Genomic DNA, 57,671 nt, shown 5'->3' with positions numbered 1-57,671 from the left:
CTACGATAGCTAACGGCGAAGAGGATTTCTTATCCAGCCGTTCGCCCAGCGCCCAGACATCAGCCTGAGTCAACAAGCCTTCGATCTGCGCCTTCAGTGTTTTTTCGCGCATGCCATTTTCACGGCCTTTTTCTGCCAACAGCGTTGCCTGTTCCGGACGCTGTCCGCTTTGCTTGCTAAGGAAGGCTTTGGTCTGCGCGTACATGGTCAGGTCTTGCCAGGTACGAGCCTCATCAGGCAGACAAATTAAGATGCAGTCTTTGCTGTCCGTCATCAGCAGACTATTAGAATGCGCACCCTTATAGCTCTCGTAGTTCGAGTCCAGTGGCGTGAGCACTTTAACCACCAGATCGTTAAGATTCACACCATCCAGTGGGTGCCCGTTACAGAAGCGACTGATATCAAAATCCTGCTTATTGACTGGATAGCGATATCTTTTATTCTTCAGGATCTCTTCGAAAATGATGGTTGAGAGTTGCTTATTGATGGTGGTGAATTCCACGTCAATATTGCGGATTTCGTTTTCAATCTCTTTTTCTTCGTTAGTGAGAAAAACAAATTTGTCATCAATACGCGAGATCAGCATCTCAGCCTGCAGACGATTAAGACTGGCTTCAATCTGTCGACGGAGTTCCACTTTATCAGTATCAATACGCTCGATAGAGAGCGTAACGAGATTGTCGAGAGTACTTTTCAGCACATCGACGTAACGGATCAGGAACAGCGTCTTTAGTAGTTTGCCGTCAAATTCCGTCAGCGACGGAGACTGGCAGGCCTGAATGATAGTGCGGCTAACCGCAGGTTCCAGGAAGCTTTCGATCGCGGAGTAAAAGCGCCAGAACGGGACCAGACTATCCAGACCATCTGCGGAGATTTGCACAGCTGCCGACTGGAAGGCATCCAGCAGAGAGCGCTCCCCCATTGCTAACTGTTTACCTGCGGCCCCTTTGGTTCGGATTGATTCAAAGACCTTTTGCAGGATTTGGTAATGCCACGGTACAAACGGATAGTTATCCACGAACTCGCGGCTGTTTGTATAGGCTCGCAGCGTAGCTGTCGTTGTCGTGTCAAACGCCAACTGGTTACGCAGAATATCGCCTTTTTCCTGCCAGATAGTTTCCAGCTCCGGTATTGCCGCATCGGTTTTCACCAGCAAACGTTTCTGAATAACTTCTGAGGTATTCGAGCTGGAGAGTTGTAAGCGCGTTGAGAAACGCCCCTGAATCTTGGAGAAATCCTGACCGTCGCGACTGCTCATACCGCCAATGGCGGCATTGATGTCGGCCTGGGAGGTCACAATCACCCATGCGCGTCCACCGCAAATAACGCCCAAGTTTTCGGTGATGGTTTGCAGCTTCAGCATCATCTGGGCATCTTTACCAATGAACTGCCCAACTTCATCGACCATAAACAGGATGTTGCGGTTGCCTTGACTATCCAGCCACTCTTTAACCCACGTACAGAAATTTTTGATATCCAGAGGGAAGTTCTTATCAAGTTGCTCGATCCACTGGCGAGAAGACTCTTCACTCTGGCCTGTAGCAACACTCAGCGCCTGAGCCATCTGATCGTTTATCATCAGATAAACATCACGTTCATCTTCCCAACGAGAGCCAGTAATATCCGCAAAGGCGGCTTTAAAGGTATCAAACTGTCCACGCTTATCGAGCTCACGTTCCAGGTGTGCAATATGCGGGAAGTCCCCACAATAACCAGCCAGTTCGTTAAAAACTTTCAGAAAGACTTTGAGGATGGCATCCACGCCATCTTCAACATTCGCACGTGAGTCAATATTGAATAGAACGACATCAGTCGGATGCTGAACCGATTTCCGAATATCGGCCAATAGCAGGGCATCATCAATTTTCTCTTCAAAGAAGGAGAGCGCATTACGCGTGACTCCATTGTGGCTAACTTCGCGGTTCGCCAGCAGATAGGAAAGAATCTTAATGAAGTGTGATTTACCGGACCCAAAGAAGCCTGAAACCCAGACGCCCATTTTGTCGGCAAGCTGTAATCTGCCTGGTCCAGTAGCTGGGGCATAGACTTCAAAGAACTGACGCAGGTGACCATCGAGCTCCCGAGTAATGACGTACTCATCCAGTTCTATCCAGGCGCTTTCGTCGTCAGTCTGCTCGGCTTTAACCACGCCGTTAATATTACGTTTTAGCGGTTTCTCAAAAATTTGTTCAATATTCATTGCTGTCGTCTTTTAACGAGGAGTCAAAGTCGCCGCCGGTCCGGTTTCGGGTACCAGTCTGAAGGCGCGGTAATAGTTACGGGAGTGAATGCCATCGAGTGGTGAAAGAGCATATCCGCTGTAGGTGCCTGGATAGAACATCAGCAGTGGTGTAAACCCCATCACGTCCTGAAGCGTGCTCATTAGCTCATGACCACGAACCAACGGCCAGGCGTTACCGAGGCCCGTCAGAATGACAAATTGCTGCGCCGGAAGATCGACAGTGCGCGCAATATATTCCGCGATTTTTTTCTGGCTCAGTGGGGCTGCCAGATGCTTTTTCAGTGTTTCCAGGCCAAGTTCAGGCTCTCGCTGGCAGATACGGTCAAAGAGCTTACGTTCTTCCAGCATATCGATGATGACCTGGAAGATATTTAACGTTTTATAGGTGTACTTTTTATCCAGTTTTTTGAATAAAAAGTGAAGGTATTCGCGGACCTGAAGCTCTTGCTTTGCCGGATAATCAAAAATCCAGAAGCCAATCTCATTACCGGAACCTTGGTTTTTCAAAAAACGGTCGTCGCCGATACGTTCTTCTAACTGTTTTAATCGATATTCAAGGATCGGGTCATTCATACGTTACCCTCCAGAATAGGGAGCAGTTCGGCTTTATTTAAACGATGCAAGGCCGCTGCAACATCTGGTAGAAGGAAAACGTTTTGTAAATTGCGGCGGCGTGGGCTATCCAGGTAACCAGCTTCTGCCAGTGCCTTAATCAGATTGTTACCCATTTTTTGGATAGATGAATCAGAGAAAGCAGCCAGCTCCGGGTGCAATCGCAGATTCTCATCCACAAATTCACTCCAGCAGTTCATACCAAGTTTTTCTTTAAACTGTTGACGAGCCGGATTTACAACCTCAGCAATAAACTCCGCAACAATTGGAGACTGGATCATCAATGCAACCAATAGCATTTGTAGACGTTCGCTTTCACTGCCATCAGCAATCAGTTTCCAGCACCCCCGATCCAAGGTCATTAATCGCAGCCTTAAGGTTCGGGCATAACGATTTGCAGTGCTTGTGGAGGAAGCCTGAAGAATATTTTCATTGATTATTTGCTGCTGCCAGGTCGTTTCATCAGGTTCAGAAAGCAACAGTTCAGCAATGGTTCGGCTCTCTCGGACCATCAACGAACCGCCCAGCAGATCGCCAATCCAGCGTTTGTCATTTTTTATCATGGTGTTTGTCATCAAAAATCCGGAATGCTGCTCGCAAAAATCAAGTAATGATTGTAATCGGCATGCAGGTGATATGCCATGGTTAGGATCAGAACAAATGGGTGATTTATTGATGATGATTATCGAGTGATCCTGATCATAGATTTAGAGCGCAGTTTCCGGTTTGATGCCTTCACGAAGGCCTCACACTGAGTGAGTTTAAGAAAAGTAACTGAAGGTAAGCTAGAGTGTCGAAAGCCAATAATCCGGGATTTGTCTTATCACCTTACTCCCAGAAAAAAATCCTTAAAGCATTAGGAACTCACCAACAAAAGACCGACTCTTCTGCTAAACGACATGGGAAACCGACTCGCTTTAATATTGCGACCAGCGATTACGATAATCTCGTTAGCGGCGAGCACGGTCCGCTGATACTAAAAGTCCGGAGGGGAAAAATCGTCACCGAAAAACATTACTGTGCTGAATGTCACAGTTACATTAGCCCAATCCGGGCATATGCCGACAGTAACTATGGAAAAGTGCATCTTTGTACACCCTGCCACCTTGCTGCATTCAATCGCAGTTTTGGTCATGCCGATGCGATGCCCCTGAAGTTGGACCATGCGCATGCACATAAGGGAAAGTGGTAATTTTCAAGGTATCCTTCATTTTTGTATTCAGATGGCATCAGGACGATGAATATTTCTGGAGTGAAATTGCGCTATACAGATTGGTCGGAACTCATAAGCAGGGGCATTGTGCCCCCGTTATTGATGGAGTTTCGAGAATGGCACGTACACGCGCCCTGCGCCGCCACCATGAGCGGCGTTTGAAAGCAATCCGCAGGCATTATAATAATGCTGGAAGTTGTTCGTCGACGCATGTTGGCATGGTTTACCACACTCCCTGTTCGTGTAGTTGTTGGATGTGTGGACATCAGCGTAAAAATCATGGGATGAACCGGCAGGAGGTTAGAGCCCGCCTGCGTTACACCGATTGAGAGGGCATATGCGTTATATACAGGAGCATTGGTAACAACCTTTAACGGGAGTTATCTATGTCCAATTTTAATACCAGAAAAGATCGCGATCGGAATGGAAATCCGCTACCACATTATCGAATCAACTATCCCAGCAGTGAAGGGATTACTTATATCCATTACCGTGACCGCAACACTTCGAGTCTACCTCGCTGGGATGCAACAAAATCGCCAGGCTGGTGGAGGCGGCTAATGACTACACGCCCACGTCGTGCTGCAAACCGTATTAACGTGGTTCGCGTGTTGCGTGGAGCTGACCCTGATGGCCTGTTATGGCGCACAGGGAACCGGCCGCAGATCTATTTTTATTGAAAATCAACCCGCCGTCCTGGCGGGTTGATTCATATCAGAAGTCTGTATGCCGCGTGGAACGGAGTCAATTTATCCGATGCGCTATCGGTGTGAATGGGCATAGCTCATTTGGTACGACACCCAGCCAATACTCGCTATCAGATTAAAGCAATGTAATCTTCAATTTGTGGCTGTAACACCCAGAATTCCTGTAGCTTCTGATCTGTCCACGATATCAGCGATTCCGTGGATAACCGGTGTAACTCCTTCCATTCGTTGTGATCGATACCAGTTGCCAGTTCAGACCAGCACAACAGCGTTAACCGCTCTCTGAACCCTGGCCCCCTGAATTGTTGAAATAATGACTGTAGCTTGTTGCTGAGGCGACGCATCCCCAGTTGCTCGCATTCACTGAGCAGCACACCCGGCAGTAGTAACGGCATCAGGTTTTTGTTGATGTCCTGCGCCACTGTTATTGGTGCTGTTGTCGGGATATTGAGAACGCGCTGGAGGCCTTCAGGGAGCAGCAGCTCGGCAAGCTCACTACAGGGCAGTGTGCAGATCACCATCGTCAGCGTATGCCAGCGGATAATCTCGGGCTGGCACTGACCATGAAGGATAGCCGGGCGAGTGTAATCATCCAGACAGGCCTGATAGTGGTTGAGCAGTACATCATGACGGGCCGTGGTTTCTTTCATCGATCGATACCTTGTAAAGCCGACAGTAATAAATATCGGTGTCCTCTCGCACTATCGGCAGGGTCACAATCACCTGTTTGATTATGGTTCTGAAATTCATGAGCAATTGCTGGATTTGCTGGAGCGCTATGGGCCACAGCGCCGTGAACAGCGCCCGGATATGCCGTTCTGGCGTTTGAAGGGCGATGGTTTCTGGGAATTGCAAAACGCGGAATTCTGCTCAACCAGCGGTAGCCGCCAGCCACCTAAACGTGAACTCATTGAATATAATGTTGCTGGTGGGTTTGATGCCGTCAATTTCGCGCTGGTAACAAAAAAACGTAAGCTAATCGACGCGCTGGCGCAGCAGATCCTTGAGGCGCATTTTCCGACCAGTATTCAGGAAGACATCGCTGACGAGATGGGTTTTGATATTCGCACCTCTCTCCGTCAACGCGATCCGAAGTTCCGCCAGGCGGTGCTACGAGCTTACAATTATCAATGTGCGGTCTGCGGCTTCAATATGCGCCACGACAACGCCCCTATAGCCCTTGAAGCAGCCCATATCAGATGGAAGCAGCATCATGGTCCTTGTGAAGTACCTAATGGCCTGGCGTTGTGCGCAATTCATCATAAAGCGTTCGATCGCGGTTCGATTGGCCTGGATGAAAATATGCGCGTGGTGGTTTCCGACGCGGTGAATGGTGGCGGAGTGGTACAGCGGCTGTTCTGGGATTTTGCGGGGAAAGAGATCGCGTTGCCGCAGATGAAAGAAAATTATCCGGGTGAACGGTTTGTGGAATGGCACAAGAGGGAGGTGTTCAGAGGAGGGCATTGATCTGGGGGAGTATTTTGAGTGTGGTATACGTTATCTGTTAAAAATAGCTCCACATCAAAGGCATCAAAGTAATCGGCCACGGTTCTCGTACTATGGTCTGTAGCGCGCTGGTGGAGTCACACCTGTGGTCAAGCGACGCGTAGAGCGCCAGATGAGTCATCATGAGCGCAAGCGGAATTTATGAGGCGCGGCATCTTAAAGAGCACGGGGAGATTGTAAGTAGCCTGATATTGCTGGCTTTTGCTTAGCTTGCTGACGGGATTCGTCGTATGAAGCATGAAAATTACCTCATGTTTTATATAAGGATTCGACACTATATCAAAACCGGTAACTCTCAACCTTTTAAGGCTATGTGTCAGATCAGGTCATGATAAGACACATAAATTTAAAAATCTATATATCTGGCCAGATAGGCTTTTTTATAACAGCTTTATAAATTAAACAAATCTGCCATAGAGACAGATTTGTTTAATTTATAATTAGAGGTTTGCAACGTTATGATATACTTTTTGCACATCATCATCATCTTCAAGGGCATCAACAAGTCCTTCAAAGATTTCTAAATCTTCTGGTGAAAGTTCAACTTCTGATTGAGCAATCATTTCTAATTCTGTTGTTGAAAATTCAGTAATTCCAGCTGCTTTTAGCGCTGCAATTCCTTTGTGCAGGTCTGTAGCTTCAGTATAAATAACGATGTTTCCTTCTTCTTCGGTTACATCACGAACATCAACTTCAGCATCAAGCAAAATTTCAAAAATATGGTCAGGGTCTGTTCCTTTAAATACAATCACTCCAGTATTGTCAAACATATAGCTGACAGCACCTGCCGCTCCGATATTCCCGCCTTTTTTATTAAAAATTGTGCGGATATTAGCAATCGTACGGTTAACATTAGACGTCAACGTTTCAGCGATAACCATTGAACCATTGGGTCCAAAGCCTTCATAACGCCCTTGCACGAACGTTTCATCTCCGCCACCTTTGGCTTTATCAATGGCTTTATCAATAACATGTTTTGGAACCTGTGCTTGTTTCGCACGTTCAATAACGAATTTTAAAGCTGAGTTTGATTCCGGGTCTGGTTCACCTTGTTTAGCCGCAGCATAGATTTCTACACCAAATTTTGCATATACTTTAGACGTTGCACCGTCTTTAGCCGTTTTCTTAGCAACAATATTTGCCCATTTACGTCCCACTGGAAATATCTCCTCAAAAAATTATTTACATTAATGGCAGGTTAATAACCTGCATGTTTTTCTGCCGTATTATATCATAATATATAAATTCTCGTCTATGAGAAATAAAAATATCCAGCTTTTACGGGGGATTACTTTGATTTTAACAATAGCTAATATGCTGGATAAGTTATTTTGTAATTTTCTTCTGGTTCTTTTTTTATTCTTAATAATTGAATTGCAGCAATAACGTCTTATTGATGGTGGTGTCGTTCATCAGGTGAGGTGGAACGCTTGCACGTCTTGCGACATATTGTGGCAGAAACTTAATGGCGAAATTAAGAGCCTATCCCATTAGGGCTATTTTACTTGCCATTTTGGACCTGGGCAGTGCTCAAAATCCTCACGTACTACGTGTACGCTCCGGTTTTTGTGCGCTGTCCGTGTCCAAACTGGCTGCGCCAATAATGCCTGGTGGGATAGTCTCTAAGACGATATATTCCCGCCTTGAGCCGTGTTAATTTGTTGCATACTTTTAAACGGAGGTATACCTCTTGTAGGCTATACCTCCTGCTTCACGTTATCGCGCGATTAACGCAAATACGCCCCAGCCAAAGTATTCTCGCGTCCAGGTGACGTGACGTTTGGGGGCTGCCGTCAGTGTCAGCGCCAGTGATATAAGACGGTAATTCGCCATTTGGATTGTCCGCTCCACCCAACATGTTGTTTCCTTAAGGTTCTCACACCAGAAAGGACATCAACATGCTGAGCAGAGAGGACTTTTACATGATAAAGCAAATGCGCCAGCAGGGCGCGTACATTGTCGATATTGCGACTCAGATTGGTTGCTCTGAACGGACGGTCAGACGCTACCTCAAATACCCTGAACCGCCAGCCAGAAAGACCCGCCACAAAATGGCTAAGCTGAAACCGTTTATGGATTACATCGACATGCGCCTGGCAGAGAATGTCTGGAATAGCGAGGTTATCTTCGCGGAGATTAAGGCAATGGGTTATACGGGCGGACGTTCCATGCTGCGTTACTACATCCAGCCCAAACGTAAAATGCGTCCGTCAAAAAGAACAGTTCGCTTCGAAACTCAGCCTGGATACCAGCTCCAGCACGACTGGGGCGAAGTTGAGGTGGAGGTTGCCGGGCAACGGTGCAAAGTTAACTTTGCGGTTAATACGCTGGGGTTCTCCCGCCGCTTCCATGTCTTCGCCGCACCAAAACAGGATGCTGAGCATACCTACGAATCACTGGTTCGCGCCTTCCGCTACTTCGGTGGTTGTGTGAAAACGGTGCTGGTTGATAACCAGAAGGCTGCGGTGCTGAAGAATAACAACGGGAAAGTCGTGTTCAACTCCGGATTCCTGTTGCTGGCTGACCACTATAACTTCCTGCCACGGGCATGCCGTCCACGCAGGGCCAGAACAAAAGGTAAGGTTGAGCGGATGGTGAAATACCTCAAGGAGAACTTCTTCGTCCGGTACCGCAGGTTCGACAGCTTCACTCATGTCAATCAACAACTGGAGCAATGGATAGCCGATGTGGCTGACAAACGGGAGCTTCGCCAGTTCAAAGAAACGCCGGAACAGCGCTTCGCGCTGGAGCAGGAACATCTGCAGCCGTTACCGGATACGGACTTTGATACCAGTTACTTCGACATCCGCCATGTGTCCTGGGACAGCTATATCGAGGTTGGTGGTAATCGTTACAGCGTTCCCGAAGCGCTGTGTGGTCAGCCGGTATCGATACGAATATCGCTGGATGACGAGTTGCGGATCTACAGTAATGAGAAACTGGTGGCCTCACATCGCCTCTGTTCAGTATCGTCTGGCTGGCAGACAGTGCCGGAGCATCACGCCCCGCTCTGGCAGCAGGTCAGTCAGGTGGAACATCGACCACTGAGTGCCTATGAGGAGCTGTTGTGATGCATGAACTGGAAGTCCTGCTGAGTCGCCTGAAAATGGAGCATCTGAGTTATCACGTTGAAAGCCTGCTGGAACAGGCAGCTAAAAAAGAGCTGAACTACCGGGAGTTCCTGTGCATGGCGCTACAGCAGGAATGGAACGGCAGGCATCAGCGCGGTATGGAGTCCAGGCTGAAGCAGGCTCGTCTGCCGTGGGTCAAAACGCTGGAGCAGTTCGACTTTACCTTCCAGCCGGGCATCGACCGTAAGGTTGTCCGGGAACTGGCTGGTCTGGCGTTCGTGGAGCGCAGCGAAAACGTGATCCTGCTGGGCCCTCCTGGTGTCGGAAAAACTCATCTGGCCATAGCTCTTGGCGTGAAAGCGGTGGATGCGGGACATCGGGTACTGTTTATGCCACTGGACAGACTGATCGCGACACTGATGAAAGCGAAACAGGAAAACCGGCTGGAGCGTCAGCTACAGCAACTGAGTTATGCCCGGGTGTTGATCCTGGATGAAATAGGCTATCTGCCGATGAACAGAGAGGAAGCCAGTCTGTTCTTCCGGCTACTGAACCGTCGATATGAAAAAGCGAGCATCATACTGACGTCAAACAAAGGGTTCGCAGACTGGGGAGAAATGTTCGGAGATCACGTGCTGGCAACAGCGATCCTGGATCGGCTGCTACATCACTCAACCACGCTGAATATCAAAGGAGAGAGTTACCGGTTAAAAGAGAAACGTAAAGCTGGAGTGCTGACCAAAAACACAACGCCAATCAGTGATGATGAAATGGTGGAAAGCGGACAGCATCAGTAACGAAAGTATTTAGCGGGCATGAAAATGGCAAATAACGGTCAAACATCGTGGCGTTGACATCAGTTCTGTTCGAACCTCTTGCGCAAACTCATCGTCAGGGTTTTCCTCCAGCCAGCGGCGCATGGTCATCCACTTCGCGGCTTCATATCTGTCCCAGCCTTGCGGGTCCGCCAGCACCATTTCCACTACGTCATAGCCGAGTTGGTCAAAAAAGGCGACCAGCTCGGGCAGGGGACGAAAATCGGCGACGGATGAGACGCCACAGGCGTGGGCGATCTCTTCCGTTGCGGGGATCCGACGCCAGTACGGTTCGCCGATGAGAATGATCCCGCCTGGTTTGAGGCTTTTGGCCAGCAGATCTATTGTCCCAGCGACACCGCCCGCAATCCAGGTGGCGCCTACGCAGGCCGCCACGTCATATTTTTCCTCGTCGATATAACCGGCCGCGTCGTTATGAATAAAATGTACGTATTCACTGACGCCGAGCTCTTCTGCACGTTGTTTTGCCTGTGTGGTGAAGAGCGGGCTTATATCAATGCCAGTACCTGTAACACCGTAATCGCGAGCCCAGGTGCAGAGCATCTCACCCGAACCGCTACCGAGATCGAGAATCCGTGTGCCTGGTTTCATGCGTAACGCATGGCCCAGCGTGGCGTACTTTTCCGCTGTAAACGGATTATGGATACGGTGTTCGCTTTCGCTAATGGTAAAAATACGTGGGATATCCATTGGGTTATTCCTTTTACTGAGGGCTATTCCCTCAGCGGGAGGGGCTTTTTCAGCCAGCAGCGCAAACAGCTTGCCTGCAAAAGTCTCGCCGACCGGCCAGGTGTGACTGTCCGGGCGCTGCAACACAGTGAAGCCAGCATCACCAAGCAGGCTGATATATTCATCATCGCGCCAGGCCTTCATTTGACTGCCGAAACGGGTGGTACAGCCGTTTTCCGCTATCGCCCAGAACTGCGTTGAGCTGGTTTGGGCCTCTTCATCCCAGGCATTTTCCGTTAACAGCAGATGAGGCATGGCAAGAAACAGGCCGTGCGGACAACGCTGCCAGCCTGGCTGCGCCATGCCCTGGCGTTTAACTTCATCAAAGGTATGCACTTCAACAAGCAGTTTGCCGTCCGGTTTCAACCACTGCGCGCAATGACTGATGAGGCTTTGCGCATCAGCAGCGCTAAAGACATTCAGTTCCCCAAACGTCATCATAATGAAATCAAAAGGTTCCGTGGGGTGGTATGTACGAATATCCTGCTGAATGTAGTCAATATTCAGGTTTGCGGCTTGCGCCTGCTGGCGAGCCCATGTGATGGATGCCGGAGAGAAATCTACGCCTGTGCAGTGAAACCCACGCTCCGCTAACAGGCGGGTATAAAAACCGGGTCCACAGCCGAGATCCAGAATGCGGGCGCCAGCGGGTAACTGACGGGTAATCCATGTTACCTGTTGCTCAATCACGGTTAGCCGACGGCTGGCCCAGTCGTGGTCCTGCGACAGATGATTTTCCAGCATGCGTTGACTGAAGGCTGGCTCGTCCCAGGGGATTTTGCCTTCATCGGGTAATAGCCGAATGCGATGCGTTGCAAAAATAACGGCGCTGATATCCATCATCATCTCCTTAGCGATTGTCAGGCTGGGCGCGAACGTTGTTCAGCCCGGTTGTATTAATGCGGTAGGGCTGACCGTTAACGGATTTGATCAGCTTTTTGGTTTTGAGTTTTTTGAATACAGCGAGCGTGCAATCGGCGAGCAACAGCCCTTCGCGGCTATAGCACTCCACGGCGGTGACGCGGCCTGACGCATCGCGGATGTGCGTAATGCGTCCGCCTTTGGCGAGAACGTGTAAGGTACGTTGTTCCTGACGGGATAAATTCATACTGAAGAACCTGTTTAATCATCATAGGCAAAACGTGCAAACACACTGCGGTGTCCGCATTCGATTTCGGCACATTGATAATCAGTCCGGCCTGAAAAGGTCGGGGAACTGATTATCAGATGATGACATTCTCCAGCATCAAAGCCTCGGGTTGAGTTGAAAGGTATTTACGTCGTGAATGATAACACCTGATTTCTGTAAGTGAATAACCGGGAGTGAAAAGTGTGATCTCAAAGGGAGGATCATGCGTTTAGTAAGTCAGTTGAATAGATCCCGCCGCTACCATAATGAATATTGATTAAACTCATATACCCGATAATGGCCGCTTTGATAATCTCGGCGTATCTTTTTAGCCATTGACAGGGTTGTTGCGTTGGAAATCTTTTTTTAACCCACTGAAAAATATCACTTAAATATTTTTCATACATAAACATTTATGGTCCGCTGAGTTCGGATCCGGTTTTGTATGGGTTAAAAAAGGTACGTTATGAAAGTAATATGGACTGTCACTCCTGTGGGGTATCAGCGCATAGCGAAACGTTGCCCTTCATGCAGCGTAAAACGGGACTTCACGCCTTCTGGGGCATTTCGGGTTAATTCGCAAAAGAAGGTACTCGATGTCTGGAGTATCTATAAATGCACACACTGCGATTACACCTGGAATATCTCCCTGTTCTCGCGCCTGCCAGTCAGCAAAATTAACCGCGGTCTTTATGGCCGACTGATGGCGAATGATGCTGCCACGGTGCAATATTTTGCTTATGACAACGCGATCCTGAAGCGAAACAATGCTGAATTATCGGGGCAGCCTGATTTTCACATTCAGGAACGGTGGCTGGTCAGTATCGCCTCCCACAAGCAGGTCAGTGTTAGTGTCAGGATTTCCCGTTCTTTTCAGGTCAGCCTGCTGTCGATTTTGAAGAAGCAACTCCTGTTAAGCGCAGCCGAAATCAAGAGACGGATTGAAACAGGGCAAATAAGTGGCGTCACGGTGAAAATGCTTAAATCGCGAAAACTGAAGAATGCAAAATATGATTTGCAGCTCTCTGTTGAAACACTGTATGACCGGCGAAGGATTGTTCTGACCCGTCGATAAAAACAATAAGCTCACCTTACGTTTAAGTGTGCTGGTATGGCAGTGACGTAACGGAATGAAAGCAGGGCTAAGGGACAGGTGAGCTTTAGTTGAATAACCCTTGTCTGTGGCATTCAGTGAAGACTGAATGCCATGGATAATCCAGATTTTCGCACCAGTGATGATCAGCAGAATGACAAAGGGAGATGGGGTATAATTAACTGTAGAGTAAATAAATATTCACGCAACACCATTAAAAAATAAGAAAAAATGGCTCACTGTTGAGCTGATATTAATACCTGAACCACTGAATTAGAGTAATGTGGCGCTATTCATAGCGTATTTTTTTCTGTTGCGGTTACAGGAGGAGGAATGCACACCTTTAGACCATACTCACTAAGGCATAGCGATCTGTTATATGAAGATATTCCGTTAGAAATACGCGAGCAAATAATCTTATTGATTATCAATACGCTAGGAAATTGCTCCTCTTTTTATGATATGACATTATACTGCTATCATAATAGTCATTCTGACGAAGTTTATCGAAGAATATGTAAAACGTTGCGCAAAGAGTATGGCTTATTCACCTTATATGCGCATTCAACGTCATATCTGGATGAAATGAGTAATCTGTTATTAAAAACAGATGATAAAAGAAAGCATATTGATACCATTGAGCTTGCTTTTAACTATATAGATACCTACCTTCGAACCTATGAAGTTACGCTTGGGTTAGAACCGGATAAGGCGATTAGTGAATTAAACAATATATTTCATGAGCATAGTTTAAAATATCGCTATGAAAATGGTAGAATTGTAAGGTTGCGCAGAATAAAACGGCTTAAAAACATATGTTATTATTTGTACTCTCCTGGAGAGTATGGCTTTGTCGAATATGATCTTATGGAAGCGTATAATCGCCTGATGCTTAATGATTTTGCCTGTGTCGTAAAGGAATGTCATGCAGCCTTCAGAAGCGTTCTTCTCAGAATTCATGAGAGAAAAGGTGTCGTGTATCATGAACAAGATAGTTTAAATACCTTAATGACTAATCTGATGGCGAGAGGCGTTATATCTGCTGAATATGCACATAAATTTCATTTTTTAAGTAACGTGCTGGAGTCAGAAATATTTCTGCCGATGGCGCCAGAAAAATCGCATCATCACTATGCAATGATGCTCCGTATCTCTGAAGAGTTGGCCTGTAGTATTTATTATCTTACTGAGCGGAGTATATTCTTTCTTACCCAGCGGGCTGAAGAAGATGGTGTCGCGCCATAATAATGATCGCGCTGTCGCTCAGTCAGACTGGATCATCGTTATTTAAATTTGTTCAGACGTCGGAATTTTTTGTTCTGCCGTCTGTTTTTTTAGTGATGAGCTGTTCAGTGCAATAATAAGGGGTACAGTACGATGACTGATTTTTAAACTGAATATCATCTGTGTCGCATTTACTCATGGGTATTGGGTCAGGGAGAGAGAAGAATGAGTACTATTTTAAAGCCTTTTTTATTGGCGGTAACCCTGATGTTAATCTTAATAAGGCCTGGCTTTGCAACGGAGGATGGAGCGATAACCATGGTTAAAACCTACAGCGCTTATGACTATTTGCAGACCCGAGCGCGGTTGATGCACGCTGTCGCCGATCACGGTCTGGTGTTATTTGGGGAATTTGATCATGCCAGAGCGGCACAGAATGTTAACCTGAAAATGCCGCCGACAACGGTTCTGGTCTTTGGCAATCCTAAAGGCGGAACGCCTCTCATGCTGGCGCATCCCGAACTGGCGCTGGATTTACCGTTTCGGGTGCTCATTAGCCAGCAAGCCGATGGGCGAACGTTGGTCAGTTATCATCCCGCCGAAACGCTGCAACGTTATGGTCTTGATGCCGCAGCCATACAGACTTTGAAAAAACTGGAACAGGTCGTTGAAAAAAGTCTCCACTAAAGCTGAAAATCGGGCGATGTGTTTGCACGGGTGATGTCGCGAATAAATGCGCTCACATCGTCCATTACCTGATGCGACAAGGCGGCATCGAAGGTGGCGCTATCAGCATCACAGAACCCGTGCCGCGCATCGTACATTTTACACTGCACCCGGGGTCGCTTTTCCAGCGCCTGTCGCATGGCGAGGGGATCAAACGCCGGCTCATAACGCGCGATAATAACCAGTGTCGGACAGAGAGGCGCAAGATGAAGGTACTGGCGTATACGGGAACCGTAATAGCAAATGACGCCATCGCATAACCCACTGGCTGCACTTAGCCATGCGAGCGTTGCGCCGACGCTATACCCTACGACGATTAACGTCTCGTACTGCGTTCTGAGCTCGTGGAGTAACGTGGTAACGACGGCGGGATCAAAGCCGACATTTGCTGAAAAGTGACGGTAAGCCTCCTCCTGCTGTTCATAGCGAAAGGGGGTATGGTGAGGAAACAGCGCGGGAATATAGATGTCGAATCCGCGCGTCATCCATTCATGGCCTGCGCGTTGGATATGAGCGTTAATACCATAAATTTCATGCAGAATAATCGCTGCCCGGCGATGGCGGCTCGACAAACTGGAGGCGTTGCTCCCCCCGGATACGCCTGGGGCGAAAAACACGGTGTCTTTTATCATAACGCGTTCTTGATACAAAGAGAGCGGCTGGATTTTCGCCGATCACGCTATGTCAGAAGCATTGTTCCTGTCAATGAACAGAAACATTTTATGGCGTAATTTTTGGTTGATAAATTTTATATTGGTAAACCAATATTCTGTTCATATTCAGGCATCAGGGCTAAAGGTGGAACATCAGTCGTGTATTGTCTACTGCCTTTCCTTTCATCTGGCCTCACTAGCGAAACGGGGCGCATTATTATTTTGTTGGTTGACCAGTTTCGCGTTTTTGGTGTGCTACGCGTGCTATCCCTCTTTACAAATGCTATAGTCTGATACCGGGAAATCGCATCGGACGGGCACGACCAATATGAAATCAAACACTTCTCAGCAAAGACCTTACCAGGAAGTGGGCGCAATGATACGGGATCTGATTGTTCAGACGCCGTACCGCCCCGGGGAGCGCTTGCCGCCGGAAAGAGAGATCGCTGAGAGGCTCAATGTGACGCGTACCGTCGTGCGTGAAGCGCTGATCATGCTGGAAATTAAAGGTCTGGTTGAAGTCCGCCGCGGCGCCGGGATCTACGTGCTCGACAGCGCGGATAATAACGAGATGGAAGGCGCTGACGTCAATCACTGTAATGACGCCGGGCCGTTTGAACTGTTACAGGCGCGTCAGTTGCTGGAAAGCAATATCGCTGAATTTGCCGCTCTGCAGGCCACCCGCGAAGACATCATTAAAATGCGCCAGGCGTTACAACTGGAAGAGCGAGAGCTCGCCTCCAGCGCGCCGGGCGGCTCAGAAAGCGGCGATATGCAGTTTCATCTGGCCATTGCCGAAGCGACCCATAACAGTATGTTGGTAGAGCTCTTCCGTCAGTCCTGGCAATGGCGTGAAAATAATCCGATGTGGCTCCAGCTTCATAGCCATCTGGGCGATACGCTTTACCGTAAGGAGTGGCTGGTCGATCATAAGCAGATCCTCGCGGCGTTAATTAAGAAAGACGCCCGCGCAGCGAAGCTGGCGATGTGGCAGCACCTGGAAAACGTGAAGCAGCGTCTGCTGGAGTTTTCCAATGTTGATGACATCTACTTTGATGGCTATCTGTTTGAGTCATGGCCGCTGGACAACGTTGATGCCTGATTATACCTGGAATAGCGTGGGCAGACCCAGTCCACGTTTTACTTCCTGTAGCGTCTTTTGAGTGACCTCATGCGCCCGCTCGCTACCTTTTTTCAGCAATTCCATTAGCATTCCCTTATCCGCAATAAAGGTTGCCCGTCGTTCGCGTATGGGCGCGATCAGTTCTTGCAGGCAGGTCTCCAGCTCATTTTTACAGACACGGTCGCCTAATCCGCCTTGTTGATAATGTGCTTTCATCGCCGCGACTTTGGCTTTATCCGGATGGAACGCATCCAGCCACGTAAAGACGACGTTACCTTCTATTTTTCCCGGATCGCTAATTTTTAAATGGTTGGGATCGGTGTACATCGCGCTGACCGCACGGTGGATGGTCTCTTCGCTGGCGGAAAGAAGCAGGGTATTGCCGAGCGATTTCGACATCTTGGCGCTGCCGTCAATGCCTGGCAGACGGCCCGTATCGCTCAGGAGCGCCTGACAGGGTCGCAATACCGGCGAGGAGAAAAGACTATTCATCTTATGAACGATCTCATTCGTTTGCTCAATCATGGGCAATTGGTCGTCGCCAACCGGTACCATTTCGGCCTTAAAGGCGGTGATATCTGCCGCCTGGCTAATGGGATACGCCATGAACCCGACCGGCAGGGAACGGGTAAAGCCTTTTTGGGCAATCTCATTTTTTACCGTAGGATTACGCTCCACTCGGGCGACGGTAACAATATTCATATACAGCACCGTTAATTCAGCGAGGGCGGGTAATGCGGATTGCAGGCAGATCGTCGTTAGCGCGGGATCGATGCCGACGGCCAGATAGTCAGCTAACACTTGCGGAATATTATCGCGGATTTTTTGCGGATTACTGCCGTTATCGGTGAGTCCCTGCAGGTCGGCAATCAGGACATACTGTTGGTGATCCTGCTGTAGCGCGACGCGCTGGCGCAGTGAACCGACATAATGGCCGAGGTGCAGCGAGCCGGTGGGGCGATCGCCAGTCAGAATGATGGGAAGGGTGTTCATTAAGGACTCCTTTATGCTTACTGTAAAGCCGAAAGACGTCCCGAAACGCAGTAGCCGCCTTTCGGCGGCTACTTAAAAAGGGATAGTGATCCGTGCCGCCTTCAGGAAGGCAGCCACCAGCGGAGATGACGTTGCGTAGCGTTGGATCGTTTCGTGTTCATGTGATCTAACGTATCACGACTAAACGTAAGGGTAAAGCGGCTGGCGTGTCGTCCGGGCATAAAGTCATATCGCCTGAACAGAGAACATGTTACTGACTTTGAAACGCGATTTTATAATTTGCTGCCCAAAAATACGTGGCGCTGAAAGGCGCATTTTTGATGCAAATCATTTATTACTGTGATAACACTGCGCGCGATAAAAACATTAAATATATTCACATAGTAAATATGTTCTATTGGAATGGTTGTTTTCGATATGACAAAAGTCTAAAAAACCCATTGATGTGAAAAGGAATAAGAATTGTCTATATTCCGATTCGGTGGAATTAAGTAATTTCTCGGATAAAAATAAGAAATGATATTGATATTTCTTTTTTGATATGGTTCTTATAGCGGCTATGGTTATTCAGGAAACGATGCTTGAATGCCAGGCGTAATAGATTTCAGGTCAGTAGCGCTATTGTAAAATGGATTGTTGATGGCAGAAGGTATTTAGCAAGAATCCAGTTATAGCAGATTGTCGGTATTTAATCTGGTATACAGAGACACCAACGAAATGGCTGGAAAATGGAACGTTCTTTCATTGTTGGCGTTCCGTCCTTGTCAGCCTGCTTTGCCGCATGATAATCACGGAGGGGGGATGGACGCCATCTATTTAAAACTGGACGGTATTGAAGGCGAAAGCCAGATCAAAGGTTTTGAAAACCAAATAAAACTTATTGCTTACAACCACAACCCGACGAAACGGGAGTCCGGCGAAGCGAGAGGGACATATATTGGAGGGTTGACGCTGACAAAGCCAGTCGATCTTGCTACGCCTGGCCTCTATGAGCACTATTGTAACGGGAAAACGGTGAAAGAAGGCGTGCTGACATTATGCCGTCGTGATAAGGGCGCAATGCTGCCATTTATTATTTATACGCTCACTAATGTGCGAATTTCACGCATGAGCAATCATGGCGACGCCGAAGGCAGCGCCACGGAGACCGTGGATTTGGTTTATAGCCATATTCGCTGGGATATTCCCGCATTAGCGTCGAAAAGCAAAACACGGCGGCCCCTTCACCGACAGGCGCTGTGGCGATGAGAACAAAACAAGCTTGCGGACTCGCAGTGGGCGATGCTGTATAGCGAAATGGCATTTAGCGGCTTGCGAAGGCTGATGAGCGCTCATGTAACCAATCGATTGCCTGAAAAGGCGATAACGCATGGCCCTTACACCCGTTATGATTTTTACGCATAGCCGCTAATAAAACGGCATTTTTTATATACACATCAAGTTGATAGTGTGTTTCTGACCTTGACGTAAATAAGCGGGAAAAGCGATGAAACACACCATTGGGATACTGGGGGGGATGGGACCTGCGGCAACGGCGGATATGTTGGAAAAATTTGTTGAATTGCGACATGCCAGTTGTGATCAACAACACATCCCGCTCATTGTCAGCTCTATCCCTGATATTCCCGATCGTACAGCATGTCTGTTATCCGGCGGGCCTTCGCCATACCGTTATCTGGAGCGTTATCTGCATATGCTGGAAGACGCCGGGGCAGAGTGTATCGTTATCCCATGCAACACTGCGCATTATTGGTTTGATGATTTACAGAACGTCGCGAAAGCGCGAATGATCAGCATCCTGGACGCTACCCTGGGGGATATTCCGCCATCGGCGCGGTACGTTGGTCTGCTGGCGACCAATGCGACGCTGGCGACCGGGTTATATCAAAAGAAAGCGCTGGCGCGGGGGCTGACGTTAATTCAGCCAGAAGACGCGGGGCAGGCGTTGGTAATGCAGGCTATTTATACGCTTAAACGTGGCGATAAAACTGCGGCGCAAGCGCTGCTGCTGCCGCAAATCGATAGCCTTATTGCCCGTGGCGCTCAGGCAATTATTATGGGGTGTACCGAAATTCCGCTTATTGTTGCCGGACATGAACGCGCGATAGCGTGCCCGATGATTGATTCCACAGCGTCGCTGGTGCGCGCGGCGATTCGTTGGTATGAGTCCTGGCCGGACACCCGCGCCTCTTTGACCGGGGAACAACGCCTTACCGCCTGAGGTGTTTACAGCGCGGCCTGAAGCCCACGCAGGTCGCGCCAAAATGTTTCGGCTACCTGACTCATGCGGGTATTCATGCGATAAGCATAAGCCTGGATCGGGATAACCAGTTCGTCGGCATCAAGCACTATCAGGCGTCCGTCGGTAATCTCCTGACGGATAGCATACTCGGGCAACCAGGCGATTCCGCAGCCGTCCATCGCAACCTGTTTTAACAATTCACTCATCGAAGAGACGAAAAATGTACTGAAACTCAGTTCAGCATGGCGAGTCAGGGTACGATTTATCAGCCGGCCCATATAGGAGTTCTGACTGTAATTAAGCAGGGGAAAGTGCGGCTGCTCAAGCGTATAGCGCGGCTCGCCCCGGCCATTGTTGGCGCAAACCGGAAACAGTCTCGACTCAAACAGGCGGATATTATCAAACGGCGCTTGTTGCAGGTTTTCATCGTGATAAGAAAAGATAAAATCGCTTTGCCCCTCACGTAACATATCCACCGCCTGGTCGACATCTATCGCCTCAACGGCGTAGGTAAACTGCGTCGGCATCTGCTTAACGATGGTCGGCAACAGGCCGAGGGAGAGCGAGTGGGCGGCGGCAATCTTGATTTTACGCAGCGTATAATCGCTGCCGCCGCGCAGTTCGGTCAGATTACTTTCCAGCTGCTGTAACAGGTGGCGAACCTGGGAGTGAAAGATTTTACCCTGTTCGGAAAGCTGTAGCGGCGAGACCTGTCGGTTAAACAGTTCAACGCCCACGGCATGTTCTAGGGCGCGAATCCGCCGGCTAAAAGCGGGTTGCGATACGTTGCGGATAATGGCGGCCTGAGAGAAATTGCGGCACTTTTCCAGCGTCAGAAAATCATATAGCCATTTTGTCTCAATATTGTGCAAACCTGCTCCAGTTACATCCATTTACCGTTATCCTGTCAGCCGCCCGAAGGGGCATTCTACGTCCATTCGGGCGGCTGACAACCGCTTATCCCGTCCTCTTTCAGAATGCCGTGATGGGGCAGCCTGAAACTAGCGGGAATTACGCCGGTTCAAAGGTACCTTTTACGCAGGCTTTCCCCTCATTGACCATGCGTTTGCCGCGCGCATACACCTGCTCAATGCGTAAATCTGCGCTAAAGACAAGCAGATCCGCATCGTGACCGGGACGGATTTCGCCTTTGCCGTCCAGACTGAGGAAGGCGGCTACGCTGGTCGTCAGCGGACGCAGAGCATCGGTCAGGCTGAATCCGTAGTGGTTAACCAGCGTCTGCAACGTCTCCAGCAAACTTTCGAAGCCCGCGACGCCGATACCCGTCAGATTTCCGGCAGCGTCAAATAGCGGCTGGCTGCCGTTGCCGTCTGAACTGAGCGTCACCCGGGAAAGCGGGACGCCGGCTTTTACCGCTCTGGCAATGCCCTCCGCCGGCGCGACGGGATCCGGGATACTGGTGGTAATGTCGATCACGCCGCCTTTAAGCGCAAACGCCAGCGCCTGCTCGAAAAGCGATTCGCTACGGTTAACGTGGGTAGGCAGCAGTTTACCGATCGGCACGTCGCTGTTTTCCAGGATGTCATACAGCGGCTGTAACCCTTTTTTGCTGCTGCCCATATGAAAAACGCTGACACCGGGTTTGCCGCCCAGCAGGCCGCCAACGCGTGATTCGGCGGCCATGCTGGCGAGTTGATTCCCGCTGGGCGCGGCGGAACGGTGGTCGGAGACTGCGCATTTCACGCCAATGACGCGGTCGATCAGCGCGACGTCTTTTTCTACCGAGCCAGTAATGGTCGGCGACGGAACGTGATAAGCGCCCGTGAGCATCCAGGCGGTGATTCCCTCCTCATTTAGCGCTCGCGTTTTGGCTAACAGCGACGCGGGATGACGGCTAACGGAGTCGGTGCCAAGCAGGCCGACGACCGTTGTTATCCCGGCTTCCGTCAGGCGGCTCAGGGAGACTTCCGGCGTCCGCGTCGTCGGCCCCGCTTCGCCGCCGCCGCCGATCAGATGAACGTGTTGGTCGATAAAGCCCGGGCACAGCATACGGCCGCTAAGATTAATTACCGCACAGTCCGGTACGATATCGCTGGGGATGTCAGCGCCGACGGCAATAATTTTGCCATTCGCGAGCAGAACATCGCAGATGCCCCGGTCTTCTGGCGCAAACAGGTGCGCACCCTGTAATAAGGTAAACTCCGCGGCGGATAAATCAGGCATGATAACTCCTTATTAAACAATAAGCTGCATGACCCAGATCGACAGCAGCGCATTGATGGCGCAGACTGCGATAATATGCGGGTAATATTTGGCGTTGACTTCGGCAGTACCGAGACAGCGACCGACATTCTGTACCGGGTTTCCCATCAGGTAAATGGCTGGCAGTAGTACGGTAACATCGTGGCCGCTTAGCGCGCCGGCGGTAGCCAGACTGGCCGCCACGCCAACGGCGCCGCCCATACTCATCAGCGAAGCCAGAAGCACCGTAGCCGCTTCGCCGGGAAGCCCCCACAACGCCATCACGGGCTGGCAGATATGGCCTACCCAGTCGAGCAGACCGGTAATTTTCAGCGCCTGAATAATGACAAATGCCATGACCACATTGGGTAACAGGTTGGTCGTGGCGATGGTAAAACCGCGGCGTGCGCCATCGATAAACATATCCATGACATTCTTACGTACCTGAGTCGTCATGATTGGGCTCCTTGCGCAGGGTGACGGCGTTCTTCGATGTTAATCCAGATGCGCAAAAGGTTTGCGCCGATAAATTTGAATAGCAGAATGACCACCAGCGGAATGATGACTGACGTCCCCAGAAAGGCGAATACCGCAACGCCGGAGGAGAAATAGTTGGTGATAATAGCGCTGCCGCTGGTCTGCCAGGCAGCAAAAATCACTTTATCGCGTTCAGTGATTTCGCCTTCCTGTGCCAGCTCTTTAGTCATACCCGCCGCGGCGTCGGTATTTTGCAGGTTGGCGATCAGCGCCAGTGAGCAAATGCCGGGAATGCCAAGCAACGGTTTCAGGATGGGCGTCATCAGTTGCTGTGCCGCCCGCAGACCGCCCAGTCCATCCGTAATCGCGATGATACCCAGAGAAAGGATAACCGACGGCGCCAGCTCCAGCGCAAAAAGGAAGCCATCTTTCGCGCCCGTTCCGCCCGCGCCGCGAAAGGTCTGCGTACCGGTCACATGACCGAATGACCCGTTGAGTACGGTAAAATCAAAAACGCGCCACCAGCCTTCGCTTCCGGAAAATACGCCGGAAAAGAAAATAATGGTGAGAAAAAACGCCAGGTATCCCTTTATCCCGACCTTTTCTGTATCAAGCGGCATGGCCGCCCCGTCCACTTGTTGCGCCATAGCGATCCCCGAATTTTTTTGATGATGTGTTGGTTGTAGCCACAGGCCAAAAAGCCCGAAACAGAAAGACCTTATCAGCCATAAGGGTAAGGACAAAATGCAAGTATGTATCGTGCTATGCGTTTCTTGCATAGTAGCGCGAAAAATCACCATCCTCGCTACTGCCGGAGGCGCGGGGAACCGTGGACGGTATAACGCGAGGTAAAAAAGCAAAGAAACAGGTGTTGGCGCAGGCCGGAGCCGGGAGCAGGAAAAAGGAGAAATAAATTTGACGTTAGTCAATTTCACGCCACTTAATTATCGTTGTTAAAAAATAGGATTTTTTAACCTAAATTTTACTTTTTACTGTAATTTTTCACGCCTTAAGAGGAATTGTCACGGTCAGGTCAGTAGCCGCTGATGGGTCAGTTTGCGCCCTAAGAATCCTACGGGCAGGTAATAAAAAACGAATCATCTAATTAATTTCATGATGTGATTTATTTATAATTGTGATGATTTGAAAAGGCGCGATAATCATCATAATGGGATATATAGCCAAAATAATTCGAGTTGCTTAAAGGCGGCAAGGGAGTGAGTCCCCAGGAGCATAGATAACTATGTAACTGGGGTGAGCAACGGCCCGTCAGGGCGAGGCCCATGGATGGGCCGGGTAATCCGTAGCCAACACATAATCCACTTGAAGTATGAAGGGTATATAAAATAACAGGCAGATTGATAGCACTAAAAACCATAGAATAAGTATAGTTTTTAGTGGCATCTTTACCTTGAAATAACGTGTTGAGGATGTGCTATTAAAAACAGATCCGCATTGCGCCGCGAATAGCGTTAAAGATACAACCCGGTGCGGATAGCGCGGGTTTACTCTACCGCTTATTCACGTATCACAAACCGTTTTTGTTTTATCTGCTGCGCGGCGCTGATCAGCGCGGCAAAAAAGAGCGCCGCGGCGCCGCAAAGCGTGGCGTTGATAATTGCCGGCGCGCCATTGCCTGACAGACTGGCGGCGAGCGGACCGAGAATTTGCCCAATACCATACGTTAGCGTCACCAGGCCTAACAAATTAATATTACCCGGCGCGCTGAGTTGTCGGGCAAGCGGCATCACCAGCGAGGTTGTGCCCATAAACGTGGCGCCAAAACCAATACTGCTCAGTATTAACAGCAACAACGAGTCGCTGGCGAGAGACAGCAGCACGCAGGCGCTCTGGATCAACAGGTTCGCGGTCAGGCATGGCAGGACGCCCCAATGTTTTGCCGCCCACAGCCAGCCGAAGCAGCCGGGAATGATCGCCAGGCCGACCAACGACCAAAGGTGCGCCGTGAGTAGCGGAGAGCCCGCGCTTTTCGCCATCAGCGGCAAATAGGTGGCGACAATGATGTAGCCGAATCCGGCGAAACCGTACAATAGCGCCAGTTGCCACCAGGGCATAGGCTGATTTTCGATTCTTGCTAAAGGCGCAGGCGGCAGCGCATGAGCGCGGGGGGGAATCAACATTGCCACGATTAATAGCAATATACCGGCGAGCGCTCCGGCCCCCAGCCATAGCGAATGGGCCGAAAGCGCATAATGTAAACCGCCAATGACATATTCGTTGCCCAGTGCAATCCCGGCCCCGACGCCGGAAAAGAGCGCGGCGATCACAAACGGATGGCGGGTATGATGCAACACAATCATTGATCCAAAAATCATCATTCCCGCGCTCGCGACGCCTGCCAGGAAGCGCACCAACATGACGACCGCGGGCTGAGTAAATATCGCCATAGACAGAATAAGAATACCGGTGGCGACCGCCGAAGCCAGCAGCATGGGGCGTAGACGAGAGGGGAGATGAAAAAGGCCAAAGGAAAACAGTAAGCTTCCCGCCAGGTACCCTGCATAATTGGCGCTGGCAATCCAGGAGAGTTGGTTAAACGTTAGCTGCTTTTCCGCCAGCATTACCGGCAGCATGGGCGTATACAGAAAGCGGCCAACTCCCATCCCCAGCGTCAATACCACCATACCGAAAAGCGCCGTAAAAATGGGATGGCGAGGTGAAGCGCTCTGAGCATGAACCATGGTTTTTCTCTTTGCTAAAGTAAGGCAGGAATGCCGGATTGTTGTTGTAAATGATAATAAAAAGTAAAATTAATGTTTCAAATTTGCAAGAAAAGAAAGTGAAGCGCAGGCGAATAACGGATTGAGAAGAGGGGCATCGGTGGGAAATGGCATTAAATTAATGCCTCCCGCGTGCGGGGTTTGGCAGTTAATCTGAACGAGAATTGCGCCTTCCCCTTCTTAAATACTGAGCAGTGCCGGTATTTGTGACAGTAAATATAACACCAGACCGATAGCGCCGCCGACCAGCGTGCCGTTCACGCGGATAAACTGCAAATCTTTACCGATATTAAGCTCAATCTGCTGCGACATATCGCGCGCATCCCAGCCTTTTACGGTATCGCTGATGTGGCGCGTCAGGAAGGCGGCGAATTCCGGCGCGACCCGGTGCGCGGCCTGTTCCAGATGACCGTTAAGCGAGGCGCGTAATGCGTCGTCGGCGATCAGCGTCTCGCCAAACCATTGTCCGGCATGAGCGATGCGCTGCTTTACCTTCGAGTCTTCGGCGTTGATATCTGTTTTTAACCACTGGCGTAGATCCGCCCAGATCTCGCCGAGATAACGGTTAAACGCCTCATCTTCCTTCAGGTAACTTTTAATGTTTTCTGCCCGGGCAGCCATTTCCGGATCATGTTTAAGTTTATCGATCAGCTTATACGTCGCGCGATCGAAGGCATGACGAATCTGATGCGCGCGGTCGTGACTGATATCATCCAGCAGAGAATTTACCGCGTCGGAGACCAGTTCAGCGCTGTGTTCTCCCAGCCATTCGGTCGGCAGAATCTTCGCTTTTAACGGATGCTCGGTCTCCAGCCAGCGTATGATCTGTCTGGCGATAAATGTTCGGGAGCTGTCACGCTGTAACAGGGCGATAAGCTGGGCGATCAGCGTATCGAATAACACCTGGTGACGATCGTTTTTGGTCATGCTTTCCAGCATCAGGGCGCTGGTGCCGGAAAGGTCCACTTTATCAATCGCCTTATGTACCGCTCGCTTGAGCAGCCGCTGAATACGGGCGTCATCGGTTAGTTCCAGAAAGCCGCTCATAATTTGCAGCAGATGCTGCCCGACCCGGCTGGCGTTGTCCGGCTGGCTGAACCAGTTTCCGATAAGCAGCGCGGGTTCATGGCGGCGGATTAGCGCGATCAGCGACTGCGTATCAAGGAACTTCTCCTGCACAAATTGCCCAAGATTTTCGCCGATTCGGTCTTTATTACGGGGAATAATCGCCGTATGTCGTGAAATAAACGGAATGGGAATACGGCGAAACAGCGCCACCACGGCAAACCAGTCCGCCAGCGCGCCAACCATCGCCGCTTCGGCAATAGCTTTTACGCCCAGCACCCAGAAACTGGGCGGCAGGAAAAGCGTGGTTACAAACGTCGCGGCGGCTATCAGCAACAGTGAGAGCGCCAGGCGTTTGGCGCGTTTGAGTTCGGCGATTTTATTCATAGGGTTAAGGATAGAGCCAGACGGCAGGAACGTGCAAAAAACATCAGATTATCCTGTGCCGGATAAGCCTCTATCCGGCAGAGTAGTTACTTCTCAGCGGCCAGTTCTGCCGCCTCATGCTGGCGCACGCGCTGTAATAATGTCGCCAGGGTGAAGACCACAATCACCCCGGCCACCGCTGCCAGCAGGTGAAACGGCAGTCTCCCGCCGTGAAACCACAGCCAGCGGCCAACTTCGACCGACACCGCCATCACCGTCAGAATCACCATGTTCAGCGAGGCCGAAACCGTCCCTTTTGGCAAGTTGTTGGAGAAAAGCGTGAAGCGAAACAGCGTCGGGAAAATCATGCCAATGCCGAACGCGTACAGGCTGGTGCCCAGCACAGACCAAAGCCAGACGTGCGGCAGAAGAAGATTACCGAGGAGCAATGTTGCCAGCCCGCTTAACTGAATTGGTACGGCGCGCCAGATAAAACGCGGTCGGGTCGGATCTTTCACCAGGCGCACAACGATCATATTGGCCACGATCACCGCGCCGAATACGGGCACCTGCGCCCAGGCGAATTGCGAAGTACTCATCCCGCCGGCATCGATCAGAATCACCGGCGACACCGCCACCCAGCTCATCATCGGGATGTAGCTCAACGACAGCGTCGCCGCCCCGGTGAGAAAAATCGGGTTGCGAAACACATTACGAAAATCGCGCAGTACGCTCACCGCGCTGAACGGCACCGCGCCGCGTTGCACCGTTTCTGGCATCGCCAGCAGCAGGCCGCACAACGCCAACAGTCCCATCACCGCAATAATACCGAACAGTACCTTCCAGTGAACGAAGTGCATCAGCGCGGCGCCGGAGAGCGGGCCGATAACCGGAGCGACCAGCACAATGGAGGTAATAATCGCCATCAGCTTAATGGCTTTGGTTTGACCGAAGGCCTCCTGTACCGTGACGTAGCCGACCGTTGCGATAAAGCAAATGCTGGTGCCCTGCACAAAACGGGCAATCAGAAACTGCGTCATTGAGGTCGTCAACAGCGTTGCCGCGCAGGAGAGAGTAAAAATTAATGCCCCTGCGATCAGCACTGGCCGGCGGCCAATCCTGTCGGATAGCGGCCCCAGAAGCCATTGCAACGCCATTCCGCCCGCCAGATAGAGACTGACCGAGGCCGGTGCAAGACTGATGTCAGCATTAAAATCGCGCACGACGTTAATGATGCCAGGCTGAATCAGATCCGTCGTCAGATAGGCGGCAAAATCGTACAAAATCAGCGCCATCGGGAAAAATAACGTTGTGGCGCGTTGGGAGAAAAACTGAATAATCCGTTGCATAAAAAATGCGCTCCATGTCGGAGAACCCCATGATGGGACAGCGAAACTCAATACCGTCATCGTGACGTCAGGCAGGCGATGGAAACAGCGGCTGCGGATGTACTGAATTTCATGTAATCAAAAACGCTGCCGGTGAAAACACAGACAGGAAGAGACGCGTTATGAATCTCGTCAGAACGTGTGGCGATTACAGATAACAATCAGCACATCACACCTCGGGAAATTTACGTTGCACGGAAAATATACACATTAAGTGTAATTAAATTTTGATGTTAATCAAAAGAGTTTGTCTGGTTAATAAAGATAAAGGCAGGGCGCGCAGGCTGGTATTTTGCGTGTTCAGTTCCGAAAATGCATGTGCATTACAGATAACAGGATTTATCTTCCGTCGCGCCTCGCAATGCTGAAAAGGTACGGATGAGAAAGGAATTTTCAGGAGGTAGAGTCGCAGCATCCTGGTTTGGGGTGACGGAGCGCCATGAAAAAATCGACGACCTCAACACCGCATGATGCGGTGTTTAAAACCTTTTTGCGCCACCCGGAAACCGCCCGCGATTTTATGGAGATTCATCTGCCGGTGTCGTTACGCCAGCTTTGCGACCTGCGGACGCTAAAGCTGGAACCCGGCAGTTTTATTGAAAAAAATCTGCGAGCCTATTATTCCGATGTGCTTTGGTCGCTGAAAACGCGCGAGGGCGACGGTTATATTTACGTCGTGATTGAACATCAGAGCACGCCGGATGCGCATATGGCGTTTCGGCTGATGCGGTATGCGATGGCGGCAATGCAACAGCATCTGGATGCGGGGCATAAGCATCTTCCGCTGGTGGTGCCGATGCTGTTTTATCACGGTGTTGATAGCCCGTATCCTTTTTCGCTGTGCTGGCTGGATGAGTTTGCGAACCCGGAAGTGGCAAGAAGACTCTATGCCGCTGCCTTTCCGCTGGTCGATATTACGGTGGTATCGGATGATGACATTATGCAGCACCGCCGCATTGCGCTGCTGGAGCTCATTCAAAAACATATCCGCCAGCGGGACCTGCTGGGACTGGTTGAACGGATTGCTTCGCTGTTAGTTACTGGTTGCGCTAATGACAGGCAGCTTAAAGCGCTGTTTAATTATCTTATGATTCAGCACGGACATACGCCTCGTTTCACCACGTTTATTCGTGATGTGGTAGGGCATGTCCCGCACACTAAGGAGAGACTGATGACGCTGATAGAGAGGATCCGCGCAGCGGATCGCAGAAAAGGGGAACGGCAAGGAAGACAGGTTGGTCTGGAGGAAGGACTGGAAAAAGGGCTGGAAAAAGGTCAGCGTGTTGCCGCATTGCGTATCGCCAGACAGATGCTGGCGGACGGACTTGACCGCGAGACTGTCCAGCGGTTCACCGGCCTTACGGCTGAAGAGCTTCAGGATGTTAGCCACTAACGCGGTTCCAGTCTGAATGTTGCAGGCCCGGTGCCCGCCGGGCAACGCTCTCTATAATTATCGCTGATAACCGCACGAATATACCGAACTTTACCGATAGCGCCAGCCATCTCTACTACCCTTATTGTTCTGAGCGGCATTTCCGGCTGCCTTAATGACGATAACAAGGAGACATGTGATATGGCTTACCAGACAGTGAATCCTGCCAATAATCAGCTCATTAAAGAGTATCCCCCGCACACGGACGCGGATATTGAAGCCGCGCTGCAAAAAGCTGACGCGCTCTATCACTCCGACTGGTCCAAGGGAGAGATTGACCAACGTTTGCCGGTACTGCATAAGCTGGCTGACTTGATCGACAGCCGTGTTGAAGAACTGGCAAAAATCGCCAGCCAGGAGATGGGCAAGCTCATCGAGCAGAGCCGTGGCGAAGTCAAACTGTGTGCGCAGATCGCTCGCTATTATGCGGATAACGCGAAGCAGTTTCTTGCCCCGGTGCCTTATAAAACCGAGTTTGGCGACGCGTGGGTAGAACATCATCCGATTGGCGTCATCATGGCTGTTGAGCCGTGGAACTTCCCGTACTATCAGTTGATGCGTGTGCTGGCGCCGAACCTGGCCGCAGGTAACCCGGTGCTGGCGAAACATGCCAGCATCGTACCGCACTGCGCCGAGACGTTTGCCCATCTGGTGCGTGAAGCTGGCGCGCCGGACGGCGCATGGACCAACCTGTTTATTTCCTCCGATCAGGTGGCGAATATCATCGCCGACCCGCGCGTGCAGGGCGCGGCGCTAACCGGATCTGAAAAAGCGGGGAGCGCCGTGGCGGCACAAGCGGCGAAGCACATTAAAAAATCGACGCTGGAACTGGGCGGGAACGATGTGTTCGTCGTGCTGGACGATGCCGATCTTGAGAAAGCGGTGAAAATTGGCGTGCAGGCACGGCTCACTAATGCAGGGCAGGTATGTACGGCGGCGAAGCGCTTTATCCTGCATGAGAAAATCGCCGATCAATTCCTCAGCCAGTTCACCGAGGCATTCAGGAAGGTGAAGGTGGGGGATCAGATGGACGCTTCTACCGAACTGGGGCCGCTGTCGTCGAAAGATGCTCTGGATACACTGACCAGACAGGTCGAGGAAGCGGTGAAAAATGGCGCGACGCTGCACGTTGGCGGCAAGCCGCTAGAAAGCAAAGGCAACTTCTTTGAGCCGACCATTCTGACCCACATTACGCGTGACAACCCGGCGTACTTTGAAGAGTTCTTCGGCCCGGTGGCGCAGATGTATGTCGTGAAAGACGATGACGAGGCGGTAAAACTCGCCAACGATTCCCACTACGGCCTTGGCGGCGCGGTGTTTAGTCAGGATATTGAGCGTGCTAAACGCATGGCCTCCCGGATTGAAACCGGGATGGTTTATATCAACTGGCTGACCGACACCGCAGCGGAGCTGCCGTTCGGCGGCGTTAAGCGTTCGGGCTTCGGACGCGAGCTATCGGATCTGGGGATTAAGGAGTTTGTGAACCAGAAGCTGGTAGTGGTGCGCCGCTAATCCCTGTTGCCCCTCTGAAAACGGGAGGGGCCTGGCTTTTTGCAGCGAAGGACGCGGATCTTAAATCAGAACGAAATAAGCGAACAAAACCCCCTCAATTGTCCTCCTTATTTATCCACGTTGCACTAACCGTGCTTTTTATCCCGGTATTGTTTGTACAGACATTCATGATGCCCGCATTTTCTGTTCTATGCGGAGGCCGGTATGGAATTTTACGAGAACCGCCCCAGACAACCATTCATTGGCTTTGTGCAGCTCAGACGGGCGCTAAAAAGGTGGTGGCTGCGTAAGCGGGCCTGTCAGGCGCTGCGACGAATGAGTGACGAGCAGTTAAGGGATATTGGGTTGGAAAGGAAGGATGTGGAATAACAGATAAGAGCCAGTAAAACTGGAAAGGCTGGATAATCTTATCTTAACCTCTCCAGTAGGCGGGTATCCTGGAACGCTAATTTTCCTGCCAGGCTTTCTCGATCAGCAGCTTGGCTTTATCCAGATCGTGTTCGTTACGCACAATCAATTCGACGTCGCCGGTTCCCCAGTGGCCAATATGCGTGACGTCCCGGCTAAATCCTTCTTCAAGCTGGATATGCTGTGGATTGATTTTCAGCCACAGGCGTAGGTGTGGGTCGGTCACGGGATAAACGGCTACGCACAGAAAGTTGCGAATGAGGCGGAAGGCGTCATAGAGCTTAAGCTCTTTAAACTGAACCTCATCACTGAGTGACAGCACATAGCTTTTTAGCTGTTCATATAATGAAAGCAGCGCGGGAGAGGCCGAAGAGAGCTGTTCGCGCTGCGTGCGGGTATGGCGTTTACCGCTGCTGACGGAACCGTTCGCGATGATGTACTGAGGGCTATTTTCGACCACGGCGTTAACCAGTTCCAGCATTAACAGGTCGTCGGCAAAAAGCTTGTAGCGAATCAGGTTGATATTGCGGTTGATTTGCTGAACGGCATGTTCGTCGTATTTATTAAAATCGGCGGCAATACAGATTAACCGTGTGCCGGACCAGTCAATGGCTTTGGCCGCGGTTTTACTTATTTTTTCCATCACCAGCAACTGAAATTCCGCTTTATGATCGAGCAGCCAGTCGAGATAAAACAGCCCCTGGTTAATGACGTTTTCATTGCTGTGGCGCTTATATTCAATAATCACCGGGCAGTTATTTTCATCGAGGCCGAGGGAATCAATTCGCCCACGATGGGTTTTACCCGTGTGGTATTCGGTCTCGAGAAAGCGGACGCCAAGGAACGTTTCCATATGGGATTCGATCAGCATTTGCAGATCTTTTTCAATGGCTGCGGCTTTGCCCGGCAGTTCTTGTACTTTCCCGCCACCGAGGCGGAAAAGCTGGATATCGCTCATGGATCCCTCCTGAATTTCATATTACCGGGTATGATACTGCACAGAGTAGAATCAGAAAGCATAAAATTGAGTCTGAGGATATGTTATTTGTGGTAATTTATTAATTTGAAAAGAGAAAATGGCAGGAGCGCCAGAATGAGTACGTTTGACACGACGAAAATTGCTTTAAAAGATATCCTGGGGCAGATTACTGATGGGCGGGTACAGTTGCCTGATTTCCAGAGAGGGTGGGTATGGGATGATGAGCATGTCCGGTCTTTGCTGGTCAGTATTGCCCGTTCTTTTCCCGTTGGTGCGGTTATGCTGCTGGAGACTGGGGGAGAAGTTCGCTTCCAGGTGCGTCCAGTTGAAAATGTAGAATTGCAGAAAACCGAGCCTGAGATGTTGATTCTGGATGGCCAGCAACGTTTAACGTCCTTGACTCAAGTCCTGATGCTGGATACGCCCGTTAAGACTTTTAACGAGAAAGGAAAGCAGATAGACCGTTTTTATTATATTGATATTGAGGCCGCTCTGGACAATAGGCTTGATGAAGCTTTTATTTCTGTTGAAAAGTCTAAAAAAGTAACGATGAATTTTGGTCGTGATATAAAAACTTTTGTTAACTCATTTGGGGAAACGGTTGAAATGGATTTTTCTACCGTGCAAAAAGAGTGCGAAGCATTATTTTTCCCTTGTAACCAAATTATCAACTCTGATGCATGGGAAAGTCATTTATATAAGTGTTCACAAGAAAAGTTTTTCACTTATATGCAGTTCCGTGAAAAAATTCTGAATGCCTTTAGGAACTATTTGCTGCCTGTTATTAAATTGGGTAAATCAACTAGCAAAGAGGCCGTTTGCCTGGTGTTTGAAAAGGTTAATACCGGTGGTGTTCCACTATCCGTATTTGAACTGGTGACCGCCAGTTTTGCGGCTGATGGGTTTAATCTTCGGGATGACTGGTTTGGCAGTAATTTGCGTCAAAAATTTGGCCGCCGAAATGTACTGAATAAAGAAGCTATCCTACAGGGCGTAGAGCCGACAGACTTTTTACAGGCTATCAGCATATTGAATACGCTAAAAAAACGGCGTGCCGATCTGGCCGAAGGGAAGACAGGGAAATCAGTTACTGCAGTAAGTGCTAAACGAGTTTCAGTATTAGCGCTTTCTCTTGAAGATTATCATTGCTGGGCCGACGATGTGGAAAAAGGCTTCTTACTTGCCGCTAAATTTCTCCATCATGAATGTTTTATGCACTCATGGGATCTGCCTTATCGTACGCAGCTTGTGCCGCTGGCGGCAGTATTATCGCAATTACAAGGCAATTGGCTGGAGCCCAAAATTTATGACAAACTGGCGCGCTGGTTCTGGTGCGGTGTCCTGGGGGAACTGTACGGCGGCGCGGTAGAAACACGTATCGCAAACGATGTGGAAGAGTTACTAAACTGGATTGAGAGGGACGGTGAAGAACCGCGTACCATTTATGAAGCATCATTCCAGCCCGGGCGTTTATTGACGTTACGCTCCCGATTGAGCGCCGCGTATAAAGCGCTAAGCGTGTTGATCCTACGCAATGGTGCTCAAGACTTTTTCTGGAAGTCGACGATCCAAAAGTTAGATTATGGTGAGATTGCACTCGATATTCACCATATTTTCCCAAAGATATGGTGCGAAAATAATAATATTAGTCCAGCAGTGTATAACTCTATCATTAATAAAACATCAATCTCCTATAAGGCCAATCGAATGATTGGTGGGAGATCTCCGGCTGAGTATCTGTCGCAGATCCAGACGCATCCGCAGGTAGGTCTGGAGAATGCCGAGATGGATGCGATCCTACGCAGCCACTTTATTGAGCCTTCGCTGTTACGGCAGGATAGTTTCGAGGCATTTTTTGCCGATCGAAAAAAACAATTGCTGAAATTGATCGAAGCGGCAATGGGGAAAAATATTAGTCAGGATGATGTTGCTGAATTAGAGACAGCAACAGACGAGATTGATGTCTGATACTGCAACCCAGGTACGAATTAAATCGCACCTGGGTTTCCTGCCTATTTAGAAGAAATCACGCGGATAAACGTTTGAACTTGCTTTTGTTTACGTACTGACAGCTTGCTTACTTGCCGTAAAGACTCAACCAGCTCAGGCTCTGGTGGTTTCACGGTCAGCACGATGCAGCCTTCCATCACCTTAATATCCATTTTGCTGCCGGTGGTAAAACCGGCGGCTTCCAGCCACTGGCCTTTCATGATAATCGCCGGAATATGCTGGTGATCTTCAAAGCGGCTCGCATAACTGACGGTGCCTTTACGGTTATTTTCCGGGGAGACTTCTGGATCGGTGAATTCTGCAATACAATGCGGGGTAGTCATGATGGCTATTCCTCTAGAAATAGTGATTGTGATTAGCGAGGCGCTCGTGTTGCAGCACGGGCGTCTTGCGAAAAATACCTGGATATATCATCAGGGAATAGAAGGAAAGTCCAGCTGAAAATGAATGAAAATAACGGCGTGGATGCGGGAATGGATTATTTTTGGTGATGGGAATAAAGCGGCTATTTAGCCGCTTTATTGGTTTCTGGGGGCGGGTTAATTGATGGCGGCGTCGGTGAGGGCGTCGGCCAGGTGGAGCTGGGTTTGTTGGGCGGATTGGATAGATATTTTTAGGTTATCACAGATAAAAATATATTCTCTTATTTTTGACAAAATCAAATTTTGTTGATTAAGAGGTGGTAATGGAATTTTTATACCTCTGATCTTACCTACACTGAGATTATATAGACCGCTGGTGGTAACAGCGAGCCGCTGCATTTCTTTAATACCAGATGGAGAGTTAAGATATAATGCAATAAATTCTTGATATCCTTCCATTATTCCTCGAACTCTTATCAAATGATTTTGATAAACACATTTTTCTATTGGAGCCAACCAAATAGCACAACGACCAATTTCATCAGCACTACCATTACCTTCAACAATTAGAATGTCATTTTTTTTCAACGACCAAAAAGTTAACTCATGAGATTCTAGTTCGAATCTCTCAAGCTCATCAATATTAATATTACCTCTTTGGACATTAGCAACCCGTAAATAAGGAAAATGGTTCTTAACAGGCCGTCTTTTGGGTTGTTTTTGTATTCCGCCGGAAACAAACGTTAAGTCATTAATACAGCACCATTCCCACCCCTCCGGCAGCTCAAACGGTTTTTCCTCATCGCTAATCGGTGGCAACGGTTTTTGCTTTTTCATTTTCCCGTCTTTCACCAGTTGCGCTTTTTCCTGCGCAATACGTTTAAGTAGTTCAGAGGCCGGTTCGTCGTTCGGATCCTGCGGCACCAGTTTGCCCATCACCGCCAGTTGCAGAATGGTCTGTTTTAAGGCGTCAATGCTGGCTTCGGTGGTAAACAGCGTGTCGAAATGCTCGCTGATACGCGCCCAGTTTTCGGCCAGTTCATCGGCGTTCTGGCTGTCGGCTAGCGCGTTTAGCAGGGTTTCAACCAGTTGTTGGTGAGCGTCCAGACTGGTCAGGGAGTGCTGTTCCAGTTGGTCGCAGAGTGTCATTAGCTCCGTAATTTTATTAACAATGCGAGATTGCTCATCTAGTGGTGGTAATGGAACTAAAAAACGAGCTAAATCTGTAGCTGCCAGATTAGGTTGGGCTGTCCCATTATCATATTTATTTATAAAATCATAAGATAATGGCGCATCGAAATATAAATGAATATATTTATTAAATGTAGGCTTAAAAACACGAACGATTACTAGTGATGAAGCAATTGCTCCTGATAGGTTTTGTACAATTGCTGATTTACCTAGAGAACCTCTAAGACAAAATAAAATATCACCACCGAGGAATTTTCCTGAGCGGAGAATGCTAAAATGTTCTGGTGTAATGAATGTCATGTCTTCTTGTCGTATATTTCCATTTTCAAGATGACCTGCGTTGACAAATGGTATTCCTGTCTCTACTAGTGTTGACTTATTCGGATAGTTTTTACTTCTGTCACCATTTTCTAATGAACATATTTCTTGTAATGCAACCCACTCCCACCCCGCCGGCAGCTCAAACGGCTTCTCTTCCTCGCTAATCTCCGGCAGCGGCTTTTGCTTTTTAATTTTCCCTTGCTTCATCAGCTTGGCCTTTTCCGCCGCAATACGCTCCAGAAGTACCGACGCCGGTTCGTCGTTCGGATCCTGCGGCACCAGCTTGCCGCGCACCGCCAGCTCCAGAATTAGCTCGCGCAGCTTCTTAATGCCGTACAGGTCAATCTTACCCGAGCTGCCGCGCCCCGCCGTGGAGCGGGTTTGCTGCGCCGTGGTCCAGGTGTCGATATGGTCGACAATCAGTTTTTCCACCGCCATCAGTTGGCCTCCTTACCGGAGAGCGCCGCGCCGAGGATATCGCGCAGCTGGTGGCGCAGGGTCTGAATTGCTTCCTGCTGCTTCGCGTACTGTGTGAGCAGTTCGTCCGGGTCGTGGCTGACGGTTTCCGCTTGGTGCGGGTTCTTGATATCGAGGTTAAAGTTGCGGGCAATCACCTCGTCGATGCTGACCTTCCACGCCTGTTCGTTCTCGACGCGGCTGGCGAAGCCGTCGGCCTCGTTGCCCCACCAGTCGATCTCGGCCTGGAATTCCTCAAACTTCATCGGTTTGGTTTTGCTGTAGTTCTTCACGCCCGCCGGGTACGGGTGCTCGTAGAACCAGATCTCTTTGGTCGGCTGGCCTTTGGTAAAGAACAGCAGGTTGGTTTTGATCCCGGTGTATGGGTTAAACACGCCGTTCGGCAAACGCACGATGGTGTGCAGGTTGCACTCCTCGGTGAGCAGCTTTTTAATCTTGGTTTTCACCCCTTCGCCAAACAGCGTGCCGTCCGGCAGCACCACCGCCGCGCGGCCGTTTTTCGCCAGCACTTCAATGATCAGTTGCAGGAACAGATCCGCCGTTTCGCGGGTCTGCATATCGGAAGGGAAGTTCTTCTCGATGCCGTCTTCTTCGGTGCCGCCGAACGGCGGGTTGGTGATAATCACATCCATCTGCTCGTCCCAGGAGGAGAGCGGTTTGTTCAGCGTGTTATCGTGGCGGATCTGTACTGGCACTTCGATGCCGTGCAGCAGCATATTGGTGGTGCAAAGCAGATGCGGGAGCTGCTTTTTCTCCACGCCGTGGATCTGTTGTTGCAGGATCTGGCGGTCAGCCACCGTGTGCGCGTAGTGATTTTTTACATGGTCAAAGGCGCAGGCGAGGAAGCCGCCAGTGCCGCAGGCCGGATCCATAATCGATTCGCCGAGCTTCGGATCGACGCGATCGACCATAAAACGGGTTACGGCGCGTGGGGTGTAGAATTCACCCGCGTTGCCCGCCGCCTGGAGATCCCGGAGGATCTGTTCATAGATATCACCGAACAGATGACGCTCGCTGGCGCGGGTAAAATCGATCTCGTTCAGCTTGTTGATCACCTGACGCAGCAGGGTACCGTTTTTCATGTAGTTATAGGCATCGCTGAATGCCTGCTTAACCACATAGCCGCGCGGGTTAATATCGATCTGCGCGGGCAGATCTTTTAGCGTCGGAAACAGGTCGTCGTTGACGAACGCCAGCAGTTTGTCGCCGGTGATCCCTTCGTTATCGGCCGCCCAGTTGCGCCACAGGTAGCGCTCCGGCATCGGCAGCCTGTATTTTTCCTGCTCGATTTCCAGCGCCTGTTCCTGGGCGTCGAAGATCTTCAGGAACAATAACCAGGAGAGCTGACCCAGACGCTGTGCGTCGCCATCGACGCCTGCATCTTTGCGCATGATGTCTTGTAATGATTTGATAGCCGAGCTGATTGACATGGGGTCGTCCCTTTATAAAAAAACAAAGCCACCTGCGGCAGACGGGCCGCAGGTGGCGTAATCAGGATGTTCAGGCGGAGCGGGGAGGAAGCTGGTAAATTTCGCTTTCTAGGTCACTCACTGCCTGCATATAGGTGCCTTTGTCACCAAAGCCGTCGGTGATGATCTCCTGCAGAGTGCCCATCTGGTCGAACGGTTTGAGCTTCAGTACCTGAATATTCTCGATTTCTTCCACGCCCGCATCGGCGTATTTGTCCAGCAGATTGCTGAGTACGCTCTGGGCGGCATCGGAATATTTGGTGAAATAATTACGCTTGCGAACATTGTCTGCGCGCTCTTTGCGCGTGAGCGGCGGCTGACCATACACCACATGACAGAGCATGTCGAACGGGTCAAGATCTTTGCCCACCTCTTCCGCCAGAACATCCCAAAGGATGCCCTGTAATTCGAGCTCTTTGATCACCGCCGCTTTGCGGTCAGCATCTTGCCATTTCCGGACAAAATCATCCAGCGAGGCGCATTCTTTGAGCACGGTTTTACGGGTGTAATCTTTGAAGGATTCGGTGACCAGCCTGCCGTCGGCGTCGTAATACTGGACGCGTTGCGAGACCACACCAACGGTGACGCCGTTAATGTGGAATTTACGGACCCGGTTGTCTTCCTCTTCCGGTAACGGGCTGGTGGTGTAGGTGGCCGGATCTTCGTCTGCCCCGTTGATATCTTCGTCGGCAAACACGTCAGGCGTTTCTTCCTCCAGCGTTTCGTTGAACCCGGAGTCCGGGTCCGCAATGTCATCTGGCGTGGCTTCCATCACTTTTTCCGGGATACCGTCAAAGCGCTCGTCGGCAAACAGTTCAGTGGCCTTTTTGAAATCAAGAATGGTGAACCACAGTTTGCCGTAGTCTTGTTCGATGCGGGTACCCCGGCCAATGATCTGTTTAAATTTAGTCATTGAGCGGATGGTTTGGTCCAGCACGATCAGTTTGCAGGTCTTAACGTTTACGCCAGTAGTCATGAGTTCTGAGGTGGTCACAATCACCGGCCATTCTTTTTTCTTGTCGCTGAAATTCTGCAGCTGGCCTTTCCCTTCTTCGTCATCACCGGTGATTTTCATCACATATTTATCGTTACGTTTTACCATCTCCGGGTTGAGGTTGATCAGCGCCCGGCGCATGCGTTCAGCATGCGGAATGTCTTCGCAAAACACGATGGTTTTATCCATCGGATTGGTGCGTTTGAGGTAATCGGTAATGGTTTTCGCCACCAGTTCAGTCCGCTCGTCGATGACCATGGTGCGATCAAAATCTTTCTGGTTATAGATTCTGTCATCGATCAGTTCACCGTTGAGGTCGCTCTGGCCGCGCACGGGTCGCCAGCCTTGTAAATCAACATCAATATCGACACGAACCACTTTGTAAGGAGCGAGGAATCCATCCTCGATCCCTTCTTTCAACGAATAAGTGTAAATAGGATCGCCAAAGTAGTCGCTATTGGAGACCTCGTGAGTTTCCTTCGGCGTGGCGGTCATACCAATCTGTGTGGCGGAGCTGAAATAATCCAGAATTTCACGCCAGGCGCTGTCTTCAGAGGCGCTGCCTCGGTGGCATTCGTCGATGATAATCAGATCAAAGAAATCCGGCGAAACCTGCTTAAACGCTTTTTGATGCTCTTCATTGCCGGTTAACGCCTGATAGAGCGCAAGATGGATTTCGAAAGCGGGGTCGAGAGTGCGCCCGGTGATTTTGGTCATTGCGGAGCCGAAAGGCTGAAAGTCATCAAGTCGGGTCTGGTCAACAAGGACGTTTCGGTCTGCCAGGAACAGAATGCGTTTTTTAACGCCTGACCGCCATAAACGCCAGATAATGTGAAACGCCGTCAGCGTTTTACCGGTTCCTGTCGCCATGACCAGTAATAATCTGTTTTGCCCGTTAGACACAGCCTCCAGCGTTTTGTTGATGGCCTGAAGCTGGTAGTAGCGCAGCCGCTTTTCGCTGCCGTCGTTGTAATAATCCTGGGTGACGATCGGCATTTGCGCGGCGGTGTACCCTTTCCACTGGCAGTATTTTTGCCACAATTCGTCAGGCGTTGGGAATTCGTCGAGGGTAATTTCTCGCTCAATCGCGCCAGTTGCCGTTTTATCGTGGAAGATAAAGCCGTCGCCGTTAGAAGCAAATGCAAAGGGAACATCCAGTAGGTGGGCATAACCCAGCGCCTGCTGCATGCCTTTGCCGATTTCATGTTTATTGGCTTTGGCTTCAATCACCGCCAGCGGCATGTTTAATTTGTGGTACAGCACGATATCGGCAGATTTCACCGTTCTACGCGCCGCGACTTTGCCGCGCACGATGACCTTACCGTCCCGGAGTTTGACCTCTTGTCTGATTTGCGTTGTGTCGTTCCAGCCAGCATCAAGGATGGCGGGCATAACGCGTTTGGTAATGATGTCTGCTTCCGTCAGGGTACTCAGGTTCAGGTCAGCCATTGGGGATTCTCATCGAATAGCGATGCGCAAATTCTACACACAAAATCAGATGAAATCATTACACTCTGTGTGCATTATTGGTGTTAAGTCTCTGTTTTAGATGAATTCGTGAATTCTGTACCCAACATATAAGGTTTTAATATGGAAGTTATTAAGATTTGGAGATCCTTTCTTAAACATTTTAAACAGAAAAAATTAGATTCTGCGGTGATTGTCTATGGCGTGATCGCAATCTATTTAATCCCCTATAAATTTCCTTTAAAAAGTTACCTAGTTGCATTTCTCTTTGTATCTATTCTAATATTCTCTTGCACTCAAGGAAATCGAATTAGGGAATATATCAGTTTCTTTGTACGCACAGACAATGATCATTTATTGACTCGGTTTGCTGGTATTCTATCGCTAACTGCATGGTCAATTTTTTTGCTTTTGTTGTTGTCTGCTAATGTGTTTGTCAACACCATAACGTATTGGTTAGCTATTTTATTTTCAGTCTCTATCCTCATTAGTAGCATTTTGACTATTTTAGATTTTGCCAGAAATAATACAGCAAAAACCTTTAAGGTAATCGGCTTGGCGGTTACCGCATTTTCAGGTGTTTTTGTTTTTACTAGTAGTTACTCTGCCAGTATTTTCTGGCAAATCAGTAATCTGGAGCTATCCTCTTCTCCATGGTTAGAATATTGTTGGAAAGCCACCGCATTTCTTATGTTTTTCCTGTGGTTATCACAACCTATTTGCTATGGGCTATTTCTGCGTTACGGTGATAAAGCAAAAGGGTATCGAATCTTTACATTAACAGGTGCTTTTATTATGTCTATGTTTTTGTTTCTGCTTGTTCCTGTGTTGATTGGTGATGTCGCTTATTTTGTGCTAAAAAAGACCATCAACCATGAATGGCGCAATGAAGCAAAGTGCGGTGAATTGGAAGTGAAGAATAAAAACGAAAAATATTTTGGTTTTAATACTGATAAATATACTGTGTTTTATTCGGATAAAAATGATAAGTGGGGTTTCTATGAGATCACCTGCAAAAAAGGGAGCGACAGGAGAGATACTTATAGTGTGGAGCCTTTGCCGGAGTATAATATCCCCTCGTGGTTAAGGTAGTTTGTATTTATCATTATGTAGTGGTGCGCTGGTGGAAGATATAATATGGTAACGGTGAATAGAGAGTGCCATATCTGCTCTGAAGGCCATCATTCTGTGATGGCCTTGATGCGGGTTACTTCCTTAACCCCGCAAATGCCGCTCTGATCTCGTCTTCCGGTAACTGGATCCCGATAAATACCAGCGTGCTGTGCGGCGTTTCGTCGCCCCACGGTCTGTCCCAGTCGGCGCTGTAGAGACGCTGCACGCCCTGGAACAGCAGGCGGTTGGGTTCGCCGTCGATCCACAGCATCCCTTTGTAACGCAGCAGTTTATCCGCTGATTCCAGCAGCAGGTTTTCCATCACCCGCGAAACCTCGCTGATATCCACCGGGTAATCCAGCTCCACCACAATTGACGACACATCGTTCTGTTTATCGGCAATAAAGTGGAAACGCGGTTGGCTTGCCAGCACGTTCTCTTCCAGCATAAAGCCGCTGGTATTAAACAACTGACTCAGGTCAATATCGCCGTGTACCACGGTGTAAACCGGGGCGCGGGCGTTGATACGCGCCAGCCGCTCGCGCAGTTTCTCGCTGTCGCCTGCCACGTCGGTTTTGGTCAATAGAATGCGGTCGGCGTAGCCTATCTGCGACTGGGCGATGGTGAACTGGTTCATCTGCTCGTTAGCGTGCACCGCGTCGACCAGCGCAATCACGCCGTCTAACAGGTAGCGTTCGCATAATACGTCATGGGAGAAAAAAGTCTGAATAATCGGGCCGGGGTCAGCCATGCCGGTGCATTCAATCACCAGACGGTCGAAAGCAATATCGCCGCGGTCGCGGCTGTCGAGCAGGTCTAATAGCGCATCTTCCAACTCGTTGGAGCGGGTACAGCAGATGCAGCCGTTAGTCAGGGTTTTGATCTGTGTGGCGCGATCGCCAATCAGTTGATCGTCAACGGAGACTTCGCCAAATTCGTTTTCGATAACGGCGATTTTAAAACCATGTTGTTCGTTGAGGATATGGCGTAGTAGGGTGGTTTTGCCGGCACCAAGAAAACCGGTAAGTAGGGTAACTGCAATCGGGGTCATAGTCTCTCCATTAACAACAGCGCATACCGCCTTTGCCATCGCCGCCGTAACGTGCTTGCTGACGTTCGCGGAAGAACTCTTCATAGGTCATGTACGGCTTGTCGGGATGGTTGGTTTTCATGTGCTCGACATAGTTGTCGTAGTCCGGAATACCAATCAACATTTTTGCCGCCTGGCCGAGATATTTTTTTGCCTGACCTAAAGTATCAAACATTCTGCCGTCCTGTTAATGAATAAAGCCGGATGGCGGCTTGCGCCTTATCCGGCCTATACTAGCCGGGAGCGCTGTGCGCTACCCGGCATCAGTTTTAGTGGTGTGAAGAGATCTTCACGCCGCCTTCCGGCACGGGCACATACGGGGTTTCTTTGTCGGTACGTTTATCGCTGTTGCGTACCTTCATCCAGGTGGTGAAACCGTAGAAGATAATACTGTACACCACCACCAGGAACAGAATACTCAAACCAGCGTTAGTGTAGTTGTTCACCACGATATGGTTCATGTTGGCAATCTGCTGCGCGGTCAGGTTGGTGCCGTTGGCAATCTTCTCTTTATACAGGTTTGCCATGTAGAAGAAACCTTCCATCTGTGGGTTGGCGCTGAACAGTTTCAGGCCCAGTGCCCAGGTGGTGCAGATCAGCAGCCATACCGCCGGGATTACCGTCACCCAGATGTATTTGGTGCGCTGCATTTTGATCAGTACCACAGTGCTCAACACCAGCGCCACGGCGGCCAGCATCTGGTTAGAGATACCGAACAGCGGCCACAGGCTCTTCACGCCGCCCAGCGGGTCGACCACGCCCTGATACAGCAGATAGCCCCACAAACCGACGCAGCCTGCGGTACCGATGATACCCGCGACCAGAGAATCGGTTTTTTTCAGGAACGGGACGAAGTTACCCAGCAAATCCTGCAACATAAAGCGGCCGGAACGGGTACCCGCATCCAGTGCGGTCAGGATAAACAGTGCTTCGAACAGAATACCGAAGTGATACCAGAAGCCCATATCCGCCATCGGCAGGACTTTGTGGAACACATGCGCGATACCTACTGCCAGCGTTGGCGCGCCGCCTGCGCGGTTCAATACTGACGGTTCACCGATATCTTTCGCAGTTTGCAGGATTTGTTCCGGGGAAATCACAAAGCCCCAGGAGCTGACGGTCGCCGCTGCATGTGCGGTAACGTCTTTCAACTGCGCCATAATCAGCGGCGCGTTCTCGCCGCCCATCTCGTGCAGGTTTGGCATGGTAATGCCCAGACCCGCCGGCGGGGTGTTCATCGCGAAGTAGAGACCCGGTTCAATGATCGAGGCCGCCACCAGCGCCATCACCGCAACAAAGGACTCCATCAGCATTGCGCCGTAGCCGATAAAACGCGCATCGGTCTCACAGGCCAGCAGTTTCGGCGTGGTACCGGAAGAGATGAGCGCGTGGAAGCCAGAGACGGCGCCACAGGCGATGGTGATGAACAGGAACGGGAACAGAGCGCCTTTCCACAGCGGGCCGGTACCGTCGACATACTGCGTCAATGCCGGCATTTTCAGTTCCGGGTTGAGGATCACAATCCCCAGCGCCAGACCGACGATCACGCCGATTTTCAGGAAGGTAGCGAGATAGTCGCGCGGGGCGAGGATCAGCCATACCGGCAGCAGCGCGGAAACAAAGGCGTAGCCGATCAGCGCGAAGGTAATGGTGGTGTCTTTAAAGGTCAGCGCCGGGCCCCAGTAAGGGTCGTGGGCAATCACGCCGCCAAAGTAAATAGACGCCACCAGCAGCACGATACCAATAACGGAGACTTCGCCTACGCGTCCCGGACGCAGGAAGCGCATGTAGATGCCCATAAACAGCGCAATCGGCACCGTTGAGCAGACAGTGAAGACGCCCCACGGGCTTTCGGCCAGCGCTTTAACCACAATTAATGCCAGCACCGCGAGGATGATGATCATAATTAAGAAGCAGCCGAACAGCGCGATGGTGCCTGGAACGGTCCCCATCTCTTCTTTGATCATCTCGCCAAGAGAGGCGCCGTTACGGCGGGAGGAGATGAACAGCACCATAAAGTCCTGCACTGCGCCCGCGAGCACTACGCCCGCCAGCAGCCACAGTGTCCCCGGCAGATAGCCCATCTGCGCGGCCAATACCGGCCCGACCAGCGGACCTGCGCCGGCGATGGCGGCGAAGTGGTGACCAAACAGCACGTAGCGGTTAGTCGGCACGTAGTTCAGGCCGTCGTTATTGATGACCGCCGGCGTCGCGCGCGTCGGGTCGAGTTTCATGACCTTCTGGGCGATATACAGGCTGTAGTAGCGATAAGCCACCAGATAGACGGAAACGGAAGCGACCACGATCCACAGGGCGCTCACGTGTTCACCCCGACGTAGGGCAACGACCGAGAGGCAGAAAGCACCGATGATTCCGAGAATCACCCAGGGTATGTGCTTGAATATCTTTTTCGTATCCATAGTAAAACCTGGTTGTAAGTTTAATTATCAGCCGAAGCTGGGTGGACATTGAGTTCGTGTTTGAGGAGGTAGATTGACTGCTATGCTGAGAGGATCTTGCCAGATCATCGCGCGCGTAAAGTTAGGTAAATCAGTGAGTGGTTGTATGGCGGTTTAAGCGGTCGGACGTACCGGTAAGCGGTTTCGCAGAGGAGGGCGTGGGCTATTTTATGTGATTGAGATCACGATATAAAATGGGACGATCCTTGTTGCGCGGGGCGTCATAACGACTTAACTGAGCTAATCGTGATATTAATGGCGCGCATCCCATAAAGTTTTCCCTTTCCAGGCCGAAAATTCTGTATCTGTCTAGCGGAAAGAGAAAACATGTTAAAGCGAATTAAAATTGTTACCAGCTTACTGCTGGTATTGGCGCTATTTGGCCTTTTACAACTGACATCCGGCGGGCTGTTCTTCAACTCGCTGAAGAATGACAAAGAAAACTTCACCGTATTGCAAACCATTCGTCAGCAGCAGTCTGCCCTGAATGCAACCTGGGTGGAGCTGTTGCAAACGCGTAATACCCTGAATCGCGCGGGTATCCGCTGGATGATGGACCAGAGCAATATTGGCAGCGGCGCAACTGTCGCTGAACTGATGCAGGGGGCGACCAATACGCTGAAGCTGACCGAAAAAAACTGGGCGCAGTATGAGGCGTTACCGCGCGATCCACGTCAGAGTGAAGCGGCTTTCCTTGAGATCAAACGAACCTATGATATCTACCACGGTGCGTTGGCGGAGCTTATTCAGCTTCTTGGCGCGGGTAAGATTAACGAGTTTTTTGATCAACCGACTCAAAGCTATCAGGACGCTTTTGAGAAGCAGTACATGGCCTATATGCAGCAAAACGATCGTCTGTACGATATTGCTGTTGAGGATAACAACAGTTCCTACAACCAGGCGATGTGGGTACTGGTCAGTGTGCTGATTGCCGTTCTGGTGGTCATTATCGCCGTCTGGTTCGGCATCAAACTGTCGCTTATCGCCCCGATGAATCGTCTGATTGAAAGCATTCGTCATATCGCCAGCGGCGATCTGGTGAAGCGTATCGACGTGGAAGGCTCCAACGAAATGGGGCAGTTGGCTGAAAACCTGCGTCATATGCAAAGTGAACTGATGCGTACCGTTGGCGATGTACGTAACGGCGCGAATGCGATCTATAGCGGCGCCAGCGAGATTGCGATGGGCAACAACGATCTCTCTTCCCGTACTGAGCAGCAGGCAGCGTCTCTGGAAGAGACCGCCGCCAGTATGGAACAACTGACCGCCACCGTGAAACAGAACGCCGAAAACGCCCGTCAGGCCAGTCACCTGGCATTGAGCGCCTCTGAAACAGCGCAAAAAGGCGGCAAAGTAGTGGATAACGTCGTACAAACAATGCGCGATATCGCCTCCAGTTCGCAGAAAATCGCCGATATTATCAGCGTAATCGACGGTATTGCTTTCCAGACCAATATCCTGGCGCTGAATGCGGCGGTAGAAGCGGCGCGCGCAGGCGAGCAGGGACGCGGGTTCGCGGTGGTGGCCGGTGAAGTCCGTAATCTGGCCCAGCGTAGCGCGCAGGCGGCACGAGAGATCAAGAGTCTGATTGAGGATTCCGTGAGCCGTGTTGATGTAGGTTCGACGCTGGTCGAAAGCGCCGGTGAAACCATGGATGAGATCGTCAATGCAGTGACCCGCGTGACCGATATCATGGGCGAGATTGCCTCGGCGTCTGACGAGCAAAGCCGTGGCATCGACCAGGTGGGCCTGGCGGTAGCGGAGATGGATCGCGTAACGCAGCAGAACGCCTCGCTGGTGGAAGAGTCCGCCGCCGCGGCTGCGGCGCTGGAAGAGCAAGCCAGCCGTCTGACCCAGGCCGTCGCGGTGTTCCGTATTCACCAGCAACAGCAGCGTGCGCGTGATGTGGCTGCGGTAAAAACCCCGGCAGCCGTGTCGTCACCAAAGGCCGCAGTGGCCGACGGCAGCGATAATTGGGAAACGTTTTAAGGGCGCATGGTGAACAGTCGGCCTACAGATGATCGTAGGCCGGATGAGATGTTCACACTTTTGCCTGATGGCGTAGCGCTTACCAGGCCTGGCAGTCCGCGCAGGCCGATTTTAAACCAGCATCAGGCGCATGGCGCAGCGTGATTCATACGCCAGGCCGTGCGCCGCTTCCTCCTCTCTTTTCTGATATCGCGCGCTAATCCAACGTTGAGTGAAGGTGTGCGGTGATCCACAAAAAATGAATAAAGCGAGAGAACGCACGACAGGAGAGCCTTGTTTCGCGGCATCATAATTGCTGATGTGATAATCGTGAGAGGATACGATGCGCAAAGATGCCCTGCTTGCTTTCCTGATGAACCAAACGGATTTTTTTGATCCGGAAAATGTCAGTGAGGTGTTTACCGCGCGCTATCTGGCGCAGCGTTTTAATATGCAGCGTAATACCGCCAGCCATTATCTGAACCAACTGGTGGCGCAGGGCGTGCTCTGTAAAATCAATACCCGTCCCGTCTATTTCCTGCATAAGCAGGCATTTAGCCAACAGTTTTTTACCCTTTCGCGTAATGAATACGCCAGCGTCGCGGAGCTGTTAGCGCACGGGGAACAGGAATGCGCGCCGGACGATCACTTTTCTCTGTTGATTGGTCATAACGAAAGCCTGAAGCGCCCGATTGAGCAACTGAAAACCGCGCTGTTTTATCCCGACGGCGGACTGCCGCTACTGATGACCGGCGAAAGCGGCACCGGGAAAAGTTATCTGGCGCAGCTCATGCACGAATATGCCATCGCCCAGGCGCTTCTGTCGCCGGATGCGCCATTTATCAGTTTTAATTGCGCCCAGTATGCGAGCAATCCCGAACTGCTGGCGGCGAATCTTTTTGGCTATGTGAAGGGCGCGTTTACCGGCGCGCAGAGCGACAGACCGGGCGCGTTCGAGGCGGCTGACGGCGGCATGTTATTTCTGGATGAAGTCCACCGGCTGAGCGCCGAAGGGCAGGAGAAGCTCTTTACCTGGCTCGATCGTGGTGAAATTTATCGGGTAGGCGACACCGCGCAGGGGCATCCGGTTTCGGTACGTCTGGTATTTGCGACGACCGAAGAGATACACAGTACCTTTCTGACGACATTTTTGCGACGCATTCCGATTCAGGTCAACCTGCCGGATCTCCAGCACCGCAGCCGCCAGGAAAAAGAGGCGCTGATCTTACTGTTTTTCTGGACGGAGGCGAAAAAACTCTCGGCCACGCTTATCCTCAAACCGCGTTTGTTGCAGATCCTCAATCAGTATGTTTATCGCGGCAACGTCGGCGAGCTGAAAAATGTGGTGAAGTATGCGGTGGCGACGGCATGGGCGAAAAAGCCTGGGCAGGAAACCGTTACCGTGTCGCTGCACGATCTGCCGGATGCCATGCTGTCGGCATTGCCGTCACTGAATGAACCGCTGGCGGACGACACGCCGGTGAGCATCTCGCCCGACACGAACCTTACCTGGCTGCTGCGCGCCCGCGACGAGATGCAGGGCATGATCCATGATACGCAGTGTCATGTGCTGGCGCTATACGAACTGGTACGTAGCGGGAAAGAGGAGTGGGAGACGGTACAAAAAAGAATGGGCGATGAAATTGAGACCCTCTTCGATCGCCTGATTTTTACCGGCGACGATAATGTGCACTCACAGCGGTTGCTGTTAATTACAAGCCAGGTGCGGGAAGAGTTTTATCGTCTGGAGAAGCGTTTCAATATGCAGCTTAACGGCAACTGTATTTACGCGCTTAGCCACTATTTAATCCATCGTACCGCACTGGCGCCTTCTCGTCTCAACAGCGAGCAGATCCGCCAACTGGACTCCTTCCTCGCCCAGAAATATCCGCTGCTGTACAGCTTCTGTTTACAAATTCTGGAGACGCTGGGCCAGAAGCTGGATCTGGAGCCGAGACGCATTGATATGCTGCTGCTGGCGCTTTGGCTGCATAAACAGGGGGCTAACAACCAAAAACAGGTGACGCATGCGGTGATTCTGGCGCATGGCTATGCCACCGCCAGCAGTATCGCCAACGTCGCCAACCGGCTACTGAAAAATACGATTTTTGAATCGTTCGATATGCCGCTGGACGTCACGCCGGAGGCGATAGCTCAACAGGTGATGCGCTATCTGGAAGAGCATCCGCTCGCCTCCGGCCTGATGATTCTGGTGGATATGGGATCGCTCAAGGCCATTCATCGTCATTTTGATCGCGCGCTTTCCACGCCGGTGACGATTATCAACAACGTCTCGACCAGCATGGCCCTGTATGTAGGGGAGCGTATTTTACAGGGGCATTTTATTGAAGAGATCGCCCGCGATATCGCCCGGGATGTGCCGGTCGAGTATCAGCTCTACTGGCCGAAAAGCAACAAACCGCGCGCCATACTGACCACCTGCGCGACCGGTATCGGTGTGGCGACTAATCTTTGCGCATTACTGAGCGCCAGTATTCCGCAGGCGCTGGAGATTGACGTCGTCGCCTGCGATTATGCGATGCTGGCGAGCAATAAAACCCAGGAGCCGGTATTTATGCGCTACGACGTACTGGCGATAGTCGGCACGCTAGACCCGCACATCGCCAGCGTGCCGTGGATTTCGCTCGACTCGCTGATCTCCGGCGAGGGGAATCACTATCTGATGCGGCTGTTTGGTTCGCTGACCACGCCGGAGCAGGTGGCGGAGATCAACAACCTGCTGCTGAAAAACTTCTCGCTCCGACGAGTGATCGAATCCGTCACCATCCTCGACACCAGCAAAGTCATCAACCACGTTGAGCAGTTTCTGCTGCGCTATGAGCATCTGGCGGGCGTTACCGTCTCGAATGAAAGAAAGGTGGCGCTCTATGTGCATATTAGTTGCCTGATTGAGCGTCTGATCCGCCATGCGGGTATTACTGCCTGGAGTGGGCAACAGTGTCCGGAACAGGAACTGAATCGGCTACGGGAAGCGTTTAGTGTCATTGAGAGTAACTACAGTGTCAAAATCCCCACCGCCGAGCTTGGCTATATCCATAATATCCTGACCTTCGAAACAGAACTTATCGAGCAAGATCAACAGTTTTAACGATTTCCCTCTGTTAACCCACATCTTTTTTCGGCGCACCACTTTTTCTGGCACGCCGCTTGCTCTCTTTTATCACAGTGGAATGTGTTTTAGAGGTCAGGATGAAGAGACATTATATTTTCGCCAGCCACGGCACGCTGGCCAGCGGGGTTTTAAACTCCGTGGAGCTGATTTTAGGCAAACGGTCAAATGTCTGGACGCTGTGCGCTTACGTTGAAGAGAGCGTGGATTTAAGCCAGCAGGTAGATACGCTAATTGCCCGGATCCCGCCGGAAGATGAAATTATTGCGCTGACCGATATTTTTGCCGGCAGCGTGAATAATGAATTTGTCCGTTATTTATCACGGGAAAATTTTCATCTGCTGGCAGGGATTAACCTGCCGCTGGTTATCGATCTCTTTATGTCGGAAAACGATGGCAATACCACGCATACCATAATGACGGCGTTAGCGGATTCAAAAGAAAATATTCAGTACTGCAATCAAACTATCACCAGCGCCATGCAAAGCGATAAAGATTTTTAAGGGGAGGAAGCGTCATGATTGTTTTTTTACGGGTGGATCATCGTTTATTACATGGACAGGTCGCCTTTTCCTGGACGCAGTACGTTGGCGCAGACTGTATTTTAATTGCCAACGACAGCGTACCTAATGATGACCTGCGTAAAACCACCATTAAAATGGCGAAGCCGCCCGCGGTGAAGCTGGTTATTAAAAATATTGCCGATTCAATTGAAGCGATAAAAAGCGGCGTTACCGATAAATATAAACTTTTTATTGTTGTTGAATCCGTGGCGGATGCGTACCGGCTGGCGCGCGAATTACCCGACATTAAAAGCATTAATTTAGGCGGCACGAAGGTACGTGAAGGGAGCCAGAATATTGCTAAAGCCATCAATCTGTTAGCGGATGAAATGACTCAACTTCGGGAGCTGGCGGCTGGCGGAGTAGAGATAGAAATTCGGCTGGTGCCTAACGATCGTAAACAACTTTTTGCCTGAGCGGATACCCTCCTGAGGACATATTATGGTAGAGGCGCTTTTACTTGGACTGGTGGCGTTTATCGCCCAGTCTGAATATGCATTAGGGACGTCGCTGATTTCCAGACCTATCGTGACCGGACTTTTAACCGGACTGGTGCTGGGCGACATGGAAACCGGAATTGTGATGGGCGCGACGCTGGAGTTGGCGTTTATCGGTTCCTTTTCGGTGGGCGCGTCGCTGCCGCCGGATGTGGTCACTGGCGGTATTTTAGGTGTGGCCTTTGCGATTAATTCCGGCGCTGGGGCGGAAACCGCGCTGTTATTAGGTTTGCCTATCGCGACACTGGCGTTAATTGTGAAAAATATCTATAACGGAATGTTTATTCCGTTGCTCTGTCATAAAGCCGATGCTTACGCTGAGATGGGGGATACCCGGGGCATTGAGCGTATGCATTTAATCTCCGGCATTGGGCTGTCGCTGACGCTGGGGATTATCGTCACGGTCTCTTATTTAGCGGGCGTGAATATGGTTAAAGGTTTTCTGGATGCCATTCCAGAATTTATTAAACATGGATTAAGCGTTGCCACCGGTATTATTCCCGCGCTGGGTTTTGCCATGCTGGCGCGCTTATTAATTAATAAAAAGGTCGCCCCCTATTTTTTCCTCGGTTTTGTTTTAATGGCGTATTTAAAAATTCCGGTGACGGGTATTGCGATTCTCGGCGCGATCGTCGCCGTCGTGATGGTCAATATGCCGAAATTTGCGGCCTCGCAACCGGCACCTGCGCAAGGAGCGTCTCATGACGATGAAGATGATTTCTGATAAAGACCACCAGCAGGCGGAAACCACTGGTCTGGTCACCGCGCGTGATTTACGCCGCGTCTTCTGGCGGTCATTCCAGATGGAGTTTTCCTGGAACTATGAACGACAAATGAACCTGGCGTTCGTCTATACGCTCATTCCGGTATTAAAGAAACTGTATAGCCGAAAAGAAGATCTTGCCGAAGCGCTAAAACGCCATCTGGCTTTCTTTAATACCACGCCGCACATTGTGACGTTGATCCTCGGTATTACCGTGGCGATGGAGGAGAAAAATAGCCAGCAGAAAGAGATGGACGCCAGTTCTATCGATAACGTCAAAGCGTCGTTAATGGGGCCGCTGGCGGGTATTGGCGACTCTTTTTTCTGGGGAACATTGCGTCTTATCGCCACTGGCATCGGTACCAGCCTGGCGCTGAAAGGCAATATTCTGGGGCCGATTTTATTTCTGCTGGTGTTTAACGTACCGCATATTCTGGCCCGCTGGTTCTTTACCCGCTGGGGCTATGTGCTGGGAACCGGCGTACTGCAACGTATTCAGCAAAGCGGAATGATGGAAAGCCTAACCTATGGCGCCTCGATTATCGGTCTGATGGTGGTTGGCGCGATGACGGCCTCCATGATTGATATCACCATTCCCATTACGTTTGGTACGGGAGAGGCGAAAACCCATGTCCAGGACATTATTAACGACATCATGCCTTGTCTGCTGCCGTTAATTAGCTTCGCCATTGTGTACTGGCTGTTAGGGAAAAAAGTGAAACCGTTAACCATCATTGGCGGTATTGCGCTGGTGGGAATTTTCGGTTCCTGGATAGGGTTATTTTAAGAGGGATACACAATGTCACCAACCATGCTGACCTATATTAACGAAGAGTCTGACGTCCTGGCGAATATTATTCGCCGCCATCGCCAGTCGCTGGAAGAAGTATCGCGGTTCGCCAGCCAAAAAACGTTACGGCGAATCCTGATATTAGCCACCGGATCGTCGTTGAATGCCGCCTTTTGCGCCCGTTATTTCTTTGAGCGCTGCGGTATCTCTATCGATATTAAAGAGCCGTACACCTTTAGCCAGTATGAGAATAGCGATCCGCAAGCCGATATGGTTATTGCTATTTCCCAGAGCGGGAAAAGCGCTTCTACCCTGGAGGCGATGCGTAAAGTTCAGGCGCAGGGACGTCCGGTATTCGCTCTGACCGCCGATCCGCAAAGCCCTCTTGGCAAGGCCAGTGATTATCCACTGGATATTCTGACCGGGATTGAGTCCGTCGGCTTTGTTACCCGTGGATTTAGCGCGACGGTACTGAATCTGTTGCTTATCGCGTTGTTAATTGCCCGTCAGCAGCAGCGACTGACGGAATCGCAGGTCGAGGAGTATGTGGCGCAGCTTCAACGCATCGCGGCAACCCTGCCGTTGGTTATCGTGCGTACGGAAGCGTTTATTCACCAGCACCAGTCCGTTTTACGAAACGGGACGCGTTTTGTGGCGATAGGCTACGGCGCGCTGGTTGGGGTGGCAAAAGAGTTGGAAACTAAATTTACCGAGACGGTACGTGTTCCCTCAAGCGGGTTTGAGTTGGAAGCCTATATGCACGGCCCGTATCTGGAAGCCAATGCGGAACACGTGATGTTCTTCTTTGAGGACCGGCCCGACGCGCGCTCCAGGGCGCTACGGGAGTATATGACGCCTGCGGTCGCCAAAACCTTTACTCTCACGCTGGCGAAGGCGGCGCAGGATGACCAGACGCTTGCGCTGGATGTAGCGGTTGATCACCATTTCTCGCCATTGCTGTTGATTGTGCCGGTACAACTCATGGCGTTTCATATCGCCTCACTGAAAGGCATCGACCTTTCGGTACGCATTTTTGACGATTTCGATCGCGTTTTAAAAAGTAAAATCTGAACAATCAGGAGAAAAATATGTTGGGTTTTAATCAGGACGAGTACCTGACGAGTGCTCGTGAGATCATCGCTGCGCGCCAGAAGGCAGAACAGGTTGCTGACGAGATTTATCAGGCCGGGTTCAGTTCTTTATTTTTCGCCTCTGTTGGCGGTTCACTGGCGCCAATGATGGCAATTAATGAATTTGCCAAAGAATTAACGACGTTGCCGGTTTATGTTGAGCAGGCGGCAGAATTAATTCATAAAGGAAATAAGCGGCTGAATAAAGACTCTGTGGTTGTTACGCTGTCTAAATCCGGTGATACCAAAGAATCGGTGGCGATCGCCGAGTGGTGTAAAGCGCAGGGAATACGCGTAGTCGCTATTACCAAAAATGCGGACTCTCCGCTGGCGCAGGCGGCGACATGGCATATTCCGATGCGTCACAAAAATGGCGTGGAATATGAATATATGCTGCTGTACTGGCTGTTTTTCCGCGTGCTGTCGCGCAATAACGAATTCGCCAGTTACGATCGCTTCGCCAGCCAACTGGAAATTCTGCCGGCGAATCTGCTGAAAGCGAAACAAAAATTTGATCCGCAGGCCGATGCTATCGCCAGCCGTTATCATAACAGCGATTATATGATGTGGGTCGGCGGCGCGGAGATGTGGGGCGAGGTCTATCTGTTCTCCATGTGTATCCTGGAAGAGATGCAGTGGAAGCGCACGCGCCCCGTCAGCTCTGCGGAATTTTTCCACGGCGCTCTGGAGCTGCTGGAAAAAGACGTTCCGCTCATTCTGGTGAAAGGGGAAGGGAAATGCCGCGAGCTGGACGAGCGCGTGGAACGCTTCGCCAGTAAGATTACCGATAACCTGGTGGTGATTGATCCGAAAGCGTATGCGCTGGACGGCATTGATGATGAGTTCCGCTGGATCATGGCGCCCTGCGTCGTCTCGACACTGCTGGTTGATCGGCTGGCGGCGCACTTCGAGAAATATACCGGCCACAGTCTGGATATTCGTCGTTACTACCGTCAGTTCGATTATTAACAGAAAGGGGCGTGTAGCATATACAGTGCCTGATGGCGCTTCGCTTATCAGGCCTACGCGCCAGTTTATTGATAAAGATGATGTGTAGGCCGGGTAAGGCGCAGCCGCCACCCGGCATATACGACATTCTCTTTTAACCCTCAACATTCACCACTTTGATCTCCACCATGCCAATCCCCAATTTGCGCGGCGAATGGCCCAAAATATTACCTTCGTTGGTGGCGACGGGAGCGGGCGGCGCAATGACTAAGGTATTCGCGTCCGTCGGGTTGTTGAAATGCAGCGTGATAGTGGACACATCGTGACCCAGCACCAGCGTCTGTTCTTCGTTGCCTACGCGTACCGGAATCGGCCGATTCGCGTTGTCGCCGAAGGCTTTGGCGGTGATCACCAGATCAAACTTTTTCGGCAGCGGCGCTTTATATTCGATTTTAACCTCATCGCCCAACTGCGCATTTGACCAGCGCCCCCAGGACTCCGGCCGGGAAATGCCGCTAAACTGCTTCACCTCCTCCGGCGCGCCCGCCACATTAAAGATAAAGCTATCGGCTTTATAACGAATATCGTTATCGACAATCTTTAAGGTATCGACGTTGCCTTTGTAGCGTTCCATATCGATCATCGTGTCTTTAAACGCCGTCTTACCCTGCCACTGCGCTTTATCGACATGCTGTACGGTTTGCTGCCCGCCAAGCTGCCCCTGCGAGACGCACCAGTCGGTGGAGAGCGCCAGCGCCGGCGCCCATAGCTGCGCCATTTTGTAGCAGCGATCGATCCAAACGAAATTATCGCGCGGGGCGAAGTCGGCCAACTGGAACCGTAGCGGAGCGGAGTATTCACTTTCCGGTAACGGCTCGACGCGCTTATCCGATACGCGCAGTAGTAACGGCAGGCGGAAGTGGCTGCCGGAAAACGCGATCATGTTTTTGTCCCGATCGACGGTAAAATCTTTTATCTCTTTCGGGAAATTCCACAGGCGAATGATATCCGGCTTCATCGCCAGCACTTTCTCTTTTACATTCAGGAACACTTCCGACAGCGACTGCCCGGAAAGGCTGCTACGTCCCAGACCGATAAAATTATCGCCGCCGAGAATATCCAGCACCGTTGCGCCGTTGTCCATCGTGTTGCGTTTGACCGCCAGCGTCTCCTGCTGCGGTTTATCGCCGCGCAGAATAAAAAACAGATTGTTGCGATCTTGCTTATTCAGGTATTTCCAGGCCGTATTATTCATCGCCAGATGGTCGGAAGAGACGACGATAACGGTATCTTTAAACCACGGTGACGCTTTGATTTTGTTGATAAACTCGGCGATGTTTTCCTGGCTGCAACTTACGGCGCTAAAGGACTGGTTGGGCTTGCCGTCGTAATCGTAGCGTTTGCGGTTGCAGGTCCGTGAGATAAACCCGTCCGGGTGGTGAGTATCTACGGTCAGCGTAAACAGCGAAAACCGCTGGCCTGAGCGGGAAAGTGCTTCAAATTTCTTCCATGCCTCATCAAGCACCGTATCGTCGTAGAAGCCCCAGTCGTTACGATAAGACGGGTCCGCCACCACCGTTTTTAGCTCTTCAGCGCCGTACAGATGATCAAATCCGTGTGATTTCAGGAACACGTCTTTCCCGGCAAAACGCAGGTTAGCGCCCTGCACGAAATAGTTCTGGTAGCCGGAGTTTTTCAGAATATCGCCGAGGCAGATATTCTGCGGGAAGAAGCTGGAAACCGACGCTGAGGCATTGCCCTCAAACGGCGCAAACAGCGGAATACCACACTGGGAAGCCACCATCCCGGCGATGGTGTAATCCGTTCCCGGCAGTTGCATGGTATGGCTGAAATCCAGCCCTTCATTTTTCAGCGCGCCCAACTCTGGCGTGAGATTGGGGAACGCGTCATTATCAAAATAGGTCCGTTCCAGGCTCTCGCCGTAGATATAGACCAGATTGAGCTTCGGATTAGGAATGGTTTTTGCTGGTTCTTTATAATAAACGGCAAAATCCGGATCGCCATCGCGCATTTGTGATTTTACCAGTTCGGTAATCTGGCGAAACGCCGGGCTGGCGTCGACCGAACCCAACGCCAGCAGTAACGCCAGCAGGCTGTAACCGACATGATGAGGATGGTGACGGCGGCGGCGTAGTACCCATCCCAGCGCGCCGAATACCGCCACTAACGCCAGGGCAATGCCGATTCCCGGCAGAATATATTTGCCGACTCCCGCTCCCGTCAGACTATTCGTGAGCGT

The 57,671-nt window shown here is 50.6% G+C and carries 48 protein-coding genes and 3 pseudogenes (2 of these 51 only partly in view); 23 read left to right on the top strand and 28 right to left on the bottom strand.

The annotated features are described in order from the left end of the window. The 3 genes in view from brxC to K8W53_RS20200 are tightly spaced (at most 12 nt apart) and all read right to left on the bottom strand, a layout consistent with a single transcriptional unit that may run on beyond the window. Positions 1–2,200: the 5' portion of a BREX system P-loop protein BrxC gene (gene brxC / locus K8W53_RS20210; RefSeq protein ID WP_052939500.1), read on the bottom strand. It extends 1,415 nt beyond the left edge of the window; 2,200 of the gene's 3,615 nt are visible here — the first part of the coding sequence; the start codon lies at positions 2,198–2,200; its stop codon lies beyond the left edge, outside the window. Between the two features lie 12 nt (positions 2,201–2,212). After that, positions 2,213–2,815, bottom strand: coding sequence for a DUF1788 domain-containing protein (locus tag K8W53_RS20205; RefSeq protein ID WP_052939499.1), 603 nt, complete (start codon positions 2,813–2,815; stop codon positions 2,213–2,215). Beyond that, entirely contained in the window at positions 2,812–3,429 is a 618-nt protein-coding gene (locus K8W53_RS20200; RefSeq protein ID WP_023224623.1) for a DUF1819 family protein, read from the bottom strand. The genes K8W53_RS20205 and K8W53_RS20200 overlap by 4 nt, the downstream gene beginning before the upstream one ends. A gap of 215 nt (positions 3,430–3,644) precedes the next feature. Between K8W53_RS20200 and K8W53_RS20195 the strand changes: the two genes are divergently transcribed. Beyond that, positions 3,645–4,046: a hypothetical protein gene (locus K8W53_RS20195; protein ID WP_124304412.1), complete on the top strand. Its 402-nt coding sequence runs from the start codon at positions 3,645–3,647 to the stop codon at positions 4,044–4,046. An 838-nt stretch (positions 4,047–4,884) separates the two neighbouring features. On the opposite strand, the gene K8W53_RS20190 is transcribed toward K8W53_RS20195, so the two are convergent. Continuing rightward, on the bottom strand, positions 4,885–5,424 hold the full coding sequence (locus tag K8W53_RS20190) for a hypothetical protein (protein ID WP_023224622.1): 540 nt from the start codon (positions 5,422–5,424) through the stop codon (positions 4,885–4,887). A gap of 37 nt (positions 5,425–5,461) precedes the next feature. Between K8W53_RS20190 and K8W53_RS20185 the strand changes: the two are divergent. Continuing rightward, a pseudogene (locus K8W53_RS20185) lies at positions 5,462–6,241 on the top strand (phosphorothioated DNA-binding restriction endonuclease); the annotation flags it as partial. 479 nt (positions 6,242–6,720) lie between these two features. On the opposite strand, the gene K8W53_RS20180 reads toward K8W53_RS20185, so the two are convergent. Together K8W53_RS20180 and K8W53_RS23930 are read right to left on the bottom strand one after the other, a co-directional pair. Beyond that, entirely contained in the window at positions 6,721–7,437 is a 717-nt protein-coding gene (locus tag K8W53_RS20180; protein WP_000532939.1) for a YebC/PmpR family DNA-binding transcriptional regulator, read from the bottom strand. 559 nt (positions 7,438–7,996) lie between these two features. Beyond that, a pseudogene (locus K8W53_RS23930) lies at positions 7,997–8,077 on the bottom strand (SAM-dependent methyltransferase); the annotation flags it as partial. A 101-nt stretch (positions 8,078–8,178) separates the two neighbouring features. On the opposite strand from K8W53_RS23930, the gene istA reads away from it, so the two are divergent. Next, the gene (istA, locus tag K8W53_RS20175; protein WP_000952349.1) at positions 8,179–9,351 is read left to right on the top strand and encodes an IS21-like element IS21 family transposase; all 1,173 of its coding nucleotides are present in this window, start codon (positions 8,179–8,181) and stop codon (positions 9,349–9,351) included. Next, positions 9,351–10,148 (top strand): IS21-like element IS21 family helper ATPase IstB, encoded by a 798-nt coding sequence (gene istB / locus K8W53_RS20170; RefSeq protein WP_000544828.1) that lies wholly within the window; start codon positions 9,351–9,353, stop codon positions 10,146–10,148. Before istA ends, istB begins: the two co-directional genes overlap by 1 nt. A 9-nt stretch (positions 10,149–10,157) precedes the next feature. On the opposite strand, the gene K8W53_RS20165 is transcribed toward istB, so the two are convergent. Next, a complete protein-coding gene (locus tag K8W53_RS20165; RefSeq protein WP_208207303.1) occupies positions 10,158–11,762 on the bottom strand; it encodes a class I SAM-dependent methyltransferase in 1,605 nt (534 codons plus the stop codon). A 4-nt stretch (positions 11,763–11,766) separates the two neighbouring features. Beyond that, positions 11,767–12,024 carry a YjhX family toxin gene (locus tag K8W53_RS20160; RefSeq protein WP_001054380.1) on the bottom strand — a complete coding sequence of 86 codons (258 nt, stop codon included), beginning with the start codon at positions 12,022–12,024 and terminating at the stop codon, positions 11,767–11,769. Between the two features lie 487 nt (positions 12,025–12,511). Between K8W53_RS20160 and K8W53_RS20155 the strand changes: the two genes are divergently transcribed. From K8W53_RS20155 to K8W53_RS20145, 3 genes are all read left to right on the top strand, one after another. Then, positions 12,512–13,120: a DUF1062 domain-containing protein gene (locus K8W53_RS20155; protein ID WP_001727634.1), complete on the top strand. Its 609-nt coding sequence runs from the start codon at positions 12,512–12,514 to the stop codon at positions 13,118–13,120. 351 nt (positions 13,121–13,471) lie between these two features. Next, entirely contained in the window at positions 13,472–14,383 is a 912-nt protein-coding gene (locus K8W53_RS20150) for an STM4504/CBY_0614 family protein (RefSeq protein ID WP_023224620.1), read from the top strand. A 204-nt stretch (positions 14,384–14,587) separates the two neighbouring features. Then, positions 14,588–15,049 carry a DUF302 domain-containing protein gene (locus K8W53_RS20145; protein ID WP_023194437.1) on the top strand — a complete coding sequence of 154 codons (462 nt, stop codon included), beginning with the start codon at positions 14,588–14,590 and terminating at the stop codon, positions 15,047–15,049. Here K8W53_RS20145 and K8W53_RS20140 read toward each other — a convergent pair. After that, positions 15,046–15,720 (bottom strand): dienelactone hydrolase family protein, encoded by a 675-nt coding sequence (locus K8W53_RS20140; protein WP_000588694.1) that lies wholly within the window; start codon positions 15,718–15,720, stop codon positions 15,046–15,048. The two genes, K8W53_RS20145 and K8W53_RS20140, sit on opposite strands and share 4 nt — an antisense overlap. A 349-nt stretch (positions 15,721–16,069) precedes the next feature. Here K8W53_RS20140 and uxuR point away from each other — a divergent pair, with 349 nt between their 5' ends. Next, positions 16,070–16,843: a Uxu operon transcriptional regulator gene (uxuR, locus tag K8W53_RS20135; protein WP_000841654.1), complete on the top strand. Its 774-nt coding sequence runs from the start codon at positions 16,070–16,072 to the stop codon at positions 16,841–16,843. Here uxuR and trpS read toward each other — a convergent pair whose 3' ends face one another. After that, entirely contained in the window at positions 16,844–17,857 is a 1,014-nt protein-coding gene (gene trpS / locus K8W53_RS20130; protein ID WP_001094611.1) for a tryptophan--tRNA ligase, read from the bottom strand. It abuts the gene before it with no gap. Positions 17,858–18,574: 717 nt separating this feature from the next. On the opposite strand from trpS, the gene K8W53_RS20125 reads away from it, so the two are divergent. Then, positions 18,575–19,105: an Hcp family type VI secretion system effector gene (locus K8W53_RS20125; protein ID WP_000907667.1), complete on the top strand. Its 531-nt coding sequence runs from the start codon at positions 18,575–18,577 to the stop codon at positions 19,103–19,105. Positions 19,106–19,343: 238 nt separating this feature from the next. After that, positions 19,344–20,078, top strand: coding sequence for an aspartate/glutamate racemase family protein (locus K8W53_RS20120; RefSeq protein ID WP_023224619.1), 735 nt, complete (start codon positions 19,344–19,346; stop codon positions 20,076–20,078). A gap of 5 nt (positions 20,079–20,083) precedes the next feature. Here the strand turns inward: K8W53_RS20120 and hypT are convergent, their stop codons facing one another. From hypT to mdtM, 7 genes are all read right to left on the bottom strand, one after another. Beyond that, positions 20,084–20,992 carry a hypochlorite stress DNA-binding transcriptional regulator HypT gene (hypT, locus tag K8W53_RS20115; RefSeq protein ID WP_000383509.1) on the bottom strand — a complete coding sequence of 303 codons (909 nt, stop codon included), beginning with the start codon at positions 20,990–20,992 and terminating at the stop codon, positions 20,084–20,086. Between the two features lie 118 nt (positions 20,993–21,110). Further along, entirely contained in the window at positions 21,111–22,283 is a 1,173-nt protein-coding gene (gene iadA / locus K8W53_RS20110; protein ID WP_023224618.1) for a beta-aspartyl-peptidase, read from the bottom strand. 12 nt (positions 22,284–22,295) lie between these two features. Continuing rightward, the gene (locus K8W53_RS20105) at positions 22,296–22,757 is read right to left on the bottom strand and encodes a YjiG family protein (protein ID WP_000211979.1); all 462 of its coding nucleotides are present in this window, start codon (positions 22,755–22,757) and stop codon (positions 22,296–22,298) included. Next, positions 22,754–23,425 carry a nucleoside recognition domain-containing protein gene (locus tag K8W53_RS20100; protein ID WP_000068750.1) on the bottom strand — a complete coding sequence of 224 codons (672 nt, stop codon included), beginning with the start codon at positions 23,423–23,425 and terminating at the stop codon, positions 22,754–22,756. The genes K8W53_RS20105 and K8W53_RS20100 overlap by 4 nt, the downstream gene beginning before the upstream one ends. Before the next feature lie 870 nt (positions 23,426–24,295). Then, positions 24,296–25,480: an MFS transporter gene (locus tag K8W53_RS20095; protein ID WP_023224846.1), complete on the bottom strand. Its 1,185-nt coding sequence runs from the start codon at positions 25,478–25,480 to the stop codon at positions 24,296–24,298. Between the two features lie 219 nt (positions 25,481–25,699). Continuing rightward, entirely contained in the window at positions 25,700–26,971 is a 1,272-nt protein-coding gene (locus tag K8W53_RS20090; RefSeq protein ID WP_023137548.1) for a DUF445 domain-containing protein, read from the bottom strand. 86 nt (positions 26,972–27,057) lie between these two features. Next, positions 27,058–28,299 (bottom strand): multidrug efflux MFS transporter MdtM, encoded by a 1,242-nt coding sequence (gene mdtM / locus K8W53_RS20085; RefSeq protein ID WP_023224847.1) that lies wholly within the window; start codon positions 28,297–28,299, stop codon positions 27,058–27,060. Between the two features lie 478 nt (positions 28,300–28,777). On the opposite strand from mdtM, the gene K8W53_RS20080 reads away from it, so the two are divergent. Together K8W53_RS20080 and K8W53_RS20075 are read left to right on the top strand one after the other, a co-directional pair. Next, positions 28,778–29,731, top strand: a complete 954-nt coding sequence (locus K8W53_RS20080) for an Rpn family recombination-promoting nuclease/putative transposase (RefSeq protein WP_000749996.1) — start codon at positions 28,778–28,780, stop codon at positions 29,729–29,731. 180 nt (positions 29,732–29,911) lie between these two features. Next, positions 29,912–31,282, top strand: a complete 1,371-nt coding sequence (locus tag K8W53_RS20075) for an NAD-dependent succinate-semialdehyde dehydrogenase (RefSeq protein WP_023224849.1) — start codon at positions 29,912–29,914, stop codon at positions 31,280–31,282. Positions 31,283–31,376: 94 nt separating this feature from the next. Here the strand turns inward: K8W53_RS20075 and K8W53_RS20070 are convergent, their stop codons facing one another. Beyond that, complete coding sequence (locus K8W53_RS20070; RefSeq protein ID WP_052939531.1) at positions 31,377–31,520, bottom strand: hypothetical protein; 144 nt, start codon at positions 31,518–31,520, stop codon at positions 31,377–31,379. Between K8W53_RS20070 and yjiS the strand changes: the two genes are divergently transcribed. Beyond that, positions 31,487–31,651 carry a DUF1127 domain-containing protein YjiS gene (gene yjiS / locus K8W53_RS20065; protein ID WP_000397917.1) on the top strand — a complete coding sequence of 55 codons (165 nt, stop codon included), beginning with the start codon at positions 31,487–31,489 and terminating at the stop codon, positions 31,649–31,651. The two genes, K8W53_RS20070 and yjiS, sit on opposite strands and share 34 nt — an antisense overlap. A gap of 76 nt (positions 31,652–31,727) precedes the next feature. On the opposite strand, the gene K8W53_RS20060 is transcribed toward yjiS, so the two are convergent. Further along, positions 31,728–32,648, bottom strand: coding sequence for a DUF5655 domain-containing protein (locus K8W53_RS20060; protein WP_023224850.1), 921 nt, complete (start codon positions 32,646–32,648; stop codon positions 31,728–31,730). 135 nt (positions 32,649–32,783) lie between these two features. On the opposite strand from K8W53_RS20060, the gene K8W53_RS20055 reads away from it, so the two are divergent. Further along, complete coding sequence (locus K8W53_RS20055; protein ID WP_023224851.1) at positions 32,784–34,637, top strand: DUF262 domain-containing protein; 1,854 nt, start codon at positions 32,784–32,786, stop codon at positions 34,635–34,637. A 44-nt stretch (positions 34,638–34,681) separates the two neighbouring features. Here K8W53_RS20055 and symE read toward each other — a convergent pair whose 3' ends face one another. The 4 genes from symE to hsdR all read right to left on the bottom strand — a co-directional run bounded on the left by symE (position 34,682) and on the right by hsdR (position 40,942). After that, on the bottom strand, positions 34,682–35,002 hold the full coding sequence (symE, locus tag K8W53_RS20050; protein ID WP_023224852.1) for an endoribonuclease SymE: 321 nt from the start codon (positions 35,000–35,002) through the stop codon (positions 34,682–34,684). A gap of 216 nt (positions 35,003–35,218) precedes the next feature. Further along, positions 35,219–36,991, bottom strand: a complete 1,773-nt coding sequence (locus K8W53_RS20045) for a restriction endonuclease subunit S (protein WP_023224854.1) — start codon at positions 36,989–36,991, stop codon at positions 35,219–35,221. After that, positions 36,991–38,460, bottom strand: coding sequence for an N-6 DNA methylase (locus K8W53_RS20040; protein ID WP_023224855.1), 1,470 nt, complete (start codon positions 38,458–38,460; stop codon positions 36,991–36,993). The genes K8W53_RS20045 and K8W53_RS20040 overlap by 1 nt, the downstream gene beginning before the upstream one ends. A 70-nt stretch (positions 38,461–38,530) precedes the next feature. After that, positions 38,531–40,942: an EcoAI/FtnUII family type I restriction enzme subunit R gene (hsdR, locus tag K8W53_RS20035; RefSeq protein WP_058654869.1), complete on the bottom strand. Its 2,412-nt coding sequence runs from the start codon at positions 40,940–40,942 to the stop codon at positions 38,531–38,533. Between the two features lie 141 nt (positions 40,943–41,083). Between hsdR and K8W53_RS20030 the strand changes: the two genes are divergently transcribed. Next, a complete protein-coding gene (locus tag K8W53_RS20030; protein ID WP_023224857.1) occupies positions 41,084–42,052 on the top strand; it encodes a hypothetical protein in 969 nt (322 codons plus the stop codon). Positions 42,053–42,167: 115 nt separating this feature from the next. On the opposite strand, the gene yjiA is transcribed toward K8W53_RS20030, so the two are convergent. The 3 genes from yjiA to btsT form a co-directional block, all read right to left on the bottom strand. Continuing rightward, positions 42,168–43,124, bottom strand: a complete 957-nt coding sequence (gene yjiA, locus K8W53_RS20025; RefSeq protein WP_000187838.1) for a GTPase — start codon at positions 43,122–43,124, stop codon at positions 42,168–42,170. A 10-nt stretch (positions 43,125–43,134) separates the two neighbouring features. Next, entirely contained in the window at positions 43,135–43,338 is a 204-nt protein-coding gene (locus tag K8W53_RS20020; protein WP_000460616.1) for a YbdD/YjiX family protein, read from the bottom strand. Between the two features lie 94 nt (positions 43,339–43,432). Further along, positions 43,433–45,583 (bottom strand): pyruvate/proton symporter BtsT, encoded by a 2,151-nt coding sequence (btsT, locus tag K8W53_RS20015; RefSeq protein WP_000379928.1) that lies wholly within the window; start codon positions 45,581–45,583, stop codon positions 43,433–43,435. Between the two features lie 366 nt (positions 45,584–45,949). Between btsT and tsr the strand changes: the two genes are divergently transcribed. Further along, a complete protein-coding gene (tsr, locus tag K8W53_RS20010) occupies positions 45,950–47,611 on the top strand; it encodes a methyl-accepting chemotaxis protein (RefSeq protein WP_023224858.1) in 1,662 nt (553 codons plus the stop codon). Positions 47,612–47,722: 111 nt separating this feature from the next. Here the strand turns inward: tsr and K8W53_RS20005 are convergent. After that, positions 47,723–47,797 (bottom strand): annotated as a pseudogene (locus K8W53_RS20005) (GNAT family N-acetyltransferase); the annotation flags it as partial. A 136-nt stretch (positions 47,798–47,933) separates the two neighbouring features. On the opposite strand from K8W53_RS20005, the gene K8W53_RS20000 reads away from it, so the two are divergent. The 7 genes from K8W53_RS20000 (at position 47,934) to K8W53_RS19970 (ending at position 55,432) form a co-directional block, all read left to right on the top strand. Then, entirely contained in the window at positions 47,934–50,699 is a 2,766-nt protein-coding gene (locus K8W53_RS20000; protein WP_017441754.1) for a sigma 54-interacting transcriptional regulator, read from the top strand. Between the two features lie 101 nt (positions 50,700–50,800). Continuing rightward, the gene (locus K8W53_RS19995) at positions 50,801–51,223 is read left to right on the top strand and encodes a PTS sugar transporter subunit IIA (protein ID WP_000820693.1); all 423 of its coding nucleotides are present in this window, start codon (positions 50,801–50,803) and stop codon (positions 51,221–51,223) included. Between the two features lie 14 nt (positions 51,224–51,237). Next, positions 51,238–51,699, top strand: coding sequence for a PTS sugar transporter subunit IIB (locus tag K8W53_RS19990; protein ID WP_000634729.1), 462 nt, complete (start codon positions 51,238–51,240; stop codon positions 51,697–51,699). Positions 51,700–51,724: 25 nt separating this feature from the next. Then, complete coding sequence (locus K8W53_RS19985; protein ID WP_000228863.1) at positions 51,725–52,504, top strand: PTS mannose/fructose/sorbose/N-acetylgalactosamine transporter subunit IIC; 780 nt, start codon at positions 51,725–51,727, stop codon at positions 52,502–52,504. After that, positions 52,482–53,330, top strand: a complete 849-nt coding sequence (locus K8W53_RS19980) for a PTS system mannose/fructose/sorbose family transporter subunit IID (protein WP_052939529.1) — start codon at positions 52,482–52,484, stop codon at positions 53,328–53,330. The genes K8W53_RS19985 and K8W53_RS19980 overlap by 23 nt, the downstream gene beginning before the upstream one ends. Before the next feature lie 12 nt (positions 53,331–53,342). Next, a complete protein-coding gene (locus tag K8W53_RS19975; RefSeq protein WP_023195053.1) occupies positions 53,343–54,404 on the top strand; it encodes an SIS domain-containing protein in 1,062 nt (353 codons plus the stop codon). Between the two features lie 17 nt (positions 54,405–54,421). Further along, positions 54,422–55,432, top strand: a complete 1,011-nt coding sequence (locus K8W53_RS19970; protein ID WP_000900313.1) for an SIS domain-containing protein — start codon at positions 54,422–54,424, stop codon at positions 55,430–55,432. Between the two features lie 133 nt (positions 55,433–55,565). Here the strand turns inward: K8W53_RS19970 and opgB are convergent, their stop codons facing one another. Continuing rightward, positions 55,566–57,671, bottom strand: the 3' portion of a protein-coding gene (gene opgB / locus K8W53_RS19965) for a phosphatidylglycerol--membrane-oligosaccharide glycerophosphotransferase (protein WP_020898342.1). The gene runs 186 nt beyond the window's last position; only the last 2,106 of its 2,292 coding nucleotides appear in the window; its start codon lies beyond the right edge, outside the window — the gene reads right to left on this strand; its stop codon occupies positions 55,566–55,568.

The sequence above is a fragment of the Salmonella sp. A29-2 genome (assembly GCF_020150755.1).
Taxonomy (GTDB): domain Bacteria; phylum Pseudomonadota; class Gammaproteobacteria; order Enterobacterales; family Enterobacteriaceae; genus Salmonella; species Salmonella enterica.
Note: the sequence above shows the minus strand (reverse complement) of the source record. Positions and strands in the feature narration are given on the sequence as shown.

Excerpts from the sequence above, each read along its gene's own strand:
- K8W53_RS20205 (WP_052939499.1), bottom strand. The coding sequence starts at position 2,815 with ATGAATGACCCGATCCTTGAATATCGATTAAAACAGTTAGAAGAACGT.
- K8W53_RS20200 (WP_023224623.1), bottom strand. The coding sequence starts at position 3,429 with ATGACAAACACCATGATAAAAAATGACAAACGCTGGATTGGCGATCTG.
- K8W53_RS20190 (WP_023224622.1), bottom strand. The coding sequence starts at position 5,424 with ATGAAAGAAACCACGGCCCGTCATGATGTACTGCTCAACCACTATCAG.
- istA (WP_000952349.1), top strand. The coding sequence starts at position 8,179 with ATGCTGAGCAGAGAGGACTTTTACATGATAAAGCAAATGCGCCAGCAG.
- istB (WP_000544828.1), top strand. The coding sequence starts at position 9,351 with ATGCATGAACTGGAAGTCCTGCTGAGTCGCCTGAAAATGGAGCATCTG.
- K8W53_RS20165 (WP_208207303.1), bottom strand. The coding sequence starts at position 11,762 with ATGATGATGGATATCAGCGCCGTTATTTTTGCAACGCATCGCATTCGG.
- K8W53_RS20160 (WP_001054380.1), bottom strand. The coding sequence starts at position 12,024 with ATGAATTTATCCCGTCAGGAACAACGTACCTTACACGTTCTCGCCAAA.
- K8W53_RS20155 (WP_001727634.1), top strand. The coding sequence starts at position 12,512 with ATGAAAGTAATATGGACTGTCACTCCTGTGGGGTATCAGCGCATAGCG.
- K8W53_RS20150 (WP_023224620.1), top strand. The coding sequence starts at position 13,472 with ATGCACACCTTTAGACCATACTCACTAAGGCATAGCGATCTGTTATAT.
- K8W53_RS20145 (WP_023194437.1), top strand. The coding sequence starts at position 14,588 with ATGAGTACTATTTTAAAGCCTTTTTTATTGGCGGTAACCCTGATGTTA.
- K8W53_RS20140 (WP_000588694.1), bottom strand. The coding sequence starts at position 15,720 with ATGATAAAAGACACCGTGTTTTTCGCCCCAGGCGTATCCGGGGGGAGC.
- uxuR (WP_000841654.1), top strand. The coding sequence starts at position 16,070 with ATGAAATCAAACACTTCTCAGCAAAGACCTTACCAGGAAGTGGGCGCA.
- trpS (WP_001094611.1), bottom strand. The coding sequence starts at position 17,857 with ATGAACACCCTTCCCATCATTCTGACTGGCGATCGCCCCACCGGCTCG.
- K8W53_RS20125 (WP_000907667.1), top strand. The coding sequence starts at position 18,575 with ATGGCTGGAAAATGGAACGTTCTTTCATTGTTGGCGTTCCGTCCTTGT.
- K8W53_RS20120 (WP_023224619.1), top strand. The coding sequence starts at position 19,344 with ATGAAACACACCATTGGGATACTGGGGGGGATGGGACCTGCGGCAACG.
- hypT (WP_000383509.1), bottom strand. The coding sequence starts at position 20,992 with ATGGATGTAACTGGAGCAGGTTTGCACAATATTGAGACAAAATGGCTA.
- iadA (WP_023224618.1), bottom strand. The coding sequence starts at position 22,283 with ATGCCTGATTTATCCGCCGCGGAGTTTACCTTATTACAGGGTGCGCAC.
- K8W53_RS20105 (WP_000211979.1), bottom strand. The coding sequence starts at position 22,757 with ATGACGACTCAGGTACGTAAGAATGTCATGGATATGTTTATCGATGGC.
- K8W53_RS20100 (WP_000068750.1), bottom strand. The coding sequence starts at position 23,425 with ATGGCGCAACAAGTGGACGGGGCGGCCATGCCGCTTGATACAGAAAAG.
- K8W53_RS20095 (WP_023224846.1), bottom strand. The coding sequence starts at position 25,480 with ATGGTTCATGCTCAGAGCGCTTCACCTCGCCATCCCATTTTTACGGCG.
- K8W53_RS20090 (WP_023137548.1), bottom strand. The coding sequence starts at position 26,971 with ATGAATAAAATCGCCGAACTCAAACGCGCCAAACGCCTGGCGCTCTCA.
- mdtM (WP_023224847.1), bottom strand. The coding sequence starts at position 28,299 with ATGCAACGGATTATTCAGTTTTTCTCCCAACGCGCCACAACGTTATTT.
- K8W53_RS20080 (WP_000749996.1), top strand. The coding sequence starts at position 28,778 with ATGAAAAAATCGACGACCTCAACACCGCATGATGCGGTGTTTAAAACC.
- K8W53_RS20075 (WP_023224849.1), top strand. The coding sequence starts at position 29,912 with ATGGCTTACCAGACAGTGAATCCTGCCAATAATCAGCTCATTAAAGAG.
- yjiS (WP_000397917.1), top strand. The coding sequence starts at position 31,487 with ATGGAATTTTACGAGAACCGCCCCAGACAACCATTCATTGGCTTTGTG.
- K8W53_RS20070 (WP_052939531.1), bottom strand. The coding sequence starts at position 31,520 with ATGGTTGTCTGGGGCGGTTCTCGTAAAATTCCATACCGGCCTCCGCAT.
- K8W53_RS20060 (WP_023224850.1), bottom strand. The coding sequence starts at position 32,648 with ATGAGCGATATCCAGCTTTTCCGCCTCGGTGGCGGGAAAGTACAAGAA.
- K8W53_RS20055 (WP_023224851.1), top strand. The coding sequence starts at position 32,784 with ATGAGTACGTTTGACACGACGAAAATTGCTTTAAAAGATATCCTGGGG.
- symE (WP_023224852.1), bottom strand. The coding sequence starts at position 35,002 with ATGACTACCCCGCATTGTATTGCAGAATTCACCGATCCAGAAGTCTCC.
- K8W53_RS20045 (WP_023224854.1), bottom strand. The coding sequence starts at position 36,991 with ATGGCGGTGGAAAAACTGATTGTCGACCATATCGACACCTGGACCACG.
- K8W53_RS20040 (WP_023224855.1), bottom strand. The coding sequence starts at position 38,460 with ATGTCAATCAGCTCGGCTATCAAATCATTACAAGACATCATGCGCAAA.
- hsdR (WP_058654869.1), bottom strand. The coding sequence starts at position 40,942 with ATGGCTGACCTGAACCTGAGTACCCTGACGGAAGCAGACATCATTACC.
- K8W53_RS20030 (WP_023224857.1), top strand. The coding sequence starts at position 41,084 with ATGGAAGTTATTAAGATTTGGAGATCCTTTCTTAAACATTTTAAACAG.
- yjiA (WP_000187838.1), bottom strand. The coding sequence starts at position 43,124 with ATGACCCCGATTGCAGTTACCCTACTTACCGGTTTTCTTGGTGCCGGC.
- K8W53_RS20020 (WP_000460616.1), bottom strand. The coding sequence starts at position 43,338 with ATGTTTGATACTTTAGGTCAGGCAAAAAAATATCTCGGCCAGGCGGCA.
- btsT (WP_000379928.1), bottom strand. The coding sequence starts at position 45,583 with ATGGATACGAAAAAGATATTCAAGCACATACCCTGGGTGATTCTCGGA.
- tsr (WP_023224858.1), top strand. The coding sequence starts at position 45,950 with ATGTTAAAGCGAATTAAAATTGTTACCAGCTTACTGCTGGTATTGGCG.
- K8W53_RS20000 (WP_017441754.1), top strand. The coding sequence starts at position 47,934 with ATGCGCAAAGATGCCCTGCTTGCTTTCCTGATGAACCAAACGGATTTT.
- K8W53_RS19995 (WP_000820693.1), top strand. The coding sequence starts at position 50,801 with ATGAAGAGACATTATATTTTCGCCAGCCACGGCACGCTGGCCAGCGGG.
- K8W53_RS19990 (WP_000634729.1), top strand. The coding sequence starts at position 51,238 with ATGATTGTTTTTTTACGGGTGGATCATCGTTTATTACATGGACAGGTC.
- K8W53_RS19985 (WP_000228863.1), top strand. The coding sequence starts at position 51,725 with ATGGTAGAGGCGCTTTTACTTGGACTGGTGGCGTTTATCGCCCAGTCT.
- K8W53_RS19980 (WP_052939529.1), top strand. The coding sequence starts at position 52,482 with ATGACGATGAAGATGATTTCTGATAAAGACCACCAGCAGGCGGAAACC.
- K8W53_RS19975 (WP_023195053.1), top strand. The coding sequence starts at position 53,343 with ATGTCACCAACCATGCTGACCTATATTAACGAAGAGTCTGACGTCCTG.
- K8W53_RS19970 (WP_000900313.1), top strand. The coding sequence starts at position 54,422 with ATGTTGGGTTTTAATCAGGACGAGTACCTGACGAGTGCTCGTGAGATC.